Raw genomic sequence first — 57671 nt, 5'->3', positions numbered from 1 at the left:
CTCGTCGTCCATCGAGATCGAAGCGACACCGGATTCCGGGCAGGAGCCGATCCGGCTTTTGTTCTCCGGCGATATCGGCCCCGAGCACAAGCTTCTGCAGTTCGATCCCGAAGGGCCGCAGGGTTGCGACTATCTCGTCATGGAATCGACCTACGGCGACACCGACCGCACGGATACGACACCCGAGCATCGACGTATGATGCTGCGCGACGAAGTAAAGGCTGCCATCCGCCCCAATGGTGTTCTGCTCATTCCGTCCTTTGCCGTCGAGCGCACGCAGGAACTTATGGTCGACCTCGTCGGGCTGATGGTGGTCGGTGAAATTCCAAGCGCACCGATCTTCATCGACTCCCCCTTGGCGACGAAAGCCTCCGAGATCTTCCGGCGTCACGCGCACGAACTGGAAAACGGCAAGGAGCTGGTGGACGCCCTTGAATCCCACATGGTGCGCTTCACCGAGAGCGTGGAACAGAGCAAAGCCATCGACCGCATTCACAGCTTCCACATCATCATCGCAGCGAGCGGAATGTGCGAAGCGGGACGCATTCGTCATCACCTCAAGGCTTGGCTGTGGCGCGACGAGGCGACGGTTCTTCTCGTCGGCTTCCAGGCACAGGGGACGCTCGGCCGCATTCTGCAGGAGGGGGCCTCGCGCGTTCGCATTCACGGCGAAGAGGTGAGAGTCCGCGCGCGCATCCGCACCCTCGACATCTATTCAGGCCATGCGGACGAACCGGAGTTGAAGGCCTGGCTGCAAAAGCGCCTTCCGGTGCAGCGCGGCCTGTTTCTCGTCCACGGCGAAGAGCTTGCGATGGATGCCTTTCGCAACGCGCTGCACGGGATTATGCCCGACGAGCGGGTTTTCACACCCGAGATCGACGAGGCTTACGAGTTGTCCCGCGAGAAGGCCACGCTCATCGCGCCCACGACACCGCGCCTCGAACCCGCCATCACGGGGCGACGCGATTGGCACAACGAATATTCGAAGCTCGTTCTCGATATCAACGAGGCGCTTGAAAAGACGGCGGACGCGAAAGCCCGCGCCGTCGTCATTCGCCGCCTGCGCCGTGCGCTGGAGGAGGAGCAATAGGGAGGTGCGCCCTCTCTATTTCAGCTCTTCTCGTCCGTTCGTGTACGACAACAGGTCGTAGGCAAGAAGCCGCTCCCAGATGTCCTCCGCACTTCCCGCGAAGGCGAAGAGGTTGAGATCGGATGCGGTAATCATGCCGTGTTCGATCAGCGCCTCGAAGTTCAGGACGGATGTCCAATAGGCCTTGTCGAACAGAACGATCGGCAAGGGTGGAGCCTTCTGGGTCTGGCGCAGGGTCAGGATTTCGAACAACTCGTCGAGAGTGCCGAATCCGCCGGGAAACACCACGAGGGCGCTCGCACGCATGGCAAGGTGCATCTTGCGCATGGCGAAGTAGTGGAAGCGGAAGGTCAGCTCCGGCGTCGAATAGGCATTGGGTTCCTGCTCATGCGGCAGCGTGATGTTGAAACCGACGGAAGGAGCGCCGGCATCGCACGCGCCGCGGTTGGCCGCCTCCATGATGCCCGGGCCGCCACCGGTGGCGATGACGTTGTCGCGAAGATTGCCGTTGGCCGTGAGCGCCCCACCGCGTTCCGAAGCGATGCGCCCGAAAAGGCGCGCCTGCTCATACCAGAACGCCTCGCGGCCCGGCCCGCCTTCACGCACGCGGGCGCTGCCGAAGACGACGATGGTGGTGCGCACGCCCCAGGCCCGCAACGCTTCCTCGGCCTTCGCGTATTCAAGCTGAAAACGCACGCCCCGCATCGTATCGCCCAACAGGAAATCCTGATCGAGGGCGGCAAGCCGGTAGGAGGGCGAAGCGAGCTGAGCGGCGTTCGAGGGACGGGAAGTCGTCATAACTGACTCTTAAAATGGTTCCGACGTCGTGTTTCCGTGCACAGCGCAGTGAGCCGGCTGCATGAAACTCGCCGGCTTATCGCACGAAAACAAGCTGAACGCGAAATGCCGGGATTTCCCGCTTATGCTTGAACGTATTTCGCTTCGAGATAACGCAGATAGGGGGCCACCTCCAGGCTGCGCCCTGTCACGTTCGCGAGAAGCTCCTGGCGCCTGAAGCGGCGGCCATGCCGCCAGATCTTTTCCCCGAGAGCATCATTGAGCCGCGCATAGTCGCCGCCCTCGATGGCGCTGTGCAGGTCCTTGTCCTGCGCGCGCAACGTTTCCATGACCTGTGCCGCCATGACGTTACCGATGGTGTAGCTCGCAAACGACCCCATGTATCCGGTGGCCCAATGCACATCCTGCAAGACGCCATGCGCGTCGTCGGGCACGGTGAGATCGAAATCCCGCTTGATCGCCTCGTTCCAGGCTCTCGGAAGATCGCCCACCTTCAATGAGCCGTCCATCAGCGCGTTCTCGAGCTCGACGCGCAGCATGATATGGAAATCATAGGTCAGCTCATCGGCATCGACGCGGATGAAGCCCGGCTCGACCCGCGTGACGGCGCGGTAGAATTCCTCCGCGTTCACATCACCGAGCTGAGCCGGGAAATGTCGCTGCAGATCAGGGAAGTGAAGCTGCCAGAACGTGCGGCTGCGGGTGACATGGTTTTCCATCAGCCGCGACTGGGATTCATGCGTTCCAAGGCTCGTGCCGTTCACCGCATAAAGGCCGATGAGATCGGTGGCCAGCGTCGTGCGGACGAAAGCGGGGTCGCCGCCCTGCTCATAGAGCGCATGGCCCGTCTCGTGGGCCGTCGCAAAGATCGAACCAGGCAGGTAATCACGCCGGTAGCGCGTGGTAATCCGCACGTCGTTGCGCGTGAACGAGACCTCAAAGGGGTGTACGGTCTTGTCGAGACGCCCGCGCGTGAAATCGTAGCCAAGCCTGCCCGCAACGAACTCGCCGAAGGCCCGTTGCCCATCCTCCGGATAGTCCCGGAACAGAAAGTCGGAACGCGGCGCAGGGCGCGCGCGGGCCTTGTCGAGGATCGGCTTCAACCCGGCCCGCAGCTCAGCGAAGAAGGTTTTCAGGCTTGCCGCTGTCTCGGTCGGCTCATAGACGGCGACCATCGCATCATACGGATGCTCGGCGAAGCCGACCGTATCGGCATAGGCGTGCGCAAGAGTGATCGTCTTCTCGAGGAAGGGGGCGAAGATCGAGAAATCGGACTTCGCGCGCGCCTCGATCCAGGCTGCCTGCGCGGTGGTGCGAAGCGCCACGCGCTCCTGAATGAGCGCAGCCGGGATACGGTTGTGGTGATCGAGAGCGGCGCGAGTCTGCGCGACGGCCCTGCGCGCGGCGCTGTCCTCGGGCGCGGATTGAACCGCGCGCTCGGCCGCTTCGAGCGCCCTCTCCGTTTCCGGCGCAAGCAGAATGTCCCGCGCCAGCCGGGTCAGGGTGGCGATCTGGTGACCGCGGGTTTCCGCACCGCCTGCAGGCATCATGGTGCGCGAATCCCATGTCAGCAGGGAGGCGGCGTTCAGGACATCGTTGATGGTGGCAACGCGCTCGTGGAGGGCGGCAAGGGCCGGATTGTCGATCATGATTCTTCGCTTGAGAGTTTAGGCGGGCTTCCCACGATACGGCTACGCTATATAATTGCAACCCGACCCCGGCGGCATTTAAGCGCCGCGCTCGATGCGCGCCATCATCCAGTCGATGTCCGCGACCGTCTCAGGTGTCAGCTTCGGCCCCGGCTTGCGCAAGGTCTCGGACGCGATGATGCCACGTTTCCTCAACACGTATTTGCGCACCGCAAGGCCGAGATTGGGCTGGGTCTCATAACGCACCAGCGGCAGGTGCCGGTCGAAGAGATCATGCGCCTCCTTGCGGCGGCCCTCGTTCATGAGGTTGACGACGCCGACGAGCATTTCTGGATAGGCATAGCCTGTCATCGCGCCATCGGCCCCGCGCTCTATCTCGAAATTCAGGAACATACCGCCGTTGCCGCATAGAATCGACACGCGGCGGGACTTTCCTTCCGCATTCGCCTTTCTCAACGTCGTGATCTTGTCGAGCCCCGGCCAATCCTCATGCTTGAGCATGACGCAAGAGGGATTGTCCTCGATGATCCGCATGATGACCTTCGGCGTCATGATGACGTTCGTCACCAACGGATAATCCTGAATGACAAAAGGAACATCCTTGCCGATGGCCTCCGTCGCGTCCGCGTAATAGCCAACGATCTGATCGTCCGTGCGCAGGTTCGAAGGCGGCGCGATCATCACGCCTGCCGCGCCAGCATCCATGACGCGCCTGGTGAGGCCGGACATGGCGGCAAAGCCCGCGGCGGAAACGCCCACAATCACCGGCACGCGCCCGGCAACCTTCGCGATCACCTGGCGCGCAAAGGCCTGTGCTTCGTCAGCCGCGAGCTTGGGCGCTTCGCCCATGATGCCGAGAATGGTGAGCCCCGTCGCACCCGCCGCGAGAAAAGCCTCGACCATGTTGTCGGTCGAGGCTGAGTCGACGCGGCCCTCTGCATCGAAGGGCGTGGGGCAGATGACATAGACGCCTGCGGCGGATGATGTGAGCATCAAGAGGATCTCCCGGTTCTATCTCACTGGCGGACTCGGCGATCAATACATCCGCTTCTTGTCGAGCACGTTGACCATAGCGCCGAGCTCACCCGCGAGATAGTGCGTCAGGTTCCGGCAGAAAATATCGGTGATCTTGCCATTCTCGCTCGGCGCGGTGCTGGCCGAATGCGGACTGATCAGCACGTTCGGCAGGGACCAGAGCGGCGAATCCAGCGGCAAGGGTTCAACAGCCTGCACATCGAGGCCCGCAAAGCCGATGTGCCCGCGCTTGAGCGCCTCGATCATGGCGGGCTCATCGACGACCTGCCCGCGCGCGATATTGATGAGAACAACGCCCGGCTTCATCGCGGCAATGGCCGCCGCATCGATCATGCGGTCGGTCTGCGGGGTGTGGGGCGTTGCGAGAACGACATAATCCGCAGCCCCAAGAACCTTGTGAAGATCATCTTGCCCGAACACGTCATCAGCCGAAAGCTCGGCCCGCCGCTCCGGCGCGGGCGAATTGACGAGAGCCAGAACACGCATGCCGAAGGCCTTGGCGATGGTGCCGGTCCTGGCGCCGATCTGCCCCGCGCCGACGACTGCTATCGTCTTGCCGGCAAGCTCGCCGCAGCAATAGCGATCCCACCGGCGTTCCGCCTGATCCTTCTGAAGGCGCGGAAGGTCCTTGGCGTGCATGAGGAGGACGAGGAACACGAACTCGGTGAGGGAATCCGCATGGACGCCCCGCGCCGTCGTGACCAGAAGATCGCTGTCGGCAAGGCCGAGCGCATGGACACGCCGCCCGACGCCGGAACTCGTGGTCTGCACCCAGCGCACATTCGGCGCTGAGGCAAGGCCGTCGGAAGGAAAGTCGAAGAGGATCGTTGCTCGCGCAAGAGCGGCGCGCCAGCGCTCTTCCTGCTCAGGCGTGCGCCTGAAATCCTCGCGCCCGTCATGATCGGCGATGTAGCGGATCGGTGGCAGGCAATCGGGCTCGTAGATCACCTCCACCTCGGGCGACACCGCGCGAACGCGCGCGACATGCTCCGGCTCCAGAGGCGAGGTGATGAAGATCGTTTGTTTTACGGAGGACATCGGCCCGTCGCTCTCCTGCCAGAACGCGCGAGGGAAGCCCGCGCCTGGCACAGCAAAGCCATGCGGCCATGCCCTCCGTCAAGCCTCAGCGGCTATGCGCGAACATCACATGACGGACCTGGGTGTACTCGGTCAGGGCCGTCATCGAGAGATCGCTACCGTACCCTGAGTTACGCACGCCGCCGTGAGGCATCTCCGTCGCGAACACGCCATGCGTGTTGACCCAGGTGACGCCATAGCGCAGCGCCGCCGCCAAGTGCGCCGCCCGACCCGTGTTACGCGTCCAGATCGAAGAGGCGAGGCCGTAAGGCGAACCGTTCGCGAGACGCAGCACCTCTTCCTCGTCCTTGAAAGGCGTGATGGATACGACAGGGCCGAACACCTCGCGCTGCACGATCTCCGCATCGGGCTTCGTCGCGACAACGGTCGGCTCGTAGAAGAAGCCTCGCCGCTCGGGCGCGGTACCTCCCGCCAGAACTTCAGCCCCGCTCTCCCGCGCGCGGTCCACGAAGCCGGCGACCCGCTCGCGCTGGCGCTGCGTGATCAGCGGCCCGACTTCGGCCTTCGGATCGTCCGATTCTCCGAAGGGCAGAGCCTTCACCGTCTGGGCGAGATCGGCAACGAGACGATCATGGATCGGCGCAGCCGCGTAGATATGGCACGCCGCCGTGCAATCCTGCCCCGCATTGTAGAAGCTCGCTTCCTTCAACGTGTCGATGAGAGAGCCGAGATCGGCATCATCGAAGACGATGACGGGAGCCTTGCCGCCGAGTTCGAGATGGGTGCGCTTGAGCGTGTCCGTCGCAGCGGCGAGAATCTTGCGGCCCGTTCCGACATCGCCCGTGAGCGAAATCATCCGCACCAGTGGATGCGAGATGAGGCGCTGGCCGACCGCTATGCCTGTTCCGGTGACGACATTGACGACGCCGGGCGGCAGAACCTCAGCGAAAATCTCGGCGAGCTTCAGGAGCGACAGCGGCGTGTGCTCCGACGGCTTGATGACCACCGTGTTGCCCGCCGCAATCGCAGGCGCGATTTTCCAGCTTGCCATGAGCAGCGGATAATTCCACGGCGCGATGGAGGCGACGACGCCAATGGGGTCGCGGCGCAACATGCTCGTGTGCCGTCCGTTGCGATACTCGCCCGTCGGCACGCCCGGCATGGTGCGCGCGGCCCCGGCAAAGAAGCGGAACACATCGACCACGTTCGGCACTTCGCCGCCGAGAACATAACGATACTGCTTGCCGCAGTTCCTGGATTCGAGTTCAGCGAAAACAGCCGCTTCTTGCTCGATGCGATCCGCGACCCGCAACAGCGCGCGAGACCGCTCGCGCGGGGTCAGCGCCGCCCAGGCGGGAAAAGCGTCTTCCGCCGCGGCGACAGCGCGCTCGACCTGAGCTTCGCCCGCCGTCGGCAGATCGACGATCAGTTCGCCGGTGGAGGGATTGGTAACGGGCTCCGCCTTCCCCTCTCCCGCCTCGAAGCGGCCATCGATAAAAACCTGCGCGTTCTCGAACATCGGTGTTTCCTTAAATCTCTTAAGGTGAAGTGGGGATCTCGGTAACGCCGCGAAGCGTGCGACCGAACAACTGGAAAATCGCCTGCGATTGCGGGTCGGCCTCGGCCTTCCATTCCGGATGCCACTGCACCGCAATGATCCGCGATGCGCCAAGCGACCCGGAAACGGCTTCGACAACGCCATCGGGGGCCGTGGCTTCAACCGTGAGCGAAGAGGCGAGCTTGTCGATGCCCTGGTAGTGGACCGAGTTGACCGTCGCCACTGTGTCGCCAAGCGCTCGCGCCAGAAGACCGCCTTCGGACAGAGCCACGGAATGACGATGCTCGAACATGCCCACGAAGCTGGCATCCGACGGCGCGTGATGCTTTTCGCCCAGATCGCGGCGAAGCGTGCCGCCGAGCGCGACGTTGATTTCCTGCAATCCGCGACAGATGCCAAAGACAGGTTTTTGTGCGTCGACGACCGCGTCGAGCAGGCGCTCGACCGTCTCATCCCGCGCCTCGTCGAACGGCCCTTCGCCACCCGCAGCGCCGTCGCCATAGCGATGAGAGGCAATGTTGGAGGGGCTTCCGGTCAAGAGGATGCCGTCCACCGCCGCTGCGATGCGCGGAGCATCGATAGCATCCGGCAGGCTCGGAACGATGATAAGGGAAGCGTCCATGTAGCGCGACGCGCCGATGAGATAGCGGTGCATGACGCTGGCCGCGATCTCATCGCCGACGCGGCGATTGCAGGCAACGATACCGAGAAGGGGCCGCGCGGCGCTGGTGTTGTGACGCATCGTTGTCACTCGCCTCGTTCTGCGATGATCCGCGCCCGCCCTTCCGGAACCTGCACAAGAACCTTCTCGCCCGGAGCGAAAAGATCGGTCGCCGGCGCGAGGCACTTCAGGCGCAAGTCGCCGACCCGCAGAACGTAGCGAATGCGCGCACCAAGGAAGACCTGCGTTTCAACGCTCGCATGGAAAGTCCCGGGCCTTTCGGTTCCCGCAGGCAGGAGCTTCAGATCCTCCTGGCGCAAGGCGAGCGTGGCCTTGCCGCGCGTTGTTTCCTGCGCGTCCAGCGGCACGAGCTCGCCGCTCGGCAGCTTTGCCTGCAGACCGGTATCGCCCGTGCCGACCAGCACCGGCACAAGGTTGGCAGAACCGATGAACTCGGACGCGAAGTGGGTGCGCGGCGCGGCGTAGATCTCCTGAGGCCCGCCCGTCTGCTCGATACGCCCGCCATTCATGAGAACGACCGTGTCGGAGAGGCTGAGCGCCTCCTCCTGATCGTGTGTCACGAAAACGGTAGTGAGGCCGAGCCTGCGGTGAAGCTCGATCAGCTCCACCTGCATATCCTCCCGCAGGCGGGCATCGAGATTGGATAGCGGCTCATCGAGAAGCAGGATCTTCGGATCGGACACGATGGCGCGGGCAAGAGCCACGCGCTGCTGCTGACCGCCCGAGAGCTGGCGCGGCATGCGCTCGGCAAGATGCCCGAGCTGCACGGTCTCCAACGCTGCCTGAACCCGCTCGTCCTGTTCCTTCCGCGTGCCGCGCTTTCGCATGCGAAGCGGGAATCTCACGTTCTCGCGCACGCTCATGTGCGGCAGGAGCGCATAGGACTGGAACATCATGGCGATGTCGCGATTCTCCGGCGGCATCTGCGTCACGTCATTTCCGCCAATGCGGATGGAACCGCCCGTGACGCTCTCAAGTCCGGCAATGCTGCGCAAAAGCGTGGTCTTGCCGCAGCCGCTCGGGCCGAGCAGGCTCACGAACTCCCCGCTCTCGATGGTGAGCGAAATGCCATGCAGCACCTTCGTTGCGCCGAAGGATTTGACGATGTCGATCAGTTCAAGTTTTGCCATCTCAATTGCCGACGAAGCGTTGAATGCCGAGAAGCCGGTCGATCACCGCGATGAGCAGGATCGTCAGACCCATCATGAGGGTCGAGACCGCTGCAACGGTCGGATCGGGGCTGAACTCGAGCTGGTTGTAGATCTGGATGGGGAGCGTCACGAGATCCGGCGTGCGCAGGAAAAGCGCGATCACCGCCTCATCGAAAGAAATGTTGAAGGCGAAGAACGCGCCCGCCGCGAGCCCCGGCGCGCATTGCGGCAAAACGACATGGCGAATGCGCTGCCAGCGCCCTGCCCCCATCGTGCGCGCGGCCTCCTCCAGGAAGGGATCCGAATCGGTCAGAACGGCAAGTGTCGTGCGGATCACGTAAGGCAGCGCAATGACCGTATGCCCGAGCCACAGGGCGGAGAAGGAAACCGGGCCGACGGTCGCGCTCCACAGCATCAGGAGGCCGATGGCGAAGATGATGGAGGGCAGGATGAGAGGCGAGAGAAACAGGCCCGCCAGCACGCCCGAACCCGGCAAGCGGCGGCGGTTGATCGCAATCGCCGCACCCGCGCCGATGACCGTGGCGGTGATCGTCACAAGAACCGCGAGCTTGAGGCTCGTGCCGAGCGCGCCGAGATAGGCGCTCGACTCGAAGATGGCGAAGAACCAGCGAAAGGTGAATCCGGTTGGCGGAAAGGCGATGAACTGGCTCTCCGACACCGACACGCCAGCAACGACGATCAGTGGCGCAAGCACGAAGATCAGCGTCACGGCGACGAAGAGCCAGGTGACGGCCCGCAGGACATTCGGAACGCCCTTAACCATGGCGGCGGCCTGAAAGCTTGATGTAAGGCGTCAACGCGAGCAGCACGCCGACGAGAAGAATAACGGACTGCGCCGCCGCGAAATTCCATTCGAGCGTCTTCGTCGCCGATTCGTAGATGGAGCCTGCGATCACGGGCAGGCGAACACCACCGAGGAGAGAAGGCGTCACGAAGGAGCTGACGGAGAGCGTGAAGGCGAGGAGCGAGCCTGCGAGGATGCCAGGCATGGCGAGCGGCAGAACCACCGTTCTCAAGGTTGCGAGAAAGCTTGCGCCCATCGTGCGTGAGGCCTCCTCAAGACGTCGGTCGATCTTCATGACCACGCCAAGAATGGAGAGCGTGGTGAAGGGTAAAAGCACCTGCACCATGCCGATGACGATGGCCGCCTCGGTCTGCATGAGCGTGAAGTTGCGCCCCACGAACCCAATCTTCCAGAGTGTAAAAGGAATGAGACCGCCACGTCCGAGCAGCACCATCCAGCCGAAGGTGCGCACGACGACGCTGGTCATCAGCGGCAGGATGATGAGAACGATGAGCCACAGCCGCAAGGAAGGCGTCGCCCGCGCCATCACGTATGCCAGCGGAAAACCGACGATCGCGCAGAACAGCGTGATGATGATGGACAGATAGATCGTGCGCCAGACGATGCCGAGATAATACGGATCGGTCAGGAACCGCGTGAAATGTTCAAACGTCGTGCCGCCGTCATGCCCGACGATGCTCAGACGCAGCATCTCGGCGATGGGCAGGATGAAGGCGAACGCAAGGAGCAGAATGCCGGGGCTCGCAAGAGCCAGATCTTCAGCGCGATCACGCATGGAGGAGCCCCGGCTTTCTTCTTAGCGAGCGATCAGCTTCTTCCAACGCTCGATGATCGACGCACGGTTGGCGTCCACATCGAGCGGGTTGAAGCGCATGAGGCCGGACACGGCTTGCTCGCCGTAGACGACTTCCTTGGCGAGGGCTTCGTCAAGCTTGGTCGCCTTGTTGGTCGGCGAGTAGCGCAGCTCGCGAGCCCAACCTTCCTGCACTTCTGCCGAAAGCGAGAAGTCGATGAACTTCTTGGCAAGCTCCTGATTCGGGCGGTTCGCCACGAGATTGGCGGTGAGGTAGACCGCCGGCGTTCCTTCCGCGCCCTGCACGAACTCGATCGGCAGGCCGGCCTTGCGCAGCGTGTAGGCATAGTCCTGTGCGTAAGGCGCGATCCAGGCGTCGTTCTGCGCGAAGTTCTGCTGCAGTTCCGGCGAGGTCGAGACGACGACGGCGCCACCGAGAAGCCCCTTCACGGCCTCGAAGCCCGGCTCGGGATTCTTGATGTCGCCGCCCTTGACCTTGTTCATCATCAAAAAGCCGAGGAGGCCATAGCTGTTCGACAGGTCGGTGAGAACGACGTGATCCTTATATGCCGGGTCCCAAAGATCGGCCCACTTGGCCGGCTTCTTCGGGGCCTTGTCCTTGTTGTAGAGAAGGCCGATGGCGGCGACCGCATGAACCGGGCCCTCGCCGCGCGCCAAGCCTTCGGTGGCGAACGGGTAGAGGTCCCTGGCGTTGGTGAGTTCCTCGGCCTTGATCGGGCCGATCAGCCCCTCGCGCGCCGCCACGACTTCCTGACCGCCGGAGAAGTGGATGACATCGAATTGCGGAGCGGCCTTCTGGGCGCGCAGCTGGGCGAGCGCATCGGCGGAATAGGCCGTGATCACCTGCACATCGACGTCGTATTTCTTCTGGAATGGCTCGATGACGAGCTTGCGGTGGATCTGCTCGTAAGCCCCGCCGTAGGAGTTGATGACGAGCTTGTCCTTCGCGAAGGCGGGCGTCGCGAGGACGCTTGCCAAGGCAAGGAGCGCTGCGGCTTTAGACACGTTAGCAACCATTGTTCGACCTCTGGTTCGTTGCCGGTGTGAACGATATTATAGAGCGGAAGAGCGTTTCGTCCCGTCGCTTCTTCCGCTCCGCTTTCATTGGCCGAGGCACTTTGCCCCGGCTTGGCATGCATCAATCGAGACGTCCGATTTCGACCGTCTTGATGCCTTCCATGCGGATGCTGCGGCAGGCTGCGGCGATCTCCTCGAGGCCCTCGGTCATGCGGCCAAGGATGTTGCACGGCGTCCAGCCGATGGGGCCGAAGATGCGGCCGCCATTGTCGTAGAACATGCCGATTTCCCAGAACTCGTCGGTCATGCCCTTGAAGAGGTTCTTGGCCTGATAGAACCACAGAAGCTCGCCCGCGACGGGGAAGCAGGTCTGGTTCTCGACCGGGATCGACAGGGGATCGAAGGTCTGCGCTTCCTTCGGCAGCCCCATCATGATTTCAGGGCCGGCATACATGGCGTGCCCGGCCGGGACCTGGATCGGCTTCTTCAGCGCGTCCCAGATGGTCTGGCAGGTGACGGGAGCGTTCTCCCAGTAAAGCTCGATCGTGCCCTGAACGTTGGCTTCGACGAACTTTAAGTAAAGACGACGTTTTGTCATAATGTTTCCCAAACTTCGGACTTGGCGCCCGTATATTGCTCGAGAAAGGTCGCAGGTGGAAATTGATGTGTCCAATTATCGTTCTCTATAGGAACGATAAAAATTTTTTATCGGGCATGACTCTCGACCCAGGCGATGCCGGGGTCGATCTCGGCGCAGAATTCCAGCGCCGTCCGCCGCGCCAACTCGGCCACCCGTTCCGTCAGGAGGGAACCCGGCACCGGGTGATAGCTCGCGATGAAGTCGAGCGGCGGAAAAGGCTTGTTGACCTTCACCGAGACGAGGTCGCCGAGGGCGATCTCCCGCTGCACGACCGCCGTGGGCACGGCGGCGACGCCGAAGCCGTCCATCGCCAGCCGAATCATGGTGGGCAGCGAATTGGAGTTCGAGAGCTGGCTGGCAAGCACGCTCTCGTCCTGGAAATAGGGCGCGATCATCCGGTAGGGCGGCGAGCCGCGCTGAAAGGTGATGAGCGGCATCGCGCCGAGCTCCGCCACGCTGTAGATGCGGTTCTTGTCGATCAGCTTTGGGCTGCCGACCCAGGACATGGCGTAGGTGCACACCACGAAGCTGCGATAGCCTTCCTCCAGCAGAGGATCGAGGCAGAAGGTGATATCGAGATCGCCGCTCTTCATGTGGTTGAGGAGGTTGATCGTGGAATCGGTCACGATCTCGATCTGCGATCCCGGATAGATTTGCCGCAGACGCTCGTAGAGCCGCGGCAGCCAGGTCTGGACGATGGCGTCGATAGCCCCGATCCTGAGCGTCAGGGCGATGTTCTCGGGGTCGGTGAATCCGAGTTTGAGCTTGTCGAACTCGCCCAGCATGTTCTCGATCACCCTCAGGGCTTCATGCCCCGCCGAGGTGAGGTGAAAGCCGCGCCCCTCGCGCATGACGAGTTGCACGCCGAGTTCGCGCTCAAGGGCAGCGATGCGGGACGAGACGGCGGGTTGCGTCGTGTTGAGATGAGTGGCCGTGCGTCCGAAATGGCGCAGGCGCGCGAGATGGACAAAGGTCTCCAGATTGGCGAGCTTCATAGCCTGAACCTGTCTCTCATCCCGCAGAGCTCCTCAGCGAGTGCCTATAAGGATTTGAAACAGCGGATCGCCTTCCGTCAACTCGGACATGGAGCCTCATGCGCTGAAATCAGATCTCCAATTCGAGTAGGACAGGCTGATGATCTGAGGATTGGCGGCCCTGATCGTAGAAGACCCGTGACACTTTCGGCGCCAAATCCTCCGTGACAAACAGGAAGTCGCAACAATGGGGCTGGCCGCTCGACTGCTCGTAGATGCAGAACGAGGCCGGATGCGCCTCGTCCGGGCGAAAGGCCTCCCAGGCATCGACAAGGCGGGGCGTGCCGTTTTGAAACGGCTCGGAGATCCGCTTCTTCGTGGGGTCTTCGGGCTTCATGTTGAAGTCGCCGGTCAGGACGGCCGAAGCACTCGTCGGAAAGATCGCATAGGTGCCGGGACCAGGCTCGCGCGGCACGCGCGTGCGGTCACAGGCCGTGCGGTGCGCCTCCCGGATGCCTTGCACCTGCGCCCGGCGGATCGTGTCGGAGGAATATTCGAGATGCGTCGTCATGACCCGCAAAGGACCGGAGGGCGCTTCGACGACAGCCTCGATCAAAAGACGTGGCATGTTGCGCGTGGCCGCGGCCTCCCACGGCAGCGTGTAACGCAGCACCTGCGCGACGGGATGGCGTGAGAGGATCATGTTGCCGAAGCGGCTGCGCCCGCCCCTGCCGTCCGGCGCATCGAGAGCAACGCCCTCGACGGCGTGGTAGCCGGGAAGAAGAGACGCGATTTCCGCGAACTGGTTCTCGCCCTCATGCCCCTTCAAGCCGGCGACATTGTCGGCAACCTCCTGCAGGCACAGAACGTCGAAATCGGCGATGTCGCGCGCATCCGTGATCAACCGCGCAAGATCGCGACGGCCGTCGATGCCCAGCCCCCATTGAATGTTCCAGGTCAGGATCCTGAACATGTCCTACTGGCCTACCTTGCTGAGCACATCCGCCTTCAGGAAGCGCTCGATGAAAAGCATGAACAACACGGAGGGCACCAGAAGGATCAACGCGGTGATCGAGGCGATCTGGTAGTTGCCGCCCATGCTCGCGTTGTAGAGAAGAAGCGGCAGGGTCGTCACCTGCGGCACGCCGACGAAGAACGTTCCGGTAAATTCATCGAGCGATTCCAGAAAGACGAAGATGGCGCTTGCCATGATGCCGGGCATCGCCAGAGGCAGCGTGACCGTGAAGAAGGTCCGTAAAGGGGACGCCCCGATATTGCGCGCGGCGAGTTCGAGGTCGCGATCCACCGCAGCGAATGCCGCCGCTGCAATCCAGACCGAATAGACGAGGCCGTGCGCCGCGTGAACGAGAACGACGCCCGCGATCGTGCCTGTCAGGCCGATGCTGTAGAACACCCGCGCGACGTTGATGTAGATCGCGACAGACGGGAAAGCTTGCGGGAGAAGGAAGAGGATCATCAATGCCGTGCGCCATGGCAGCTTCAGCCGCGCCAGCGCATAGCCCGCCGGAACCGAGATCGCGAGGGCCACAGCGACGGTGAGGCAGGCGATGCTCACACTCGTCATCAGGGACGACATCGCGTCTCCCGTCGGACGGAACACCACCTCCCAATAGCGCGTGCCGTAGGAAACCGGCAGCTTGAAGGGCGCATACCAGCGTTCCGCAAAGGACCACAGCACGAGATTGGCCAGAGGCCCGAACAGCAGGAAGGCGAAGGCCGCAAGAGCAGCCGCCTTGAGCAGCGTTGAAGCGAAGCCCTTGAGCCGCAGGCGGCCAAGGGACGGCGCCTGCTCGATGTCGACAGGCGCGGACGCGAATTGCACTTTGCTGCTCATGCCTGCACCTCGCGCTTGACGTTGTGGCGCAGGTAGATCCAGGCGGCGATGCCGGAAATCGCATAAGAGATCACGCCGAGCGCGTTCGCGGTCGCGTAATCGCCGTAAGAATTGATACGAAAAGCCATGTCGACCGTGAGCATGGTCGGCTGAGAGCCGGCAACCATCATCGGCACGGAGAGAACCGACAACATCGTGACGAAGGACAGAACGAGCCCCACCAGCAGGGTCTGCGCGACCTGCGGCAGCACAAGCTCTATCAGCACACGCGGACGCGAAGCGCCGAGGTTGCGGCCGGCTTCGATGGTAGACCGGTCGACGGAAGCCATCGCACCCGCCACCATCAACGTGACGAAGGGCACCTGCTTCCAGACGAAGGTGATGATGATACCGCGCCAATCAAGAAGGCTCGTCGCCTGAATGGGTTCCATGATCCCCATCGCGACGAGGGAGTTGTTCATCAATCCGTTCTTGGCCAGAAATGTACGCATGCACTGGGCGGCGACGATGAACGGAATGAAGAGCGGCCAGCGGTAGAGATTGCGCAGGATCGCGACGAGCCACGGCGTTTCGCCAAGCGTCAGGATACCGGCGATGGCAATGGAGACGACGCCTGTCAGGATCGTTGCCGTGACGACGATGAAGAGCGTGAAGAGAATATCCGTCGAATAGAGTTCATAGGCCTTGGCGAAATGCGCCAGTGTCGGATTGCCGCTGCCGTCCGTGAAGGCCGCGGCGAGAGAGAAGCCGAGCGGGTAGAGAAACAGCGCGCCGATCATCGCCAAGGCAGGCGCGATCAGAAGAAGGCCGAAGAACGACGGACGCGTCATGAATGAACGATGTCCCGCTTTGAGGAACGGAAGAGCGGGCGGCTCAAGATTCTCAAGCCGCCCGCCCAAGCCTGGAGAAAGCCTAGTTCGCGACTTTCTTCTCGTAGGTTTCGAGAATGTCGTTGAAATAGGGGCCGATGGGGAACGCCTTGCCGTTAGACGCAAGGTCCTTCGGCGTGATGTCCGAGAAGAGCTGGTTCCAGGCGGCCTGATCGAGCTTGCCTTCAAGGTTCTGCGCGTCGATGCCGGGATACCAGTTGAAGCGCTTCACGATACCTTCCGCCTGCACTTCGGGGCTCGTGGCGAGCGCGATGAACTCGGCGGCGAGCTTGTCCTGCGGAGCCTTCTTCGGAATGGCGTAATACATCGGCTGGCCGGGCATGCCGGGCGATATCAACTTCAGGCGCATGCTCGGCGGCAGCTTTCCTTCCGCCTTCCAGGTGTAGAACATATCGACCCAGACCGGCCCGACGGCGATCTCGCCACGATTGAGCATGTCGAGCGTGCCGGCATTGCCGGGGGTGATGACGACGCTCTGGTTGAACTCCTTGAGATCGCCCATCGCCTTGTCCCACGTCGCCTTCGCGGCGGCGTCATAGGGGCCGCTTTCGAGCTTCGTGGCGTCTCCTCCGAAGGCGGAAACCCAGCCGGTGACGAAGGCAACGCCGGACATACCGCCCTTGATGCCATTGTAGCCGAACTGCTTCGGGTTCTTCTTCACCCAGTCGCGGAGCTCCGCGTAGGAAGCCGGCGGCGCCTTCACGAGATCGGGATTGTAGGCGAGAGCCGTCTGCGAGTGGAACATCGGCATCACATAACCGCCGACATCGGTGCCGAGGGAGTTCGTCGCCGTATCGCGCGTCACGAGCTTGGCGGTGGAAAGCTTGTCGCGATACTTCTCGATCAGCTCTTCCTTCACCAGCGTGCCTGCGGCCTTCTGGTGTATGACGATGACGTCGAAGTCCACGCTCGTTGCATTGGCCTTCTTCTGCGCATCGAGCTTTTCGTAGATCTTCTGCGAACCGCCATCGCCGGGGCCCGTGCCGACGGCGACGACCTTCACGCCGGGATGGCTCTTCTCGAAGAGCGGCCCGAGATAATCCTTGATGTAGTCGACCATGTTCTGGTCGCCGGCGGTGGCGACATTGAGCGTCTGCGCGCTCGCCGAATGGCTGAACGCGAAGGCTGCAAGGCCCGCAAGCAAGAGACTCTTACGCATGAAATCCTCCCTGGGATTGTTCGCTGGGGAACAGGTGCAACGACGCGAGCGGCAGGCGCAAACCCACCGGTCGATCGAGCTCGTGGTAGTCATCGTCCGTCACAGTAAAATGACGGTCAGCGATAGCGACCACGTACCTGTAATGCCCACCCGGATACGTTCTTTGCGTAATTGTGCCGGGCAGGACGATCGAGCCTTCGATGGCAACGCTCGGATCACCGAGCGAGGCGACATCGTCGCGGAAATAGGCGGTGACGGGTCCCACCGGAACGTCACCGTTCCACTGCACCGCATGGCCTTGTTCCGCCTTGACCTCGATGCCCGCGCCGGAGGCGCGCACGTCGAGGTGAAGCGTGTTTTCCGCCCCCATGAAACTTGCAACGAAGGGCGAGACGGGATTGTCGAACACCTCCTTCGGCGTTCCCACCTGGGCGATGTGTCCTGCGTCCATCACCACAATGCGGTCCGCCATCGTCATGGCCTCCTCGCGATCGTGCGTCACATGAATGGCGGTGAATCCGAGGCGGCTCTGCAGCGTCTTGATCTCCGTGCGCAGCTGCAGGCGCACCTTCGCATCGAGATTCGACAACGGCTCGTCGAGCAGAAGAATCTCGGGTTCGATGGCAAGCGCGCGTCCGAGCGCGACGCGCTGGCGCTGACCGCCCGACAGGTTCGTGACCTTGCGATCCTCAAGGCCCGAGAGGTTGAGCATGCGCAGCACTTCCGCAACCCGCTTGCGGATCTCTTCCCGCGAGACGCCGCGCAGCCGCAATCCGTAACCGACATTGCCGAGCACGCTCATGTGCGGCCACAGCGCGTAGGATTGAAACATCATAGCCATGCCGCGCTTTTCGGGCGGCATGTCCACGACATCGCGGCCAAAGAGGCGAATGGCCCCGCCGGATGCTTTCTGAAAGCCTGCGATGGTGCGAAGAAGCGTCGTCTTCCCGCAGCCGGACGAGCCCAGAATTGCGATGAACTCGCCTTTCGCCACGGACAGGCTGACGCCGTGCAGAACACGGTTGTTGCCGTAGCTTACCTTGAGGTGGTCGATATCAATCGCCGCCGAACCAGAGCTGGTCACGGTCATCCTCCCTCCCGATGTCGTGCGCTTGAGCGCCTCTTTTATGTAGCCAGCAAATCACAACAGCTGAGCCGACGTAAAGAGTGCCGCGATGTTTTTATTCAGGGGCCATGACACTTTCTTGAAGATGGCCGGCGGAAGCCCCGGCGCAGATCTCTTGCACGCCGCGGTGTTCGCGAGAGATGATTCGCAGCGCTCTTCGCCTGGAGCAGGCGCCACTGGTGGCCAGCCCAGAGGGTTGCCCGACAACGCGAGGCATGGCATCCAACGGATCGTACAATATATTATAGGCTCATAACCTGTGTGGGATACCTATGGGCGCGCATCACGATCATTCTCTGGACTCGCTGAACGACACGCAAAAGCGCGTTCACACGATCCTCGCCGCTGCCGAGAACCCGCTTTCGGCCTACGAGGTTCTGGATCGCATGCGGGCCGAACGGGCGGTGACGCCGCCGACTGTGTACCGCTCTCTCGACAAGCTGATCGAGAAGGGGCTCGCCCACAGGCTCGAGAGCCTCAATGCCTATGTAGTCTGCAAGCATACCCATCCGCACGAGATGGCAGCCTTTGCAATTTGTGAAACTTGCGGCCTTGCGACCGAGTTCAGCGACCCTACAATTGACAAGCGTCTTGGGCAGTGGAGCAGCGATCACCATTTCCGCGCAAATAAAACCACTGTCGAAATACGCGGATTATGTGAAAACTGCACTTCGAAATAGGAATTTACTGGTTATTCCCTTTGGGAAGGTTATTGCATTGCTGCAAGTATAGATTGCAACGCTACCACATTGCGGAAACCAAATCTTGCCTATATAAACGGGTAGGTACTCAAATTCAGGAGGCAAGCCGTGGCGGTTGCTCAAGATCGGGCTAAGGAAGATAGCGAACTGCTCCAGCGAGCAGATGAGGTTTGCCGTGAGAACAGGTTGCGCATGACTCCGATGCGCGAACGTGTTTATCGCGAGTTGGTGCAAAGCGGAGGTCCGGTCGGGGCCTACGATCTGGTGGAGCGCTTGAGCAGCAAGTCCCGCCGAATCGCACCGGTCACGATCTACCGCGCTCTCGATTTCCTGCGCGATGCCGGCCTTGTTCATCGCCTGGCGACGCAGAACTCCTACATCGTCTCCCATGGCGAGGTCGATCCTGGCGCGGTGAAGATCATGTTCGTCTGCTCGCGCACCGGCAAGAGCGTCGAAGTCCATTCCAAGGAAGTCGGGGACGCGATTCGCAAGGCCGCGGAAGACGCCGGCTTCAAGGCGATCTCGCCCTTCGTGGAAGTCGAAGGCGAAGTCATCCGCTAAGCGCCGTTAGGCGAAGCAGACATTTCAAATCAAAAAGGCCGGGCACATTGCCCGGCCTTTTTCTTTTTGGTTGCAGGACGTCTCGTCGAACCTGCCTTGATCCGCCGTTACTCGGCTGCCATTGCCTGCTGCGTCACATGCGGAGCCTTCAGCTCGGCTTGATCAGACGTCTCCTTGGCAATGAAGGTATAGAACATCGGCACGATGAAGAGGGTGAAGATCGTTCCGATGGACATGCCGGAGGCAATGACGAGCCCCATCGAGAACCGCGCCGCCGCACCCGCGCCGCTGGCGTAGATCAGCGGTGCAACGCCGAGCACCATCGCCGCCGTCGTCATGAGGATCGGCCGCAGACGAACCTTCGCCGCTTCCTCGATCGCCTGACGGCGCTTGTAGCCGTGCTTCTGCTTCAGTTCGTTGGCGAACTCCACCATCAGAATGCCGTGCTTGGTAATCAACCCGACGAGCGTGATGAGACCGACCTCCGTGTAGATGTTCAGCGTAGCCAGGCCGAGATAGAGGAACGTCATCGCACCGAACATCGAGAGAGGCACCGACATCATGATGATGAACGGATCGCGGAAGCTCTCGAACTGAGCGGCAAGCACCAGATAGATCACGATCACCGCGAGGCCGAAGGCCATTGCGATGGAGCTTCCCTCCTGGACTTCGAGGCGGGACTGGCCGGCATAGTCGGTATAGAAGCCCGCAGGCATGACCTGCTTCGAGATATCCCGTAGCACCTGCAAGCCTTCAGACGTGGTGACCCCCGGCATCGGCAGCGCCGAAACCGTCGCGGAGTTGAGCTGGTTGAACTGGTCGATGGATGCGGGGGCCGCATCCGTCTCCACACGCACCAGCGCGGACAACGGAACCATCGTGCCATCGGCGGCGCGCACATAGTACTCGCCGAGCCGCTCCGGATTCAGGCGCGCGTTCTGCCCGACCTGCGGAATGACATCATAGCTGCGATTATCGCGATCGAACTTCGAAACCTGCGCACCACCGACAAGCGCGCCGAGAGTCACGCCGATATCGCTGACCCGCACGCCGAGAACCGCCGCACGGTCGCGGTCGATGATGATCCGCGCGCGCGGTGTCTGGTAGGACATCGAGTTGACGGCAACGATGAACTTGCCCGATGCCATCGCCTTCTGCTTGATCTGCTCGGCCACCTCGTAGGCCTGCGACGGGTCGCCGATCGTGCGCAGCACATACTGGATCGGCAGGCCGCCGGCGGAGCCCGGCAGGGACGGCGGCGCAAACACGAAGGCCTGAACGCCAGCGTTCGAATCAAGGAGCGTCTGAATCTCCTGCTTCGTCACTGGGCCCTTTTTCTTGCGTTCGCTCCACTCCTTCAGCTTGAAGCCGACGAAGCCACCGCCGCCCCCATCGATGCCGATGATGAGGAAGGTGTCCTCGATCTCGGGGATCTGCTCGAAGGCCGTGGTGAATTTCGGCGCGAAGGCCTGCGTGTATTCGGGCGTCGCATATTGCGGCACGTTGACGAGGCCGAGATAAGCGCCCTGGTCTTCTTCGGGCGCGAGTTCCGACGGCGTCTTGGAGAACATGAAAGCCGTCGTCACAAGAAGACCGATGGCGATGGCGAGCGTCACGGGGCGCACGTCGAGCGAGCCGGAGAGACGGCGCGCATACCAGTTTTCGAGCTGCGTGAAGGTGCGGTCCACCAAAGCAGCGAACCGACTGTGGTTCTCGTTGTGCGGCTTCAACAGCCGCGACGACATCATCGGCGACAGCGTCACCGCGACGATGCCCGAGATGATGACCGCGCCTGCAAGGGTGAACGCGAACTCGCGGAACAGCGCGCCGGTCAGACCCTGCGTGAAGCCGATGGGCGCATAAACCGCCGCGAGGGTGATCGTCATCGAAATGATGGGACCGAAAATCTCCTTCATCCCGGCGACGGCGGCATCGATTGGCGACAAGCCCTCCTCGATATGGCGGTGGATGTTCTCCACCACGACGATGGCGTCATCGACCACGAGGCCGATGGCGAGCACCATCGCCAGAAGCGTGAGGAGGTTGATGGAGTAGCCAAGCGCATAGAGCACGAAGCACACACCGACCAGCGACAGCGGAATCGTGACGATAGGAATCAGCACGGAGCGGAACGAGCCGAGAAAGAGCAGGATGACGATGACGACGATGAGGCCTGCCTCGCCGATGGTCTTGAACACTTCCTTGATCGAGGCCGAGATGAAGTTCGACGCATCGTAGACAACCTGCACCGTCATGCCATCGGGCAGTGTCGGGCGGATCTCGTTGATCGCCTGATTGACGGCCTCGGCCACGGTGAGCGGATTGGCGGAAGGCGTCGGCGTCACGCCGATGAATGTGCCTTCCTTGCCGTTGAAGCTGACCTTGGTGTCCGTGCTCTTCGGCCCCAGCTCCACATTGGCGACATCGCGCAGGCGCACGATCTGATCGCCGTTGGTGCGAACCGGCAGCATGCCGAAGGATTCAGGGGTCTGCAGGGTGGTCTGCATCTCGATGGCGTAGGCGACGAAGTCGTTCTTCGTCTTGCCCGGGGCCGCCAGGAAGTTGCTGGCCTGGATCGCCGACACGACCTCGCCCGCCGTCACGCTGCGCGCGGCGAGGCGAATGGGATCGATCCACACGCGCATAGAGAAATCGCGCCCGCCGAGAATGTCAGCCGAGCCGACGCCTTCGAGCGTCGCGAAGCGCGGCTGGATGACGCGGGTCAGGAATTCCGACACTTCTTCGGGGTTCATCTTCGTCGAGGCGAAGGTGATGTACATCAGCGCAAAGGTTTGCCCGGTGCCCTTCACAATCACCGGGTCTTCAGCATCCGTCGGCAGCTGCGCGCGCACCGTCTGCACCTTGGAGGTGACTTCGGTGAGCGCTGCATTCGGATCCGTGTTCAGGCGCATGCGCACCGAAACGGTGCTCATGCCCTGACGGCTCTGTGTGCTCACGTAATCGACGCCTTCAGCGCTCGACACCGCCTTGGCGATGGGCGTGCTGATAAAGCCCTGCATCAGATCCGCGCTCGCGCCCACATAGGTGGTCGTGATCGTGATCGTGGTTTCGTCGACCTTGGGATATTGCCGCACCTGAAGGCTGATCAGACCCTGCGCGCCGAGCAGCAGGATCAACAGACTCACCACCATCGAAAGGACAGGGCGGCGAATGAAAAGTTCCGTGAAACTCATGGCTTGAGGCCTATTGCCCGTTCGCAAGCTTCGACGCGTCGAGCTTGGTTATGTCGATACTGTTGTCAATCTTGACCGCAGCGCCCGCCTGAAGCTTGTTCTGCCCGGACATCACGACCTGCTGGCCGGGCGTCACGCCCGAAATGATCTCGATGGCGCCGCCCTGGCGACGTCCCGCCTTCACGAACACCTGCTTGACGATCTCGACCGGCTTCCCGTCCTTGTCCTCGACCTTCTTGCCATCGACTTCCTTCGGCTCGACGACATAGACATAGGTTCCGTACAGGCTTGTGATGACCGCCGTTTGCGGCACCGTGATGACATTATCCTCCGCCGGCAGGATGGCGCGCACATGCAGGAACTGACCGGGAAGAACGGCGCGGTCCTTGTTGTTCTCAATCAGCGCCTGAACGGCGACGAGCCGGGTCTGCGGATCGACGCGCGGATCCTTGCCGATCACGTGGCCGACGAACTTGAGATCGTTCTCGTTGACGCCGACGCGCACTTCCTGGCCGAGCTTGATCGCATCGGCCATCTGCTCCGGAACCGTGAAGTCCACCTTCATGGAATCGAGATCCTGGAAGCTCGCGACGGGCGTGCCGATCTGCACATACTGGCCAACATCGACGCGCGGAATACCGATGACGCCCGAGAACGGAGCCTTGAGGCCCTTCTGGTTGATGACGGCCTGGATGCGATTCATCCGCGAGCGCGCGGTGGCGAGCTTGGCGACGATTTCGTCATAGGACGCTTCGGTGCCGAAACCGCGCGATGTCAACGTCTTGGCGCGCTCATAGCTCGACTCGCCGAGCTTGACCGCCGCCTGCACGTCGATGAGATCCGCACGTTCGATCGAATCGTCGATCTGAACGAGGATCGTCCCTTCCGTCACGTACTGGTTCGGCTTGAAGTTGATCTGCTTGACGATGCCGGCGGCCTCCACGGCCAGCTCGACGCCGTTGGCGGCCTTGGCCGTGCCGATGGCGTCGATGCCGGGCGTCCAGGTCTTCGCTTCGACCTTCGTCGCCGAGACCGTCTGTGTCGGCTGCGGCATGGTCGCGAAGAAGTCCGCGATCATCTTCTGCTTGAGATAATAGAACCCGATCAGGCCAACGCACAGAAGGAGCGCCAGAGAGGACACGGTAATGATGACAATACGGCGCTTCATTTCGATCTTCCGAAATCCGTTGGTCCGGCTGCCCGGATAGCTCTTTGATTATGGAGACGCGGCATTAGCGTATCTTCCTATTGACGCCAATGCCTGCGAAGCATTTATATACCGTCTGGACGGTTTGGTGCAAGATGCCAAAATCGAAAGCCATAAGAGTTTAGGGATGTTTGGTTGCATTCGGGGCCGCAAAAGCTCGCGCGAGAAGATCCTCGACGCGGCGGCGGAACTTGTCAGTGAGGTAGGCTCGGGGCGGCTGACGCTAGACGCGGTCGCGGAGCGCGCGGGCCTGAGCAAAGGCGGCCTTCTCTACAACTTCCCCAGCAAGGAGGCGCTCCTTCAGGGCATGATCCAGCGCATGGTGGACGAGGTTTCCGCCGAGCGCGAGGCCCTTCGGGGCAAGCTCGGCGGGCCCAATCTCGAGGCCCGGCTCTGCGTCAACGCCGCGCTGAAGATGCGCACGGGCAACATGAAGGAGATTTCGAACGGCATGCTCGCGGCCTCATCGGAGAACCCGCGCCTGCTGGAGCCCGTTCGCCACGTCCTGAAGGACGTTCTCGAGCATCTCAAGACGACATCGGAAGACGCCGACGCGGCTCTCGTCGCGTGGCTCGCCGTCGAAGGCATGTGCAGCCTCGAGCTTCACGACATCAGCCCCTTTTCGGAGCAGGATCGCGAACGCGTCGTGAAGGCCGTCAACCGCCTCCTTGACAAGGGATTGAGCGAATAACGCCCCTCAGCCGACCCAGGACGGGTCGTTCAGCACCGCATCCGTGTGTTCGCCAAGGCGCGGCGAGGGGCGGTTTGCGGCCATCGGCTCGCCATCCATGACGATGGGCGAGCGGACGGACGGGATGGAGCCGTTCTTCGCCTCCGCTGAAGGTAGATCGATCTTCATGCCGCGCGCGATCACCTGGCTATCCGTAAATACATCGGCGACCGTGTTGATGGGGCCGGCCGGAACGCCTTCCTTCTCCAGCGCCGCGAGAAGCCCATCGCGGGTGAATTTCAGCGTCAGCACGGTCAGAAGCGGAATCAGCTCGGCGCGGGCGCGCACGCGGTCCGCGTTCGTCTTGAAGCGCGGGTCCTGCGCCAGCTCGGGCTGGCCGAGCACGGCGACGAAGCGCGCGAACTGCCCGTCATTGCCCACTGCCGCGATCATGTGCCCATCGGACACCGGAAACACCTGATAGGGCACGATGTTGGGGTGCGCATTGCCCATGCGGCGCGGCGCCTTGCCGGAGGCGAGATAGTTCATGGCCTGGTTGGCGAGAACGCTCGTTTGCACATCGAGCAGCGCCATATCGAGATGCGCGCCCTCGCCCGTCTCATCGCGGCGGCGAAGGGCGGCAAGAATGCCGACGACGGAATAGACGCCGGTGAAAATATCGACATAAGCGACGCCGATCTTCTGCGGCTCGCCGGTGGGCTCGCCCGTCAGATCCATGATGCCGCCCATGCCCTGGATCATGAAATCGTAACCGGCCCGCGCCGCGTAAGGCCCGTTCTGGCCGAAGCCCGTGATGGAGCAATAGACGAGGCGCGGATTGACCGCTTTCAGGCTCTCGTAATCGAGCCCGTATTTCTTCAACCCGCCGACCTTGAAGTTCTCGATCACCACATCCGCATGGGCCGCAAGCTTGCGCACGAGCGCTTGGCCTTCCGGCGTTTCGAAATCCGCCTCGATGGAACGCTTGCCGCGATTGCAGGCGTGGTAATAGGCCGCCGAGAGATTATCCCCATCCTTGCCCTCGATGAAGGGAGGTCCCCAGCCGCGCGTGTCGTCACCCGCGCCTGTGCGCTCCACCTTCACCACGTCCGCGCCGAGATCGGCAAGCAACTGCCCGACCCAGGGACCCGCGAGAATGCGCGCGAGTTCGAGGACTTTCAGGCCTTCGAGCGGTTTCATACTCATCAATCCATCACGGCATCGAGGCCGCGCTTCAACCCGGTAAATGTGCCGACGCGGCGCGCCGCGAGAAGCGTGCCCGCCACATAAGGCGCGGCGGAAGAGCCTGCATCGTGGCGGATGACGAGGCGCTCGTTATCCGCGCCGAACACCGCCTCGCAGGAGAGAACGAAGGACGGCATGCGCAGCGAATGCACCTGCACCGGCTGGCCTGCGCCGAGCCCGCCGCCGCGCGTTTCGCGAACGCCCGACAATTCATCGACGGGCTTCGATGTTGCGGGCTGGCGCACCGCACTCAGAAGCTCCGCGAGTTCCCGCGCGGTGCCGGAGGGCGTATCCGGCTTAGCCGCCGACGCGTAGTCGATGATTTCCACATCGGCGACATAGCGCGCGGCCTCCAGCGTGAAGCGGCGCAAGAGCGTCGCCGTGATGGAGAAGTTGCCGGCCGCGAGCACCCCGCGCCCGGCTTTCTGCGCGAGGGCATCGATCTCGTCATAATCCTCGGCGCTCAGACCCGACGTGCCGACGACCACATGACGGCCCTGCGTCAGCGCGGTGAGCGCGTGAGCCTTCACCGCATTGGGCTTGGTGTAGTCGATCACCACATCGGAGGGCTGGCGCAGCGCCTCTTCCAGCGTTGCGCTGATCGCAACACCGAGAGACGGCAGGCCCGCCACCTCGCCCGCATCCTTGCCCGCCGCGCTGCGGCTGACGGCGCCCGCGAGCACGAGATCGTCCGACATAGCGATGGCCGCGACAAGAGCCTTACCGACCCAACCGGTCGCGCCCGCGAGAGTGATGCGAAGAGGCATTTTCATCGACTCCGTTAAAGGTAAAAGTCTTAAAAGAACGCCTGCAGACCGGTCTGCGCGCGACCGATGATCAGCGCGTGAACGTCGTGCGTGCCTTCATAGGTATTCACCGTCTCCAGATTCTGGAGGTGGCGCATGACGTGGTACTCTTCCTGGATGCCGTTGCCGCCATGCATGTCGCGAGCGGTGCGGGCAATGTCGAGAGCCTTGCCGCAATTGTTGCGTTTGACGATGGAGATCATCTCCGGCGCGAGGCGGCCTTCATCGAAGAGACGTCCGACACGCAACGAGGCGTGAAGGCCGAGCGTGATCTCGGTGAGCATGTCGGCGAGCTTTTTCTGCACGAGCTGGGTCTGCGCCAGCGGCTTGCCGAACTGCTTGCGGTCGAGGGTGTATTGACGCGCGCGGTGCCAGCAATCCTCAGCCGCGCCCATCGCACCCCAGGAGATGCCGTAGCGCGCGCGGTTGAGGCAGCCGAAGGGGCCCTTGAGGCCGGACACGTTCGGCAAAAGCGCGCTCTCCGGAACCTCGACGCCGTCCATGACGATCTCACCGGTGATCGATGCGCGAAGCGAAAGCTTGCCGCCGATCTTCGGCGCGGAAAGGCCCTTCATGCCCTTGTCGAGAACGAAGCCGCGGATCTGGTTGTCATGCGCCGCCGACTTCGCCCACACCACGAACACATCCGCGATGGGGGAGTTCGAGATCCACATCTTGGTGCCGGTGAGGCGATATCCGCCGTCGATCTTTTCCGCGCGTGTGGTCATGCCGCCGGGGTCGGAGCCCGCATCCGGCTCGGTGAGACCGAAGCAGCCCACATATTCGCCCGTCGCGAGCTTCGGCAGGTACTTCTTGCGCTGTTCCTCGGAGCCGTAGGCGTAGATGGGATACATCACGAGGGAGGACTGCACGCTCATCATCGAGCGGTAGCCGGAATCGATGCGCTCGACCTCCCGCGCCACAAGACCGTAGGAAACATAAGACGCGCCGGCGCAGCCATATTCCTCCGGCAGCGTGAGGCCGAGAAGGCCAAGCTCGCCCATCTCGTTGAAGATGGCGCGGTCGGTCTTTTCCTCGCGATAGGCCTCGATCACGCGGGGCAGCAGCTTTTCCTGGGCGTAGCCGCGCGCCGTGTCGCGGATCATGCGCTCGTCGTCGCTCAACAGATCGTCCAGGAGCAGCGGGTCTTCCCAGTGGAACTTCGCGAGATCCGTGTGGCCTGACATGATTTTTCCTCTTTAACGCCAGTGCGGGCGGGCGGCGGCCTTCGAGGCCTCAAACCCTTTTCATTTGGGCGCAAAGTCGCGCTGGACAGGGCGGTTGTAAAGAGACATCTTCGAAGCAAGTCATTCTTAAACGGAATAAGTGAGTGTTTCGACGGGGCTTCCTGCCGGGCATCGGCAATCTTCTCGCCTTCGAGGCGACGGCCCGGCATGGCAGCGTCTCCCGGGCGGCGGCGGAACTGAACCTGACCCAGAGCGCCGTCTCCCGGCAGATCCAGCATCTTGAGGAATCCCTCGGCGTCTCCCTGTTTAGCCGCTCGCGGCAGCGGGTGGTGCTCACCGATATCGGGCGCATGTATGCCGCCAGCATCCGCACGACGCTCGCCGAACTCTCCGACGCGACCCATCAGGCGATGGCCCTGTCCGGCACGCAGGGCGTTCTCAACCTCGCCGTACTGCCGACCTTCGGCACGCGCTGGCTCATTCCGCGCATTCCGGAATTCTTTGCGCTCCATCCCGGCGTCACCGTGAATTTCGGGGCGCGGCTGGTGCCGTTCGATTTCGAGACCGAGCACTTCGACGCGGCGATTCATTTCGGCCAGCCGCACTGGTCGGGCGCGATCTGCGAGCGGCTGCGCGATGAAAAGGTCGTGCCCGTGTGCAGCCCCGCCTATCGGGAGCGGGAAGCCATCGCTTCACCGGGGGATCTGACCCGCGCAACTCTGCTCCAGCAGAGCACGCGGCCGACAGCCTGGGCCGAATGGTTCGCGCGTTGCGGCGTGGAGGAAGGCAACCCCTTGCGCGGGCCGCGCTTTGAGCAGTTCGGCATGGTCGTGCAAGCGGCGGTCGCCGGGCTCGGCGCGGCTCTCGTGCCGCACTTCCTCGTTTCCGACGAGTTGTCCTCCGGACGGCTCGAGATCCTGTTCCAGCAGAGCCTCACGAGCGAGGGCGCCTATTACCTCGTTTATCCCGAGGCGAAGGCGCAAGAACCCCTCGTGCGCTCGTTCCGCGACTGGATCCTGGCGAAAACCCGCGGCGAATGAGCCGCGTCAGGCGCCGCGCGGATGGCGCAGCACCTTCCAGCTCAGCGCACAGGCAATCAAGCCGCTGCTGGCGATGGCGGTCACCATCGAGAGCGCCGTGCCGTTGAAGAAGGTGCTGACCAGAACGATCACCAGAGCGCCCGTCGCCAGCTGCAAGGTGCCCATCAGGGCCGCCGCCGTTCCCGCGACGGGGCCATGCGCCTCGAGCGCCAACACCGCCGTCGAGGGAACGACGAGGCCAAGGCAGCCGAAGGCCATGAACAGCATCGCCCACAAAACCACCGCATGATCGACGCCGGCGAGCGTCACGAGCATCAGCAGCGATGTGATGCAGGCGAAAACCGAAATCGCCGTGCGGACCACGCGCGGCGCCCCGAAGCGGCGCATGAGCGTGCTATTGAACTGCGCACCACCGATGAAAGCGATGGCATTCGTGGCGAAGACAAGGCTGTAGCGCGAGGGCGAGAGCCCGAAATGCTCGATGAACACCACCGACGAACCCGCGAGATAAGCAAAGAAGCTGGACTGGCCGAGGCCCCCAATGAAGACGAGGCCGAGAAAATGCCAGTCCTTCAGGAGAGAGAGGTAGACCCCGGCAACCTCGCCGAGGCTGCGCTTTTGCGCGGAAGCTTTTCGTGTCTCAGGCAACAGCACGGCGACCACGAGAAGCCCGAGGAGGCCGATCAGGGCAATGGCCCAGAAGATCACGCGCCAGCTGAAGAACGCGGTGAGCGTGCTGCCGGCGAGCGGCGCAAGAATCGGCGAGACGCTGAAGACGAGCATCGTCGTCGACATCAGGCGCGCCGCCTCCGCGCCGGTGTGCAGATCGCGAATGATGGCGCGCGTAATCACCATGCTGGCGCAGGCACCCACACCCTGCAGGAAACGGAACGCGATCAGCATCGCCGCATTCGGCGCGAAACTGCAGCCGATGGCGCCAAGGATAAAAAGCGTCAGGCCGAAATAGAGCGGCGGCTTGCGGCCGACATGATCCGACACCGGACCATAGACGATCTGGAACAGCGCGACGGCGCTGAAAAAGCTCATCAGGCTCATCTGCACCGCGCCGATATCCGCCTGAAGATCACGCGCGATAGCCGGAAAGGCCGGCAGATACATGTCGATAGCGAACGGCCCGATGGCGGACAGCATGCCGAGCACGAGCGCGTTGCGGAGAAAAGAAGTCTTCATCGAAAAATCCGAAGGATCGAAAACGGCCCGCGCCCAGACCGGACGCGGGAAATTCAGGAAGGCGAAAACTGAGGGAAACATGCCCGCGAAGGGGGACACGGCGCGGCAAACGAGGCCAGCCCCGCTTCGCAGAGCGCACTTTATGCCGCACTCCGGAGAGGTCAAGGGCCGAACCGCAGATGCATGCGCCTTGCACATGGGAAGAGCGGCTGAATGCCGACAGGCGATTCGGGGCACCCCCGGCCCTGTCCGAGCCGCCTGAAAGCAACGGTCATGCCCTTGCGTCATCTCATAGTCGCCAAACCCTCGCGCCTTACCGCGAAAAGTTAAGAAATCCCGGCGCGGAACACGGCCTTTCGCGTCCCGCTTTACCCTTCGTTAACTATGCTTAGTCATATCTTCTCAAGCATTCCGGCACCCGCGCCGGTGTGCCGAAAAGGCCCGTCCAGTCACAGTTTCCGGGGAGCCCGTAAAGCCAGAGATCGTCGTCTTCGATCACGCCGCTTTTTCTCGACATCATGATGTTTCGCAGGTTCCAAACCGACTTCAGAAGCAGCCTCTCAAGGGCTCGAGCGACGTCCCGAAGCGGTCTTTCGCAGGCGCGGACCTCGGTTGCCGAAAACGGGAAACGGCTTGCGGCTTTTGGCCTGGCGCTGCTTGTTGCCGCCTGCTCGACGCGCTCCGAGCTTCAGTTCACGACGCTTGCGACTCAAGTTCCGGTAACCCGGGCCGTCGTCATTCCACCGCCCGGCGGACCTGCCGTCGTCGCGGTGCTTGAAAACAAGTTCCTGAACGGCGTCTCGCAGGAGATCGCCCTTTCGACCGGGGCGGCAGGGGTTGGGCAGAACGCGTTCTGGGTCAGCATGATGAACGATCCTGACGCCCTGACCGAGGTCGACGACGTTCTGAAGATCCGCCGAATCACCACGGAGCGCCTTCAATCCGAGATGGAGGACAGGCTCCCGGGCGTCGACATGCGCACGTCCCTCTATTTCGTTCAGAACAAGTACGGCCCCTTCGGCTACGCCACGGGCTATTCCGCCGCACACGACCTTTGCCTCTACGCCTGGCAGCAGATCGAGCCGACCGAGAACGCGGTGTTTTCGACGAGCGGCTCCGTCTCCATTCGTCTGCGCCTGTGCGAGGCGGGCGCGACGGAAGAGCAGCTCTTGCGGGTCATGTACGGCTACACCATCTCGGCCTTCTTCGGGGCGCGGGGCTGGAATCCTTACGGTTCCCCCGGCCCGGTCCCGCAACAGCTCGGACAGATCGATGCGCCCATCTATCCGCTCGGCATGACGACCGGCAGCACATTGCGGACCGCGCCGCCCCCGGCTGCCCGGCCGAAGGCCGTGGTCCGGCGCGCTCCGCCGGAATTCCAGCCTCCGGCGGCTCTTCTTCCGCCTGAAACCGTCAGGCACCCTGCGGCAGTCCCGACGGGGGAGCCCCTCGGCGGCTTCCCCGTCGTGCCCCCGCCGCCATAGACCAGACAGCCCCGATACAAAGTCACAAGACCGTCAAAACATCGAGAAATGAATATTGGCTATAGTCGAGCGGCCAACGCCAAGTTAAAGGTGCTTAACCGGCAAGAAACGCTTTCAATGCAATAGATTGCCGTCGGGGCCTGCCGTAAAGAAAACCGGAGCGAGAACGAGGAATGATGAGACAGGGAATCATCGTGGCCTTCTGGGCCGCTGCCTCCGCAGTCGTTCTTCTGCTCGTCGCGCTTCCCATCAGCCTCCAGGCCCACCTCATCGCCGGTCTCGTCGTCGTGACCTGCATGATCGTGCTGAAGTTCTTCCGTGCGGAAGGGATCTGGCGGCAGGTCGCCCTCGCCCTCGGCACCGCCATCGTCCTGCGCTACGTTTTCTGGCGCACCACCAGCACGTTGCCGCCGATCACCGAAATCGCGAACTACATCCCGGCGTTTCTTCTCTACGCGGCTGAGATGTACAGCGTGATGATGCTTTTCTTAAGCTTGTTCGTGGTGTCGAGCCCGCTTCCGCCGCGCCCCGCCCCGAAGCTCGACCACACCAATCTCCCGACCATCGACGTCTTTGTTCCGAGCTACAACGAAGACAGCGACCTTCTCGCGACGACGCTCGCCGCCGCGCGTGCGATGGACTATCCGCGTGAAAAATTCACCGTCTGGCTGCTCGATGATGGCGGTACGGACGAGAAGTGCAATTCGAACAACGCCAAGGCCGCCGCTGAGGCAAGAGCCCGCCGCGCGGAGCTGCACAAGCTCTGCGAAGCGCTCGACTGCCGCTATGTGACGCGTGCCCGCAATCTCCACGCGAAGGCGGGCAACCTCAATAACGGCCTCGAACATTCGACCGGTGATCTCGTGGTGGTCTTCGACGCCGACCACGCGCCCGCGCGCACGTTCCTGCAGGAAACGGTCGGCTATTTCACCGTCGACAAGAACCTGTTTCTCGTCCAGACGCCGCACTTCTTCATCAATCCCGATCCGCTGGAGCGCAATCTCGGCACCTTCCAGACCATGCCGTCGGAGAACGAGATGTTCTACGGCATCATCCAGCGCGGGCTCGACAAGTGGAACGCCGCCTTCTTCTGTGGCTCCGCTGCCGTGCTGCGGCGCGAGGCGTTGCAGGAGACCAACGGCTTCAGCGGCCTGAGCATCACGGAAGATTGCGAGACCGCGCTTGAGCTGCATTCGCGCGGCTGGACCAGCATCTATGTCGACAAGCCACTGATCGCGGGGCTTCAGCCCGATACCTTCGCGAGCTTCATCGGCCAGCGTTCCCGCTGGGCGCAAGGCATGATGCAGATCATGCGCTACCGCTTCCCACCGCTCAAGCGCGGCCTCAAGTTGCCGCAGCGCCTGTGCTATATGTCGAGCGTGCTGTTCTGGCTGTTTCCGTTCACACGCACATTCTTCCTGATCTCGCCGCTCTGTTACCTGTTCTTCTCGCTTGAGATCTTCACGGCATCCGGCGGCGAGTTCCTCGCCTACACCTCGACCTACATGCTCGTGAACATCATGATGCAGAACTATCTGTACGGTCGCTACCGCTGGCCCTGGATCTCGGATCTCTACGAGTTCATCCAAACCGTCTATCTCTTGCCTGCGATCCTTTCGGTGATCGCCAATCCGAGCAAGCCGACCTTCAAGGTTACCGCCAAGAACCAGTCCATGAGCCAGAGCCGCATTTCGGAACTCGGCGCTCCTTTCTTCATCATCTTCGGCATCCTGCTCCTTGGCGTAGTGGCCACTGTCGTGAGGATCTGGGCGGAGCCCTACAAGGCGGACGTGGCGCTCGTGACCGGCGGATGGAACCTTTTGAACCTCATCATCGCTGGATGCGCTCTCGGCGTCGTTTCCGAACGCGCGGTGCGCCGCCAGAGCCACCGCGTGCTCGCGAACCGCGCCTGCAAGTTCGTCATCGATGGACATTCCGTCGACGGCGTGATCGAGGACGTCTCGGTCGGCGGCGCACGCTGCCGGCTTTATCATTCCGCCATCGACGGCCTGCGCAAGGGCGCGCTCGGCACCATCGAGTTCAAGCCGCATGTCGAGCTGTCCTCGAACAGCCTTCCGGTCGATGTGCGCAAGATGAGCCTGGACGAGAAGGGCATTCTGATCGGGTGCCGTTTCCAGACGACGGAACCCGTTCATCACCAGTTGATCGCGGATCTGGTTTTCGCGAATGCCGATCAGTGGAGCGCGTTCCAGAAACGCCGCCATCACGACATCGGCGTCCTGCGCGGCACTCTCTGGTTCCTCGCCGTCTCGCTCTACCAGACCGGGCGCGGCCTCTCTTACCTGTTCGGCCTGCACAGGCTCGGCGTTTCAAACCCGCCCGCGGCACCGGCTCCGGTGGCAGCTCAGACGACGGCTCGATAAGAAATGAACGTGCCGGTTCGCTCCTTCCTTCTCCGCGTTCTTCCCGCGCTCGCAATGTTGAGCGCAGCGAGCGCCTTCGCGCAGGTCACTCCTTTCAGCATGACGCCGGACAAACCGGCATCTCCATCCGAGGTTCAGCGGACACCGGTTCCGGCGACAGCGCCCATCGCACAGACGCAACCTTCCACTCCTTCCGCTCCCTTCGACATGCGTCAGGCCCCCACGGCCAGCCCGCAGACGGGACCCTCCCAACAGCCGCCATCGGCAGGGGCGGGATCTGCACCCGCTCCGTTCGGCATGACGCCGCAGGGCGCGCGCGCCACCCCGGCCACCGCCGGAACACAAACGCGCCCCGCGCAGGCGCTCCAGACAGGTGCGGCTTCACCCGCGCGGCCAATCCTGCGAAACGAAAAGCCGATTCTACCTTCCGCCCTCGTTCGCCTCGAAGGCGAGGTCGATGCGCGGAGCTGGGCGATCCATCTCACGCAGGATGAAGCGGCGAGCGGCGCAAGCCTCGCCATCGGCTACCGCAACGCCGTCGTCGTGATGCCGGAAGCCTCGCGCTTGCGGGCGCTCGTCAATGGCGAAGTCATCATCGACACGCCGATTGCATCGGCGCAGAACGTGCAGCGCATCGTTCTGCCGGTCCGCGCGGGTCTGCTGCGTCCGGGGCAGAACGTCGTTCGGCTGGAGGTCGTGCAGCGCCACCGCACCGATTGCACAGTGCGCGCGACATACGAACTTTGGACGGAACTCGAAGCGGCCTCGACCGCTATCGTATTCGGCGAGGGCACACCGCGCATGCTGCGCGGCCTGGAGGATCTGCCCGCCATCGGCGTCGATGCCACCGGCACGACCACGATTCATGTGATCGCCCCGAAGGTCTATCGCCCCGAGATGCGCGACAGGCTGCTTCGCCTCGTGCAGATGGTCGCGTTGCGTGGGCGCTATGCGCACCCGGTGGTGAAGGTCTCGGAAACCGATCCGGGGCAAGTGTCGCCAGGCACGATCAAGGTTTACCTGAGCCCGGCAGGCGAACTGCGCACCATCATGCCCCTGTCGCCGGAGGCCGCCGCGAGCCAGCCCATCGCGCTGGTGATGCAAGACTCCGGATCGCCCGCGCTCGTGGTTTCCGGGCCCGGCTGGGCGGATCTCGATACGGCCATCAGCGTCATCGCCGCGTCCATGCTCAGCGATCGGTCGACGGAGCGCAGCAGCGTCGACACGGCTTCGTGGATGTGGCCCGATGCGCCGGTCTTCCAGCGCGCGCGGTCGGTGAAATTCGCCGATCTCGGCATTCCGACGCAGGAGTTCTCCGGACGCCGTTTCCGCGCCCGTTTCGCCATCGATCTGCCCGCCGACTTCTACGCCAACGATTACGGCGAGGCGCTGCTTTATCTCGACGCGGCCTACACGCCCGCCGTCCAGCCCGGTAGCCACATCGACCTTTATGTCAATGACCGGATCAGCGCGACCATGCGCATCACGGCCAAGGGCGACATTTTCCGGCGTCATCCCGTCCGCATCCCGATGCGGAATTTCAAACCCGGCATCAACATTGTCTGGTTCGAGGCCGTTCTTCTGACGGATGCCGACGATCGATGCCCGCCGGGCGGCACCTTGTCGGAAACCAGCCGTTTCGTGCTCTTCGATACGACGAACCTCGCCATTCCCGATTTCGGACGTATCGGACGTTTGCCCGATCTTGCGAATATGAGCGCCGGCGGCTTTCCGCTCGGCAGCGCGCCGGCGACCTTCGTGCTCGCACGGCAGAACCCCCTCCTCTACGGCAGCGCCGGAACGCTCCTCGCCCGCATGGCGCGCGTCTCGGGCGAGCCCGTTCGCGCCGTCTTCGCCAATGCCGCCGTCGTCGGCGATCCCTCGACAGTCTTCATCGGGGCTATCGATCAGCTGCCATCCGGCATGCTGCAACGGGTCGGCGTGTCGGAGCGAACCCGCGCGATCTGGCAATCGACTCCCGCGCCGGTGCGCACGAGTTCAGCGATCCCGGGAGCGGAAGGCGCACCGAGCGAAAAGATGACGCCGGAGAGAAGCCTGAATGATCTCTCTTCGCAAGGCTCGACCGACGACATCCGCAAACGTTGGACGGAATCCCTCTCGCATCGCAGCTTCCTGCAGACGCGCTTCGACGCTTTCAAATCGTGGGTCGAAAAAACCTTCAATCTCTCCGTTGCCTCTCTCGTCGTGCATGACAATGCGAGCACTGCCTTCGAACCGCCGCCGCGCGCGACGTTGCTGCTTGCACAGGGCAATTCCGAAGGCGACGGAACACTGACGGTGATGACCGCGCGCACGGAGGGCGAACTGGCCGATGCGACGGCGCGGCTTACCGAACCGGAACTCTGGCCGCAGGTGGCGGGCACTATCGTCACTCTCAACACGAACGAGGACTGGATCGATGTCCAGCCGGTGCGCTCCTTCACCTTCGTTCAGACGCAGCCGTTCTCGCTACTGAACTTGCGCCTCGTTGCAGCCAACTGGATGTCCATCAACATCCTTCAATATGCGCTGCTGCTCGTGGCGTGCTGCGCCGCTCTCGGCGTGACGACCTATTTCCTCCTCAAGCGATTGGGGCGGTCATCATGAGCGTGAAGCGGTTAGGCGGGCTGCTGACGATTCTCGCGGGCCTTGCGCTCACTATAGGAAGCGCCATGCAGCCGGCAGCAAGCGCGGGCCCCGAACCGCTCAAGATGGAAGGCACGATCCAGTCCTCCGATTGGGAGGCCTATCGCACGCGTTTCGTAGACGCGAGCGGGCGCGTGATCGACAACGCCAATGGCGACATCAGTCACAGCGAAGGACAGGGCTACGGCCTGCTCCTCGCCTTCGCCGCAGGCGACAGAAAGACCTTCGAGCAGATCTGGACCTTCACCTTCACCCAGTTCCTGATCCGCGACGACGGTCTTTCCGTGTGGAAATGGGACCCGAAGGCCAAGCCCAACGTCTCCGACAGCAACAACGCCACAGACGGCGATATCCTCATCGCCTACGCCCTGGCGAAGGCTGGAACGTCGTGGCGGGAGCCGCGCTATCTTCAAGCCGCGCAGAACATCGCGCGGGCGATCGGTCGCAACGCCATCGCGCGCAACATGGGCAGGCCTGTGCTGCTTCCGGGGTCCACGGGCTTCGGTTTCTCGAATCGGCCCGACGGCCCTGTCGTCAATCTCTCCTACTGGATCTTCGAGGCCTTCCCCGTTCTCGCGGCGCTGGCGCCGGAATACGACTGGAACGGCGTCCGAAGCGAAGGCATCGCCCTCCTGCAGCAGGCCGACCAAACGAAAACGCGCCTGCCGCCGGATTGGCTCTCCATCCGCGAGAAGGGCCAATTTCGGCCTGCGGAGGGCTTTCCGCCCGAGTTCGGTTACAACTCGTTAAGGATACCTCTTTACCTCTTGAGGGCGGGGGTAACGGATGTGGAGTGGCTTAAGACGCTCAAGCAACGCTGGCTCGGCAATGAGGGGGTCGCAATCGTCGATGTCACGACCGGCCAGGTGAAGGAGCGCCTGACCGATCAGGGCTATGCCGCGCTCGCGGTGACACTGGCCTGCGTCCTCGACAAAACCCAGGTGCCGGCCGCGCTGAAGACGTTCGAGCCGAACCTCTATTATCCGTCGACCTTGTATCTGCTCTCGATGTCGTTTCTGGGCGAAAAGTATCCGCAATGCCTCTGACCCGTGGCATCATAGCGACTCTGCTCGCGAGCGTGGCCTTCTCCGCCAGCGCTCAGACCCGTGACGGAGATCCCACCCTCCGGCAGCCCCCCGGTGCTGTGTTCACGAACGGCGTTCTCACTGCCCAGGCCCCGACACCCGCGCCCCCTGCCAGCGCGCCGTCTCCCTCCGCCGCCAATCCCGCGCAGCCGGATGAATCGGCGCTGCGTTATTTCGCGGCCCAAGGCGACACCCGCAGGGTCGATGCAGAAATCGCACGGCTGCGCGCGCTCTATCCCAATTGGACGCCGCCAGCCGACTTGACGCAGCTCAGCGCTCAAAGCGCCCTCCAGCCGGACGTGGAGACGGACCGGATCTGGTCGCTTTTCACGGAAGGCCGCCTGGCCGAAGCCCGCGCCGCCATCGCCGCGCGCATCGCCACCGATCCGCAATGGAAGCCGCCGGCGGAACTGGTGAGCGCGCTCGACATCGCGGAAGCCCGCATTCGCCTCGTCAATGCGTCGGACAACAATCAGTGGCGCACCGTTCTGTCCATCGCGACGGACAATCCGTCCCTGCTCACCTGCGCCAACGTGGATTCCCTGTGGCGTGTCGCAGAGGCCTTCGCGAAGACGAACCAGGCCTCTCGCACCAGGGACGTCTATACTTACGTCCTGACGAATTGCGGCAATCGCGCGGAGCGCCTCGCCACCTTGCAGAAAGCGGTTGAGCTTTTGCCCGAGGCGCAGATTCTCGATCTCCTGAAGTTCGAGCGCAAGACGGGCGCGGAGCAGGACGATTTCAGCGAAGTGCGGGATGAGCTGGCGCGGCGGCGTGTCGAGCGCGCCGCGACGGACCCGAAGCTCAAAGTCTCCACCGACGATCTCGCCGTAGTCGAACGTTTGGCGGAAGGTGAGAGCGCTCCGGGCAACGCGCTCCTCCTCGGCTGGTACAACTATCACCACGAGCAGCCGGAAAAGGCGCGCGACTGGTTCAAGACTGCGCTGGACCGCAACGGCGGTGCAAAGGCCGCGGAAGGGTTGGCGCTGTCGCTGCGTGCGCTCAACCAGTTCATCCCGGCCGATGCCGTGGCCTATGAATGGCGCGACAAGTCAAAGGACAATCTCAACGTCTATCTCGATGTCGTCACGGCCCTCCTGAGCCAGGACCCGCCGCTGCGCGTCGATCCCGCCGTCATCACCCGTTCCATTCCCGTCATCACGCGGGAGAAGTTCAGCAACGGCGGGCAGGCGCTCGGCTGGTACTCCTATAATACCGGCCAGTTCCGCACGGCGCGCGACTGGTTCGCGAAGGCGCTGAACTGGAAGCCCGACGACGAACCGTCCGCCTATGGCCTCGCGCTGTCTTATCTTCGCCTGAACGATCGCGCGGGGTTCGCCTCCGTGGCCAATGCCTGGCGCGGGCGCTCGGACCGGATTGCCGAGCTCGCGAACGGCGGAACGGGCTCGCGCCTGCCGCCGGAACCGCGCGCCGTGCCGACCGTCCCGGAGGAACCCGTCGTGGGACAGCGGCGCATCGAGGCCGTTGCCCCGGCACGCCCCGCGGAAACCTGGTATCCCGAATCCACGCCCCTGCGCGTGAGTGCCCCCCGCGCCCCGGCAGGACGCGGCGCAAAGTGCAACGGCACAGGCAACCCTCTGACCCTCTCGCCGGGAGCCGCGCTGACGCTCGGATGGTGCCTCATGGAACTCAACCGCCCGCTCGAAGCGGTGACGGCCTTTGATCAGGCGATCCTTCGCGGCAGCGGGCGCACGAAGCAGGACGCGGCCTATGGCAAGTCGCTGGCCTATCTGCGCAAGGATCTCACGTCGCAGGCAGCTGTCGCGGCGGCCCAGGCTCCTCAGCCCCCGCAACGCCAGGTCGAGCTGAGCGCCACGATTCTAGCGCAGCGCGCCATCGCCGCGTATCGTGCGGGCCGTTACGTGGAAGTGATCCTCGCGCTCGGCGAACGCGCGCGACTCGTACCTGAACAGAATGATCTCATGCTCCTGCGCGGCTGGTCCTATTTCAAGCTTGGACGCTACGACGACGCACAGCGTATCTTTCAGACCGTGCAGCGGACGGGTTATTCGGACGATGCCAATGTCGGCCTGAACGCCATTCTCGAAGCCACTCGTCCGATCAGGCAATACTGACCCGGGCAGGGCACGCGATCCGTCGAAACCGGCACTGTTAAAATGTGATGGGATATATCGGCGCGAAGTTTCCCATATGAACATCCAGGGCTATTCAAGTCGGGCGCGCAGTAATATCGACTTTTTCGCGTAGATTAAGCCATTCGACAGACTCGCGTCGTTTTTGCAATTTTCGTCGCGAAACGATCCAATTCGGCCTCGGTAAGCATGATTTGATTTATTTTTCCCCAGCAAATGGGGAACTTTGCGCCCACAGATTGACATTCATGAGGGTTCGCACCTTAACTTTGTCGCAGAACGGCCACATCCAGTGCCGTCTCAGAGGACTGTCATAATGAAGAAGTCAGCGCTTCTCGCCGCCGTGTGCGTCCCGGCCTTCCTGGCCGCCGCTCCCCTCGCGGCCAAAACTCTCGTTTATTGCTCGGAAGGTAGCCCCGAGAACTTCTACCCGGGCGTGAACACGACCGGCACGTCGTTCGACGCCAGCACCCAGATCTACAGCCGCGTCGTCGAATTCGAGCGCGGCGGCACGCAGGTACAGCCTGGCCTCGCCGAAAAGTGGGACATTTCCGAAGACGGCAAGGTCTACACGTTCCACCTCCGCAAGGGCGTGAAGTGGCACTCCAACAAGAACTTCAAGCCGACCCGCGACATGAACGCCGACGATATCGTCTTCATGTTCGAGCGTCAGTGGAAGCAGGACAACCCGTACTTCAAGGTTACCAGCCCGAACCACTCGTACTTTGACGACATGGGCATGCCCAAGCTGCTCAAGTCGGTCGAGAAGGTCGATCCCTACACCGTCAAGGTGACCCTCAACCAGCCGGAAGCTCCGTTCCTGGCCGACCTCGCGATGGAATTCGCGGCGGTTCAGTCGAAGGAATACGCCGATGCGATGCTGAAGGCCGGCACGCCTGAGAAGATCGACCAGGAGCCGATCGGCACGGGCCCGTTCTATCTGGTCCAGTACCAGAAGGACGCCACCATCCGTTACAAGGCGTTCCCTGAATATTACGGCGGCAAGGCCAAGATCGACGACCTCGTGTTCGCGATCACGCCGGACGCTTCGGTCCGCTGGGCCAAGCTCCAGAAGGGCGAATGCCACGTGATGCCGTATCCGAACCCGGCCGACCTCGAAGCCATGAAGAAGGATCCGAACGTCACGGTCCTCGAGCAGGCTGGTCTGAACGTCGGCTATCTCGCCTACAACACCCAGAAGAAGCCCTTCGACGACGTGCGCGTCCGCAAGGCGCTCAACATGGCCATGAACAAGAAGGCCATTGTCGACGCGGTGTACCTGTCGAGCGGTGTGCCGGCCAAGAACCCGATTCCGCCGTCGATGTGGTCGTACAACGACGCTGTCAAGGACGATCCGTTCGATCCGGAAGCCGCCAAGAAGCTCCTGGCGGAAGCCGGCTACCCGAATGGCTTCGAAACGGATCTGTGGGCGATGCCGGTTCAGCGCCCGTACAATCCGAACGGCAAGCGCGTCGCCGAGCTCATGCAGGCCGACCTCGCCAAGATCGGCGTGAAGGCCGAAATCAAGACCTACGAATGGGGTGAGTACCGCAAGCGCCTGCAGGCGGGCGAGTCCCAGATGGGTCAGATGGGCTGGACCGGCGATAACGGCGATCCGGACAACTTCCTGCACACCCTGCTGGGCTGCGACTCGGCCAAGGGCGTCTCGGGCTCGAACATCGCGAAGTTCTGCTACAAGCCGTTCGATGACCTCGTCACCAAGGCGAAGGTCACGTCCGACCAGAAGCAGCGCACCGAGCTCTACAAGCAGGCTCAGGTGATCTTCAAGGAGCAGGCTCCCTGGTTCACCGTCGCTCACGCGGTGCAGCTGAAGCCCGTCCGCAAGGAAGTCGTCGACTTCAAGCTCTCGCCCTTCGGTCGCCACACCTTCTACGGCGTGGATATCAAGGGTAAGTAAGGCTTTCACATTGGCCAATGGCGGAGCGGCGTTTTACGCCGCTCCGCCTTTTTTCCGTTTTAAGACATGCTCCGCTTCATCCTCACACGTCTGAGCCTGATCATTCCGACCTTCATCGGGATCACGCTTGTGGCCTTCTTCCTCATCCGCCTCGTTCCCGGCGATCCCATCGAGACCATGGCAGGTGAGCGCGGCATCGACGCTGCGCGCCATGAGCAGCTCAAGAAGGATTTCGGGCTCGACCGCCCGCTGATTGTGCAATACGGCTACTATATCGAACGCGTTCTGCACGGCGATCTCGGCAAGTCGATCGTCACGCGGGAAACCGTGCTGAACGAATTCCAGTCGCTCTTTCCCGCTACCGTCGAACTGGCACTGTGCGCGATCATCTTCGCGCTGCTCGTCGGCATTCCTGCCGGCATCATCGCCGCCGTCAGACGAAATTCGATCTTCGATCACGGGGTCATGGGCATCTCGCTGACCGGCTATTCCATGCCGATCTTCTGGTGGGGCCTGATCCTCATTCTGCTCTTCTCCGTCCAGCTCGGCTGGACGCCGGTCTCCGGTCGCATCGACGTGCTCTACTACATCGAGCCCGTCACCGGCTTCCTGCTGATCGACTCGTGGTTCTCGGAGGATGAAGGGGCGTTCCTGTCCGCCGTCGGCCATCTGATCCTGCCGACCATCGTGCTCGGCACGCAGCCGCTGGCGACCATCGCCCGAATGACCCGCTCGGCGATGCTCGAGGTTCTCGGCGAGGATTACATCCGCACCGCCAAGGCCAAGGGCCTATCGCGGTTCCGCGTCATCTTCCTGCATGCTCTTCGTAATGCGCTGATCCCGGTCGTGACCGTGATCGGCCTGCAGATCGGCGTACTTTTCACCGGCGCGATCCTGACCGAAACCATCTTCTCCTGGCCCGGTATCGGCAAGTGGCTGATCGAAGCGATCTTCCGCCGCGACTATCCCGTCCTGCAGGGCGGCCTGCTTCTCGTCGGCGCAATCGTCATGAGCGTTAACCTCCTGGTCGACCTTACCTACGGCTTCATCAATCCGCGCATCAGGCATAACCGATGACTGCTCAAACTGTCCAAACTCCGGGTGTTGCCGCCCCTAGCGCACCACCCCATCCGCTCCGGGAATTCTGGGGCTATTTCAGCGCCAACCGCGGCGCCGTCGCCGGTCTCTTCGTGATCCTCGGCGTGATCCTCGTGGCGCTTTTCGCCGATCTCATCGCGCCGCATTCGCCGTATCTGACGGATACGACGGTCGCGTTGAAGCCTCCGTTCTGGCAGGAGGGCGGCTCGCTGTCCTATCCGCTCGGCACGGACGCCATCGGACGCGACATTCTCTCGCGTCTGATCTACGGCTCCCGCCTGTCGCTGCTCATCGGCGTCATCGTGGTGTCGATCTCCATCGTCCTCGGCACGGTGCTCGGGCTCGTGGCGGGCTTCGCGCGCGGCGTGACCGAGATTGCCATCATGCGCGTGATGGACATCGTCCTGACCATGCCGAGCCTCCTGCTCGCTATCGTCGTCGTGGCGGTGCTCGGCCCCGGCCTCATCAACTCAATGCTCGCGGTCGCCCTCGTGATCCTGCCGCATTACGTGCGCCTCGCACGCGCGGCAGTGATTACCGAAACCTCGAAGGATTACGTGACTGCGGCCCGCGTCAGCGGAGCGGGAACCATCCGTCTGATGTTCAGGGAAGTGCTGCCGAACTGCACCGCACCGCTCATCGTGCAGGCCTCGCTCGGCATCTCGACGGCGATCCTCGACGCGGCGGCGCTCGGCTTCCTCGGCCTCGGCGCGCAGCCGCCGTCGCCCGAATGGGGCACCATGCTGGCCGATGCCCGCGAATTCGTGCTCCGTGCCTGGTGGGTCGTGACCTTCCCCGGTCTTGCGATCCTCATCACGGTGCTGGCCTTCAACCTTCTGGGCGACGGTCTTCGCGACGCCCTCGATCCCAAATTGAAGCGCTGATCATGGCTCTGCTCGAAATCGAAAATCTCTCGGTCGAATTTCCGACCCAAGGCGGCATCATGCGCGCCGTGGACGGCGTCAGCCTCAAGCTCGAGGAAGGCGAAGTTCTCGGCGTCGTGGGCGAATCCGGCTCCGGCAAGAGCGTCACGATGCTGGCGCTCATGGGCCTCGTGCCCTTCCCCGGAAAAGTGAAGGCCGACAAGCTGGTCTTCAACGGACGGAACCTCCTGACGATGTCCGACAGTGAGCGGCGCAAGCTCACCGGCAAGGACGTCGCCATGATCTTCCAGGAGCCGACGACAAGCCTGAATCCGTGCTTCACCATCGGCTTCCAGCTCGCCGAGACGCTGCGCCTGCACGAGGGCATGGACCGCAAGGCGGCCCATCGCCGGTCCATCGAACTTCTGGAGCAGGTCGGCATTCCTTCGGCGGAAAGCCGCCTTTCCGCTTACCCGCACCAGCTCTCGGGCGGCATGAACCAGCGTGTGATGATCGCGATGGCGATTGCCTGCAACCCGAAGCTCCTGATCGCCGATGAGCCGACCACCGCGCTCGACGTGACGATCCAGGCCCAGATTCTCGATCTGCTGATGAACCTGCAGAAAGAGCGCAACATGGGCCTCGTCATGATCACGCACAACATGGGCGTCGTCGCGGAAACGGCGAAGCGCGTGATGGTGATGTATGCGGGCCAGATCATGGAAGAGCGCGCGGCGGAGGATCTTTTCGCCTCGCCGCAACATCCCTACACCGCCGCCCTTCTCGCCGCGCTTCCTGAGCGCAGCGAAGGCGGACGGCTCGCCACCATTCCGGGTGTCGTGCCGGGTCTCTACGACCGGCCAAAGGGCTGCCTGTTCAGCCCGCGCTGCGCCTATGCCACCGATCACTCGCGCAATGTGCGCCCTGAGCTGCGCCCCTGGGCCGGCGGCCAGATCCGCTGCCACTATCCGTTGGGAGACCCGAGCCGGGAAGCCAACATGAAGAAAGATAATCCTCTTGGAGCGGAGGCCGCGTCGTGAGCGCTCCTGTCGTCGAAGCCAAAGGCCTCAAGCGCGTTTATGAGATCAAGCGCGGCCTGTTCAAGGAACCTGCCTACCTGCAAGCGGTCGGCGGTGTGTCTTTCTCCATCGAGCCCGGCAAGACCCTTGCGGTGGTGGGCGAATCCGGCTGCGGCAAGTCCACGCTTGCCCGCATGGTCACGCTCATCGAAAAGCCGACAGAAGGCGCGCTGGTCATTGACGGGCATGACGCCGTCAACCCGCCCGCCGGCATGGCCAAGACCCTGCGCCGCACGGTGCAGTTCGTGTTCCAGAACCCTTACGGTTCGCTGAACCCGCGCAAGAAGGTCGGCACCATTCTGGAAGAGCCTCTCGCCATCAACACCAATCTGTCGGCGTCCGAGCGCACGGAACGCGCGCGCGCAATGATGGCGAAGGTGGGTCTGCGCCCCGAGCACTACAACCGCTATCCGCACATGTTCTCCGGCGGCCAGCGCCAGCGCATCGCGATTGCCCGCGCGCTGATGCTCTCGCCGAAGCTCGTGGTGGCGGACGAGCCGGTCTCCGCGCTCGACGTGTCGATCCAGGCGCAGGTGCTCAACCTTCTCGCCGATCTGCAGGCAGAGATGGGCCTTGCCTATCTCTTCATCTCGCACGATCTCGGCGTGGTCCGTCACATCGCCCACGACGTTCTCGTGATGTATCTCGGCAATGTGATGGAGCAGGGACCGAAGGAGCGCATCTACGAGCGCCCGCTTCACCCCTACACGCAGGCGCTGCTCTCCTCGACCCCGGGCATTTCCGGCAAGAAGCGCGAGCGCATCGTGCTCAAGGGCGAATTGCCCTCGCCGCTCAACCCGCCGACGGGATGCGTGTTCTCGACCCGCTGCCCCTTCGTGACAGACCGCTGCCGCACCGAGCGTCCGGCGCTGCGCGAGCTCGATGGGCGCAAGGTCGCCTGCCACTACGCGGAACGGTTCCTAGAGGCGCCCGCCGCCTGAGCGGCGTGTCCTGAGACAATCAACGGCGCAGGTGCTCCCGCACTTGCGCCGTTTTCATTTGGCGCCTTCACGCGATGCCTGCGGCTCACCGGCCCGCTCCGCGCAGCGCGCAACGGCAGCGCTCAAGGTCACGACACAATCGTCAGCGCCGAAGCTTTCCGCGCTTGCCGCCGCCTCGGCATGCCAGATGCCGACAAGAACCGGGACATCGGGCATGCGATTCTTGAGACGCCGCACGAGATATCGCAGGCGCGCGGGTGTTCTGCCGGATTCGAGATAGGATACGCACACCATCATCACGCCTGCCGTATCGAGGTTTGCGATGGCGCCGCGGGAAACCGCGTCACCAGCGACAATCTGCACCCCGAAGCCGCGCCTGCGGAGGAGTTGCGCCAGCATCGCGGCCGCCGCCTCATCGAGAGTGCCGCGTCCGGCGATGCACATGATCGCGCCATCCTCCTTCCAGCGTGCATCTGTGGCTTCCGAGGCCTCCTCCGGCTTCACATCCTGATGTTCGGCAAGATCCTGCACCAGGGCATGTGCCACGTTGCCGATGCGGGCAAGCTGCCGGCTGGTCAGGACATCGCGCGCGGCGTCGTTCGCCGCCATCTGCAGTCCCTTGAGAGCCGTCTCGTCATAGTACGCCGCGAGGGAGCGTTCCTTCAAAATCGCCTCGGCGGATTCAAGCGCCTCGTCAGGGTCGCCCGCGAGCATGCGCTGGTAGAGATTTTCCGCAGGAGAGAGCGCGGGCCTGTCGCCCAAGAGCACATCGAGAAATTCCAGCCGTTCCACATGCCGTCCGAGCACCACCAGGCACAAGGTCAGCGGCGTTGCGAGCAAGAGGCCGACAGGCCCCCAAAGCCATGTCCAGAAAATCGCGGAGACCACGACGGCGAAGGGCGAGAGGCCCGTACTCTGCCCATAGACGAGAGGCTCCACGATCTGGCCCATGACCGGCTCGCCGATAAGGAACAAGGTCAGCGTCATCAGCGCCATCGTCCAGCCGGGATCGACGGCGGCGGCAAGCATGATCGGGAAAGCGGCGGCGATGAGAGAGCCTATGTACGGCACGAAGCGCAGCAACGCCGCGCAGATCCCCCAAAGGATCGGGCTTGGAACGCCGATTGCCCACAACCCCGCGGCGATGAACACCCCGAACGATGCATTGAGCGCGAGCTGGATGAGGAAGAAGCGGCTGAGGCGGCGCGCGGCATCGTCCATCGCCACCGTCGTGCGATGCAGGTCGCTGGACCCGAAGAGGCGGATCATCCGGTCCCGCAGATCTTCCCGCTGCAGCAGGATGAAGATCAGCACCACGAGCACGATGCCCGTGGTGGCGAAGGGCTTGAGAACCGGCACCAGAATGTTCTGCACCAGTTCAAGCGGCGTCGGCTCCGGTTGGTGGACCTCCACGGGCAGAGGCTTCTCCTCCGGCCCCGCGGGGCGCGTGGCGCTTGGCTGGGGCGGGGTCTCCTTCGTGGCTTTGCCGATCTCCTGCCCGATGCTGCGCACCATGCCCGGCAGCCGGCCGATCATGCCCTCGCGCAGGCCCGAAAGCTTCTCCCTCACCGTCGCCTGATAGGCCGGAAGCTCCTTTGCAAGCCCCGCGAGCTGGTATCCGATGACGCTGCCCAGAGAGAGCAGGATGCCGAGCGCCAGCACGACGGCAATGATGACCGAGGACACGCGGCCCAGGCGCCACCGCCGCAACAGGTCGACGAACGGGGCAATGACGAAGGCAAGGAGGATCGCCAGCGTGATTGGCAGGAAAATCTCACGCCCGACATAAAGAGCGGCCAGAACGCCGGCTCCGACAAGAAGGGTGAAAAGCCCGGAAATGCTGGGCACCTGCGGCGAGGGAACGCTGTTGTCGAAGGAGGTCGATTCGGGCGAGCGTTCGGGCATCGGCATCCTTCAGGGAGGCAGCAGAGGCGCCTGCGGCAATCTGTCAACGCGGGACGGCACGGATCGATCCTTTCCCCGGGCAAGTCTTGAGATTTCTTGATTTTTCCCCGTTCTGGGGCCTTTTGCCTCGCCTTTTGCACTGCAACATGGCACACATATCTGAGACAGGCGGCTTCCTATATCGGGCCGCTTGCGAGGCGCTTTTGCCCATGACGGTGACGACGCAAAAACTGAGCTTTTCGAGCGGGGACACGACCATTCTGGTGGAGGCCATCGCCTCCGGCGGCGAAGATCGCCGTCCAGCCGTCCTGATGCTCCACGGCGCCGACGGGCTGAAGGTGAACACGCGCTACCGCGAGGGCGCGCATGCCTTCGCGGCGGCGGGTTACCGGGTCTATCTCATCCATTACCTCGACCGCACGGAGGAGTGGCACGCCTCCCTCGCCACGCTGTTCCAGAACTTCAACCCCTGGCTTGAGACGGTGGGCGACGCGCTGGATTGGATGTCGCAGCAGCCAGAGGTCGATGCGGAGCGAATCGGCATCGTCGGCGTGTCGCTCGGCGCAGCGCTCGGGCTGATCGCCAGCTCCGATCCGCGCGTCAAGGCGCTCATCGCCTATTACGGGCCGTTGCCGTTCGGCACCTTCACCCGTGAGCCTCGCCTGCCGCCGACGCTGATCCTCCACGGAGCGCTTGATGCCGTGGTGCCCGTCGCCAACGCCTATGCCCTCGATGCGCTTCTGACACGGCGCGCCGTGACGCACGACATCCACATCTATCCGGGGCAGGGGCACGGTTTTCGCGGCAAGGCGCAAGCCGATGCCATTCAAAGGGTCATCGCCTTTCTGCGGACCCATATGCCCGATGACACCGGCTCCCCCGTGAACTCTCCCCTTCCCGTCGAGGTGTGAGGCCGGTACGTTGGCGCGGACAACGCAAGCCTTAAAGTGGACCGACATGGCCGAGACCGCCGCAACCAATCCGTTCTTCACCCTCTGGACCGGCCCGTTCGGCCTGCCGCCTTTCGACAAGATCGCGCCGGAGCATTTCAAGCCTGCTTTCGACAAGGCGCTTGCGGAGCAGCAAGAGGAGATCAAGGCCATCGCCGGCAGCCCTACGCCCGCGACTTTCGCCAATACCATCGAGGCGTTGGAGAAAAGCGGCGCGGCGCTCAAGCGCGTCAGTGCGGTTTTCTATAACCTTGCAGGGTCGCATACCAACCCGGCGATCCAGGGCATCGAGCGCGAGATGGCGCCGCTTCTCGCCAAGCACCGCAACAGCATCTTCATGAACGAGGCGTTGTTCGCGCGGGTCGAGGCTCTTCACAAGACGCGCGATTCGCTTAGCCTGACGCCGGAACAGGCGCGCGTGCTCGAGCGCTATCACACAATCTTCGTGCGCGCCGGCGCGCAGTTGCGCGGCGAGAGCAAGACGCGCCTTGCCGCGATCACGGAGCGCCTTGCCTCCCTCGGCACGCAGTTCTCGCAGAACGTTCTTGCGGATGAGACCTCCTATCGCCTCGTGATCGAGAAGGAGGCCGACCTTGCGGGGCTGCCGCCTTTCCTGCGCGAAGCCGCCGCGCAGGCGGCTGAAGAGGCCGGCCTCAAGGGCAAGCACGTCATCACGCTCTCGCGCTCGAGCATCGAGCCCTTCCTGCAATATTCCAGCCAGCGCGACTTGCGCGAAGAGGCCTTCAAGGCCTGGGCCCTGCGCGGTGATCTTGGAGGCAAGACCGACAACAAGGCGATCATCGCCGAGACGGTGCGGCTTCGAGCCGAGCGTGCGAAGCTTCTTGGCTATGAGACCTTCTCGCAGTTCAAGCTGGCCGACACGATGGCGAAGACGCCGCAGGCCGTGCGCGAGCTTCTCGACGCAGTCTGGAAGCCGGCGCGCGCCCGCGCGATGGACGAGCGCAACGACCTTCAGGCGCAATCACGCGGCGACAACATCACCATCGAGGCGTGGGACTGGCGCTATTACGCCGAGCAGGTGCGCATGGCGCAGCACGATCTCGATGAGGCGACGATCAAGCCTTACTTCCAGCTCGACCGCATCATCGAAGCCGCGTTCGAGACGGCGCATCGCCTGTTCGGCCTGAGTTTCAAGGAATTGCAGGACTTCCCCCGCTATCACCCCGACATCCGCGCCTGGGAGGTCACGAACGAGATTGGCGCACATGTGGGCGTCTTCATCGGCGACTATTTCGCGCGCCCCTCGAAGCGCAGCGGCGCGTGGATGAGCAGCTTCCGCATGCAGGAGAAGCTGAGTGCCGACATTCGCCCGATCATCGTGAACGTGTTGAACTTCTCCAAGGGCGGCAAGGGAGAACCGGCGCTGTTGAGCTTTGACGACGCGCGAACGCTTTTCCACGAGTTTGGTCACGCCCTGCATGGACTTCTCTCAAACGTGACCTACCCGCTTCTTGCCGGAACGAGCGTTTCGACCGACTTCGTCGAGTTGCCCTCCCAGCTCTACGAGCACTGGCTCTCGCAGCCGCAGATTCTGCGCCGCTACGCGACGCACTACAAAACCGGTGAGCCGATTCCGGAGGATCTCCTCAAGCGGCTCATGGCGGCGCGCAACTTCAACCAGGGTTTTGCGACGGTTGAATATCTCGCCTCCGCCTTCGTCGATCTCGATCTTCACTCGCTCACGTCTGCCGACGATCTCGACGTCGGCGCGTTCGAGAAAACGTCCCTCGACAAGATCGGCATGCCGCGCGAGATCATCATGCGCCACCGCACGCCGCACTTCGCGCATGTGTTCTCGGGAGACGGTTATTCGTCGGGCTACTACAGCTACATGTGGTCGGAGGTTCTCGACGCGGATGCCTTCAACGCGTTCGAGGAAACGGGCGACGCCTTCAATCCTGAAACGGCGGAAAAGCTCAAGCGTTTCATCTATTCCGCCGGAAACCTGCAGGATCCCGCAGCGGCCTACGTGGCGTTCAGAGGCCGCCTGCCGACGCCGGACGCTCTTCTCGCCAAGCGCGGGCTCGTGGCGACACCGGCCGCGTAAAAGTCAGAAGCTCGTTGCAGGTTCTTCGGGCAGCTTGATGTCGGACCTTGCCAGGTAGACCTTCCGCAGGACGCGGGTGGAAAGCCTGGCGGGTTCATCCTTCGGCGAAGGCTGACGGCACAGCACACGCAGAAGAAAGGCAGCCCCCTTGGGGTCTCTCTTCAAGGCGTTGGCATCGAGTACCGGCATCCTGAACTCCCTTTATCCTTTTTTGGTTTTTGAAGCTTTGCTGTAAAAACCAACGGCCAAGCAGGAGCCGGAGTTCCTCAGATTTCGGCGAAGCGAAGTTCGCTGAGCTGCAGAGACACCGTTCCCGGTTGCAAGATACTGGCGGGAAAGTGGGCTTTATTGGGGCCGTCAGGAAAGCGCTGCGGTTCGAGGCACAGCCCGGCGCGCGGGCCGTAGGACGCACCTGCAAGGCCTGGCACCGGCACGCGAATCTTATGCCCATCATAGAATTGCAGGCCAGGCTCCGTCGTCCAAAGCTCCATCGACAATCCGCTCACGGGCGATTGCAGGGTCGCCGCATGCGACAGTTCGCCCGACCGGCGAAGCACGTAATTTATGTCGTACGGCACGCTGGAATCTACAGGGCGAAGCTTGCGGAAGTCGTATGGCGTTCCATCAACGCTCGCGATCTCGCCTGTCGGAATCAGATCCGGATCCGTCAGCGTCATCTCATCGGCGGTGATCGTCAGGCGGTGGGACGCGATGTCCGCACTGCCATCGAGGTTGAAATAGCCGTGAGTGGAAAGGTTCACCGGCGTCGGCCTGTCGCTCGTCGCCTCAAGCGAGATGCGCAGCGTCGCGGGCGCAATGAGGGCGTAAGTGCACGTCGCGACGAGGCGTCCGGGATAGCCCATGTCGCCGTGCTCGGAAACAAGCGACAGGGTCACGCTTGAGCGCGTGCGGTCGATCACTGACCAGATGCGATTGCCAAACCCCTTCGGGCCGCCATGAAGCTGATGGAGCCCATCGTTCGCCACGAGCCGATGAACAGTTCCGTCGAGCATGAACTGCGCTTTGCCGATGCGGTTGGCATAGCGCCCTACGATGGCGCCGAAATAGGGCGAGTGCGCGAGGTAATCCTCGATGCTGTTGAGCCCCAGCACCACCCGCTGCGGACCGCGTGGCGCGGGCACGATGAGATCCCGCAACACCGCGCCCCAGGTGAGAATGCGCGCCTCAACGCCATCGTTCTCGAGCGTCACCTCGAAAACATCCTCGCCCGCGACAGAACCGAAGCGTTGGATGGTCATGCGCCTATCCGTGGAAGATCAGCGCCGGCAGGCCCCTGATGCCGGTTTCCACGGCGAAGAGATGACCGGCCATCGGGTCGATGGTGGCATCGCGCCCGATGGCGGCGGTGGTGATGTAGAGCGTCGTCAGGTCAGGGCCGCCGAAGGCGCATTTGGTCACCTGCGCCGTGGGGACCGGCAAGATGCGCTCGATGCTGCCATCCGGCCGGAAGCGTGTGACGCGGGAATCGCCCCAATGGCAGATCCACACATGCCCCTCCTCATCGACGCTCATGCCATCGGGATAACCCCAGCCTTCCTCGAAGCGCACGAAGACCCGCGCCGGCCCGAGCGTCCCGTCATTGAGGTCATGGGCGTAAACCGTCCGCCCCAGCGTGTCGGTCGCATAGAGCGTCCTGCCGTCCGGGCTGAACGCCGGGCCGTTGGTGATGGTAATGCCCTCGCGCAGACAGGTCAGCTTCTTGCCGTCCCAGCGCCAGAATGCGCCGGTGGGGCTTTTTTCCGAATCATCCATCGTCCCGAAATAGAGGCCGCCATCGGGGAACACATGCCCGTCGTTGAGCCGGTTGCCGGGCTTGTCCGGCTCTGGGTTCACGATCGGCTGGATCTGTCCGCCCCACAGATGGAAGCGATGGAGCCCGGACTTGAAGCCCGCGATCACCATGTCCGTGTCCGGCGTCAGCGCCAGGAAGCCGACCGGCTCGCGCGCGTCCACGCGGTCATGCTTGCCGGTCTTCGGCTCGTAATGCCAGATTCCGGGGTTCTTGATATCGACCCAGTAGACCGTGCCGGTGCGATGGTCCCACAACGTGCCTTCGCCGAGCACGCAGGCGCTCGCCACTGCGACATGAGGGATATGGGGGTGGATGAGGGGGCTGCTCATGTCGTCTCGCTTCCGATGAAGTCTGCGCCGGTTCGGCCTTGTTTCTGGGTAATACCTTTAACGCATGGGAGGAATTCGTTCCATGATCCCGCTTTAGGACTTCCTTACAAGCGCGATTGGCCCTAAACCGTCAGCCCAGATCCGAAAGGCCCCAGGCAAGGAAACGCGTCATGGCTCCGATGTTCCGCTGGCTCTCCCTTGGACTTGCACTCGCGCTCGGCGTCCCCGCCGCGCAGGCGCAGCAAGCGCCGATCAAGATCGGCGAGATGAACTCCTACAGCAAATGGGCCGCCTTCACGGTGCCATACCGCAACGGCTGGCAGCTGGCGCTGGATGAGATCAACGCCAAGGGCGGCGTTCTCGGGCGCAAGCTCGAAATCGTCTCCCGCGAGGACGGCGCGACCACGGGCGACGCCACCCGCGTTGCGGAAGAGCTTGTGAGCCGCGAGGGCGTCTCCTTCCTGTTCGGCTCGTTCCTGTCGAATGTCGGCGTCGCGATGGCGGACTTCGCCAACCAGAAGAAGATCGTCTACATCGCCGCCGAGCCTTTGACCGACGCCATCACGATGGCGCAGGGCAACCGCTACACCTTCCGTATCCGGCCCAACAATTACATGCAGGTTGGCATGCTGGTGGAAAAGGCCAAGGCTTCGGGCGCGAAACGCTGGGCCATCGTCGCCCCGAACTACGAGTACGGCCAGTCGGCGGCGGAAGTGTTCAAGCGGCTCATCAAGGAGCGCGTGCCCGGCGCGGAAATCGTTGCCGAGCAATATCCGGCGCTCGGCAAGATCGAGGCGGGCGCAACCGTCTCGGCCATCGAACAGGCCAAGCCCGACGGCATCTTCAACGTGCTCTTCGGGCCCGATCTCACCCAGTTCGTGCGCGAGGGCAACACGCGCGGCCTCTTCGAAAAGAAGACCATTCTCTCCCTTCTCACCGGCGAGCCCGAATGGCTGTTGCCGCTGAAGGATGAAGTGCCCGAAGGCTGGACCGTCACAGGCTATCCGTGGGACGAGATCGCCGAGCCTAAGCACAAGGCTTTCGTCGCGGCCTACCGCGCCAAGTACAACGACACGCCGCGCCTCGGTTCGCTGCTCGGTTACATGGTCGTCCACATGATCCGCGACACCATCGAGCGTGCCGGCTCCGTGGACACCGATGCGCTCATCAAGGCGCTCGAGAACGCGAAGTTCGACACCATCGTCGGCCCCGTGACCATGCGCGGCATCGACCACCAGGCCTCGATGGGCGCGTGGACCGGCAAGCTCGTGCTCAAGGGCGCAGCCGGCGGCATGATCGATTGGACATACAACGACGGCACGCCCTTCATGCCGAGCGAGACCGAAGTGAAGGCCGTGCGCAAGGAGTGAGCGAGGAGAGCGGGGCAGCGACTGAACTTACCTGTTCGTCTCTACAGGAAGGCTGATCCGTGGACCTTTCCTTCCTCGTCATTCAAGCTCTGAACGGGCTTTCCAGCGCATCCTCGCTGTTTATCGCCGCCTGCGGGCTCACCCTCGTTTTCGGCGTCACGCGCATCGTGAATTTCGCGCACGGCTCGCTCTACATGATCGGCGCCTACACCGCCGCGACTCTCGTGCCGAACCTTCTCGAATGGTCCTACGGGCCGGTGCCGTTCTGGCTCGGCATTCTCATTTCCGCATTGATCGTCGGCCTTCTCGGCGTCGTGATGGAAGTGCTGCTCCTGCGGCGCATCTATGGCGCGCCGGAACTGTTCCAGTTGCTCGCCACCTTCGGCGTCGTCCTCGTGGTGCAGGACCTCGTCGTGCAGATCTTCGGGCCGCAGGACATCCTGGGACCACGCGCGCCGGGGCTGCGCGCGCCGGTCGAGATCTTGGGACGGCGCTTCCCGTCCTATGAACTCGTTCTCATCGCCGCCGGTCCTCTCGTGCTCGGCTTCGTGTGGTTCATTCTCAAGCGCACCCGCTTCGGCGTTCTGGTGCGCGCGGCGACGCAGGATCGTGAGATGGTCGCGGCGCTTGGCGTGAACCAGGCGCTTCTGTTCACCGGGACGCTCTTTCTCGGCGCGTTTCTCGCAGGGCTTGGCGGGGCGCTGCAGGTGCCGCGCGTCGCCGCCAACAACGGCATGGATCTCTCCATCATCGCCGAATGTTTCGTCGTCACCGTCGTCGGCGGCATGGGCAGCGTGCCGGGCGCATTTCTCGCCGCGCTCATCATCGGCCAGTTGCAGGCTTTCGGCATTTTGCTTTTCCCGAAGATCACGCTCGTCGTCGTCTTCCTTCTCATGGCAATCACCCTCGCCATTCGCCCGAACGGCCTGTTCGGGCGCCCGGAGCATTTCAGCGGCGCGCATGCCATCGGCATCGCAAGCCATGCGCCCGGGCGCTTCAACGCCATCGCCGTGAGCGCGCTTCTCGTCGTTCTCGCCGCGCTGCCGCTCGTCGCGGATGAGTATTTCCTCAAGGTCGCGACCGAGATCCTGATCCTCGCGCTCTTCGCCTTCAGCCTGCAGCTTCTCATCGGCGTCGGCGGTCTCGTGAGCTTCGGCCACGCCGCCTTCTTCGGCCTCGGCGCTTACGGCGCGGCGCTCGGCGTGAAATGGCTCGGTGCCTCGATGGAGGGCGCGCTGCCGCTCGCTCCGCTTCTCGCCGCACTTGGCGCGATGGCTGTCGGCGCGCTCGTCGTGCGGCTGTCCGGCATCTATCTCGCCATGATGACGCTCGCCGCCGCGCAAATTCTCTACGCGGTCGCCTTTCAATGGGTCGAGGTGACGGGCGGCGACAACGGCCTCGTCGGCATCTGGCCTTCGACCTGGGCCGCTCCGCGATCCGTCTATTATCTCGTGACCCTTGCTCTGACGGCGGGCACGATGCTTCTGCTGAAGCGCATCATCGACGCGCCGTTCGGCTATGCCTTGCGCGCCATGCGCGATTCACAGGCCCGCGCCGAGGCGATCGGCCTTGAGCCTCGCACGCATCGCTGGCTCGCCTTCACCCTCGCGGGCGCCGCCGCGGGCCTTGCGGGCGGGCTCTATGCGTTCTCGCGCGGCTCCGTCGATCCGACGCTTCTCGGCATTCCGACCTCCGTCGATGCACTTACCATGCTGCTGCTCGGCGGCATTCAAACGATCACAGGGCCCATCGCGGGCGCCGCGGTGCTGCACACATTGCGCGACCAGATCATGCCGCTCACCGCGTTCTGGCGGCTGTTCCTGGGCCTGAGCATCATCGGCATGGTTCTCATCTTCCCGCGCGGGCTCATCGGCACATTGCGGTATTGGCGGCAGGCGTGAGCATGACGCTTCTTTCCGTCGAAAGCATCGACAAATCCTTCGGCGGTGTCGCCGCTGCGCGCGATGTCGGCTTCAGCGTGGAGCGCGGCGAGATGGTCGCGCTCATCGGCCCGAACGGTGCTGGCAAGTCGACCGTGTTCAACATGATTGGCGGGCAGCTGAAACCCGATCGCGGACGCATCCTGCTCGACGATGCTGACATCACCACCGCCTCGCCGCAGGAGCGTTTTCGCCGTGGCGTCGGGCGCACCTTTCAGGTGGCGCAGACCTTTCTCTCCATGAGCGGAATCGAAAACGTGCAGATGGCGCTCATCAGCGGCCACCATCAAAGCCGCCGTCTCTGGCAGCCCGCGCGCACACTCTATCGCGAGGAAGCCTTCGCGCTGCTGGAGTGTGTCGGCATGGTCGAGGCCGCTGACCGCCCGTGCTCGACTCTCGCCTATGGCGACGTGAAGCGCCTCGAACTCGCTATCGCGCTGGCAGGCGAGCCGAAGCTTCTTCTGATGGACGAACCCACCGCCGGCATGGCCCTGCGCGAGCGCGCGGCGCTGATGGATCTGGTGAGCACGATTGCTCAAGACGCGAAGATCGGCGTTCTCTTCACAGAGCATGACATGGATGTGGTGTTCGGCCATGCGGACCGGGTGCTCGTGCTGTTGCGGGGGCGTATCATCGCGGCGGGATCGCCAGAGGACGTGCGCAACGATCCGCAGGTGAGGCAGGCCTATCTCGGCGACAGCCATGCGCTTACGAGGTCCGTATGACGACGCCGCTGCTCGATGTCGCGAAACTGTCCGCGTCCTATGGCCGCGCGCAGGTGCTTTTCGATCTCTCGCTGCAGCTTCACAAGGGCGAGGTGCTCGCCCTCGTCGGGCGCAACGGGGCGGGCAAGACCACGACGTTGAAAGCGATCATGGGCCTCGTGAGCGCGCGGGCCGAGCGCCTCACCTTCTCCGGCTTTTCGCTCATCGGCTTGCCGACCTACCGCATCGCCCGTCTCGGCCTCGGCTACGTGCCCGAGGACCGGCGCATCTTCACGGACCTGACCATCGAGGAGAACCTCGAAGTCGGCCGTCGTGCGGGACGCCCCGGGCGCTCGCCCTGGACGCCTGAGCGGCTGTTCAAGCTGTTTCCCAATCTCGCCGGCATGAAGGGACGGCGGGGTAACGAGATGTCCGGCGGCGAGCAGCAGATGCTCTCCATCGCGCGCACCCTCATGGGCAACCCGGATGCGATCCTCCTCGATGAGCCCTCCGAGGGCATTGCCCCGGTCATCGTGGAGATGATGGCCGAGGCGATCTGCGCCATGAAGGCCGAAGGCGTGGCCATTCTCCTCTCCGAGCAGAACTGGGCCTTCGCCGCCGGAATCAGCGACAAGGCCTGCGTCATCGAGCGCGGCGCGATCCGGTTTCAGGGGCCGATGGCGGATTTCCTGGCCAACCACGCCCTGCGGGCGGAGACGCTCGGCGTCTAGGCTTTCTTAAGATCGCATGATCCGGGCGAACAACCGGTTTCCACTTGTTCTGATCATGCTCTAGCATTTGCTTGCAAAGATTGACGAATTCCGCCGAAAAGACGATATGCAGGCCTCCCGGCGCAGCCCGCGCCGCGCACTGAAA

48 protein-coding genes (1 of these 48 only partly in view) are annotated in these 57671 nt (G+C 63.0%); 21 read left to right on the top strand and 27 right to left on the bottom strand.

All coding sequences use genetic code 11. The features are described from left to right. Positions 1–1090 carry the 3' portion of an MBL fold metallo-hydrolase RNA specificity domain-containing protein gene (locus tag DQW91_RS04335; protein WP_112662465.1) on the top strand. Its footprint begins 506 nt before the window's first position, so the window shows 1090 of its 1596 coding nt (coding positions 507–1596); the start codon falls outside the window, past its left edge; it ends in the stop codon at positions 1088–1090. A 15-nt stretch (positions 1091–1105) separates the two neighbouring features. On the opposite strand, the gene DQW91_RS04330 is transcribed toward DQW91_RS04335, so the two are convergent. The 17 genes from DQW91_RS04330 to DQW91_RS04250 all read right to left on the bottom strand — a co-directional run bounded on the left by DQW91_RS04330 (position 1106) and on the right by DQW91_RS04250 (position 18266). Then, on the bottom strand, positions 1106–1888 hold the full coding sequence (locus DQW91_RS04330; RefSeq protein ID WP_112662283.1) for an LOG family protein: 783 nt from the start codon (positions 1886–1888) through the stop codon (positions 1106–1108). A gap of 122 nt (positions 1889–2010) precedes the next feature. After that, complete coding sequence (locus DQW91_RS04325) at positions 2011–3537, bottom strand: carboxypeptidase M32 (protein ID WP_112662282.1); 1527 nt, start codon at positions 3535–3537, stop codon at positions 2011–2013. Between the two features lie 78 nt (positions 3538–3615). Further along, complete coding sequence (locus tag DQW91_RS04320; protein ID WP_112662281.1) at positions 3616–4533, bottom strand: dihydrodipicolinate synthase family protein; 918 nt, start codon at positions 4531–4533, stop codon at positions 3616–3618. Between the two features lie 39 nt (positions 4534–4572). Further along, positions 4573–5610: a D-2-hydroxyacid dehydrogenase gene (locus DQW91_RS04315; RefSeq protein ID WP_198411765.1), complete on the bottom strand. Its 1038-nt coding sequence runs from the start codon at positions 5608–5610 to the stop codon at positions 4573–4575. A gap of 85 nt (positions 5611–5695) precedes the next feature. Beyond that, entirely contained in the window at positions 5696–7129 is a 1434-nt protein-coding gene (locus tag DQW91_RS04310; protein ID WP_112662280.1) for a gamma-aminobutyraldehyde dehydrogenase, read from the bottom strand. 19 nt (positions 7130–7148) lie between these two features. Next, positions 7149–7910, bottom strand: a complete 762-nt coding sequence (locus DQW91_RS04305; RefSeq protein ID WP_112662279.1) for a gamma-glutamyl-gamma-aminobutyrate hydrolase family protein — start codon at positions 7908–7910, stop codon at positions 7149–7151. Between the two features lie 5 nt (positions 7911–7915). Beyond that, positions 7916–8980 carry an ABC transporter ATP-binding protein gene (locus DQW91_RS04300; protein ID WP_112662278.1) on the bottom strand — a complete coding sequence of 355 codons (1065 nt, stop codon included), beginning with the start codon at positions 8978–8980 and terminating at the stop codon, positions 7916–7918. Position 8981: 1 nt separating this feature from the next. Next, complete coding sequence (locus tag DQW91_RS04295; RefSeq protein WP_112662277.1) at positions 8982–9785, bottom strand: ABC transporter permease; 804 nt, start codon at positions 9783–9785, stop codon at positions 8982–8984. Next, positions 9778–10602, bottom strand: a complete 825-nt coding sequence (locus DQW91_RS04290) for an ABC transporter permease (protein ID WP_112662276.1) — start codon at positions 10600–10602, stop codon at positions 9778–9780. The genes DQW91_RS04295 and DQW91_RS04290 overlap by 8 nt, the downstream gene beginning before the upstream one ends. 21 nt (positions 10603–10623) lie before the next feature. After that, positions 10624–11646: an ABC transporter substrate-binding protein gene (locus tag DQW91_RS04285; protein WP_245410887.1), complete on the bottom strand. Its 1023-nt coding sequence runs from the start codon at positions 11644–11646 to the stop codon at positions 10624–10626. Between the two features lie 133 nt (positions 11647–11779). Next, the gene (locus tag DQW91_RS04280; protein WP_112662274.1) at positions 11780–12256 is read right to left on the bottom strand and encodes a DUF3830 family protein; all 477 of its coding nucleotides are present in this window, start codon (positions 12254–12256) and stop codon (positions 11780–11782) included. A gap of 107 nt (positions 12257–12363) precedes the next feature. Continuing rightward, the gene (locus tag DQW91_RS04275) at positions 12364–13293 is read right to left on the bottom strand and encodes a LysR family transcriptional regulator (RefSeq protein WP_112662273.1); all 930 of its coding nucleotides are present in this window, start codon (positions 13291–13293) and stop codon (positions 12364–12366) included. 109 nt (positions 13294–13402) lie between these two features. After that, on the bottom strand, positions 13403–14245 hold the full coding sequence (locus tag DQW91_RS04270) for an endonuclease/exonuclease/phosphatase family protein (RefSeq protein ID WP_112662272.1): 843 nt from the start codon (positions 14243–14245) through the stop codon (positions 13403–13405). Positions 14246–14248: 3 nt separating this feature from the next. Beyond that, positions 14249–15127, bottom strand: a complete 879-nt coding sequence (locus DQW91_RS04265) for an ABC transporter permease (protein WP_112662271.1) — start codon at positions 15125–15127, stop codon at positions 14249–14251. Next, positions 15124–15957: an ABC transporter permease gene (locus tag DQW91_RS04260; protein WP_112662463.1), complete on the bottom strand. Its 834-nt coding sequence runs from the start codon at positions 15955–15957 to the stop codon at positions 15124–15126. The genes DQW91_RS04265 and DQW91_RS04260 overlap by 4 nt, the downstream gene beginning before the upstream one ends. Positions 15958–16039: 82 nt before the next feature. Beyond that, positions 16040–17176 carry an ABC transporter substrate-binding protein gene (locus tag DQW91_RS04255; RefSeq protein ID WP_112662270.1) on the bottom strand — a complete coding sequence of 379 codons (1137 nt, stop codon included), beginning with the start codon at positions 17174–17176 and terminating at the stop codon, positions 16040–16042. After that, on the bottom strand, positions 17169–18266 hold the full coding sequence (locus DQW91_RS04250) for an ABC transporter ATP-binding protein (protein ID WP_112662269.1): 1098 nt from the start codon (positions 18264–18266) through the stop codon (positions 17169–17171). Before DQW91_RS04250 ends, DQW91_RS04255 begins: the two co-directional genes overlap by 8 nt. Positions 18267–18574: 308 nt before the next feature. On the opposite strand from DQW91_RS04250, the gene DQW91_RS04245 reads away from it, so the two are divergent. Continuing rightward, positions 18575–18982 (top strand): Fur family transcriptional regulator, encoded by a 408-nt coding sequence (locus tag DQW91_RS04245; protein ID WP_112662268.1) that lies wholly within the window; start codon positions 18575–18577, stop codon positions 18980–18982. A 213-nt stretch (positions 18983–19195) separates the two neighbouring features. Then, positions 19196–19564, top strand: a complete 369-nt coding sequence (locus DQW91_RS04240; protein ID WP_112662267.1) for a Fur family transcriptional regulator — start codon at positions 19196–19198, stop codon at positions 19562–19564. 107 nt (positions 19565–19671) lie between these two features. Here DQW91_RS04240 and DQW91_RS04235 read toward each other — a convergent pair whose 3' ends face one another. Together DQW91_RS04235 and DQW91_RS04230 are read right to left on the bottom strand one after the other, a co-directional pair. Further along, positions 19672–22758 (bottom strand): efflux RND transporter permease subunit, encoded by a 3087-nt coding sequence (locus DQW91_RS04235; protein ID WP_112662266.1) that lies wholly within the window; start codon positions 22756–22758, stop codon positions 19672–19674. A gap of 10 nt (positions 22759–22768) precedes the next feature. Next, positions 22769–23926, bottom strand: coding sequence for an efflux RND transporter periplasmic adaptor subunit (locus DQW91_RS04230; RefSeq protein WP_112662265.1), 1158 nt, complete (start codon positions 23924–23926; stop codon positions 22769–22771). A 166-nt stretch (positions 23927–24092) separates the two neighbouring features. Between DQW91_RS04230 and DQW91_RS04225 the strand changes: the two genes are divergently transcribed. Beyond that, positions 24093–24656 carry a TetR/AcrR family transcriptional regulator gene (locus DQW91_RS04225; protein WP_157961335.1) on the top strand — a complete coding sequence of 188 codons (564 nt, stop codon included), beginning with the start codon at positions 24093–24095 and terminating at the stop codon, positions 24654–24656. A gap of 6 nt (positions 24657–24662) precedes the next feature. On the opposite strand, the gene DQW91_RS04220 is transcribed toward DQW91_RS04225, so the two are convergent. Genes DQW91_RS04220 through DQW91_RS04210 form a run of 3 tightly spaced genes read right to left on the bottom strand, consistent with a single transcriptional unit; the run spans position 24663 to position 27873 of the window. Further along, positions 24663–25835, bottom strand: a complete 1173-nt coding sequence (locus DQW91_RS04220; protein WP_112662264.1) for a CaiB/BaiF CoA transferase family protein — start codon at positions 25833–25835, stop codon at positions 24663–24665. A 5-nt stretch (positions 25836–25840) separates the two neighbouring features. Continuing rightward, positions 25841–26647 (bottom strand): 4-hydroxy-tetrahydrodipicolinate reductase, encoded by an 807-nt coding sequence (dapB, locus tag DQW91_RS04215; protein ID WP_112662263.1) that lies wholly within the window; start codon positions 26645–26647, stop codon positions 25841–25843. Between the two features lie 29 nt (positions 26648–26676). Beyond that, on the bottom strand, positions 26677–27873 hold the full coding sequence (locus tag DQW91_RS04210) for an acyl-CoA dehydrogenase (RefSeq protein ID WP_112662262.1): 1197 nt from the start codon (positions 27871–27873) through the stop codon (positions 26677–26679). A gap of 143 nt (positions 27874–28016) precedes the next feature. Here DQW91_RS04210 and DQW91_RS04205 point away from each other — a divergent pair, with 143 nt between their 5' ends. Then, complete coding sequence (locus DQW91_RS04205) at positions 28017–28913, top strand: LysR family transcriptional regulator (RefSeq protein WP_112662261.1); 897 nt, start codon at positions 28017–28019, stop codon at positions 28911–28913. Positions 28914–28919: 6 nt separating this feature from the next. Here the strand turns inward: DQW91_RS04205 and DQW91_RS04200 are convergent, their stop codons facing one another. Beyond that, the gene (locus DQW91_RS04200) at positions 28920–30104 is read right to left on the bottom strand and encodes a multidrug effflux MFS transporter (protein WP_112662461.1); all 1185 of its coding nucleotides are present in this window, start codon (positions 30102–30104) and stop codon (positions 28920–28922) included. Between the two features lie 518 nt (positions 30105–30622). On the opposite strand from DQW91_RS04200, the gene bcsN reads away from it, so the two are divergent. The 10 genes from bcsN to DQW91_RS04150 all read left to right on the top strand — a co-directional run bounded on the left by bcsN (position 30623) and on the right by DQW91_RS04150 (position 45716). Further along, the gene (bcsN, locus tag DQW91_RS04195; RefSeq protein WP_112662260.1) at positions 30623–31588 is read left to right on the top strand and encodes a cellulose biosynthesis protein BcsN; all 966 of its coding nucleotides are present in this window, start codon (positions 30623–30625) and stop codon (positions 31586–31588) included. Between the two features lie 176 nt (positions 31589–31764). Then, the gene (gene bcsA / locus DQW91_RS04190) at positions 31765–33972 is read left to right on the top strand and encodes a UDP-forming cellulose synthase catalytic subunit (protein WP_112662460.1); all 2208 of its coding nucleotides are present in this window, start codon (positions 31765–31767) and stop codon (positions 33970–33972) included. Positions 33973–33981: 9 nt separating this feature from the next. Next, positions 33982–36579: a cellulose biosynthesis cyclic di-GMP-binding regulatory protein BcsB gene (locus tag DQW91_RS04185; RefSeq protein ID WP_157961334.1), complete on the top strand. Its 2598-nt coding sequence runs from the start codon at positions 33982–33984 to the stop codon at positions 36577–36579. A 65-nt stretch (positions 36580–36644) separates the two neighbouring features. Beyond that, on the top strand, positions 36645–37664 hold the full coding sequence (locus DQW91_RS04180; protein WP_425373371.1) for a family 8 glycosyl hydrolase: 1020 nt from the start codon (positions 36645–36647) through the stop codon (positions 37662–37664). Continuing rightward, positions 37655–39799 carry a tetratricopeptide repeat protein gene (locus DQW91_RS04175; RefSeq protein ID WP_112662257.1) on the top strand — a complete coding sequence of 715 codons (2145 nt, stop codon included), beginning with the start codon at positions 37655–37657 and terminating at the stop codon, positions 39797–39799. Before DQW91_RS04180 ends, DQW91_RS04175 begins: the two co-directional genes overlap by 10 nt. A gap of 334 nt (positions 39800–40133) precedes the next feature. Further along, a complete protein-coding gene (locus DQW91_RS04170) occupies positions 40134–41735 on the top strand; it encodes an ABC transporter substrate-binding protein (protein WP_112662256.1) in 1602 nt (533 codons plus the stop codon). A 66-nt stretch (positions 41736–41801) separates the two neighbouring features. Next, the gene (locus DQW91_RS04165; protein WP_112662255.1) at positions 41802–42812 is read left to right on the top strand and encodes an ABC transporter permease subunit; all 1011 of its coding nucleotides are present in this window, start codon (positions 41802–41804) and stop codon (positions 42810–42812) included. Next, the gene (locus DQW91_RS04160; RefSeq protein ID WP_112662254.1) at positions 42809–43717 is read left to right on the top strand and encodes an ABC transporter permease subunit; all 909 of its coding nucleotides are present in this window, start codon (positions 42809–42811) and stop codon (positions 43715–43717) included. Before DQW91_RS04165 ends, DQW91_RS04160 begins: the two co-directional genes overlap by 4 nt. A 2-nt stretch (positions 43718–43719) precedes the next feature. Further along, positions 43720–44736 carry an ABC transporter ATP-binding protein gene (locus DQW91_RS04155; RefSeq protein WP_112662253.1) on the top strand — a complete coding sequence of 339 codons (1017 nt, stop codon included), beginning with the start codon at positions 43720–43722 and terminating at the stop codon, positions 44734–44736. Beyond that, the gene (locus tag DQW91_RS04150; protein WP_112662252.1) at positions 44733–45716 is read left to right on the top strand and encodes a peptide ABC transporter ATP-binding protein; all 984 of its coding nucleotides are present in this window, start codon (positions 44733–44735) and stop codon (positions 45714–45716) included. Before DQW91_RS04155 ends, DQW91_RS04150 begins: the two co-directional genes overlap by 4 nt. A 54-nt stretch (positions 45717–45770) precedes the next feature. On the opposite strand, the gene DQW91_RS04145 is transcribed toward DQW91_RS04150, so the two are convergent. Beyond that, positions 45771–47621, bottom strand: coding sequence for an AI-2E family transporter (locus tag DQW91_RS04145; protein ID WP_112662251.1), 1851 nt, complete (start codon positions 47619–47621; stop codon positions 45771–45773). Between the two features lie 209 nt (positions 47622–47830). Here DQW91_RS04145 and DQW91_RS04140 point away from each other — a divergent pair, with 209 nt between their 5' ends. Both DQW91_RS04140 and DQW91_RS04135 read left to right on the top strand, forming a co-directional pair. After that, a complete protein-coding gene (locus DQW91_RS04140) occupies positions 47831–48532 on the top strand; it encodes a dienelactone hydrolase family protein (protein WP_112662250.1) in 702 nt (233 codons plus the stop codon). Between the two features lie 46 nt (positions 48533–48578). Continuing rightward, complete coding sequence (locus DQW91_RS04135) at positions 48579–50639, top strand: M3 family metallopeptidase (RefSeq protein ID WP_112662249.1); 2061 nt, start codon at positions 48579–48581, stop codon at positions 50637–50639. Between the two features lie 3 nt (positions 50640–50642). Here the strand turns inward: DQW91_RS04135 and DQW91_RS04130 are convergent, their stop codons facing one another. The 3 genes from DQW91_RS04130 to DQW91_RS04120 all read right to left on the bottom strand — a co-directional run bounded on the left by DQW91_RS04130 (position 50643) and on the right by DQW91_RS04120 (position 52781). Further along, complete coding sequence (locus DQW91_RS04130) at positions 50643–50828, bottom strand: hypothetical protein (protein ID WP_112662248.1); 186 nt, start codon at positions 50826–50828, stop codon at positions 50643–50645. 77 nt (positions 50829–50905) lie between these two features. Then, complete coding sequence (locus tag DQW91_RS04125) at positions 50906–51898, bottom strand: aldose epimerase family protein (RefSeq protein ID WP_112662247.1); 993 nt, start codon at positions 51896–51898, stop codon at positions 50906–50908. 4 nt (positions 51899–51902) lie between these two features. After that, entirely contained in the window at positions 51903–52781 is an 879-nt protein-coding gene (locus DQW91_RS04120) for an SMP-30/gluconolactonase/LRE family protein (protein WP_112662246.1), read from the bottom strand. Between the two features lie 170 nt (positions 52782–52951). Between DQW91_RS04120 and DQW91_RS04115 the strand changes: the two genes are divergently transcribed. From DQW91_RS04115 to DQW91_RS04100, 4 genes are read left to right on the top strand one after another with little or no spacing between them, the layout of a single operon-like run. Then, positions 52952–54151 carry an ABC transporter substrate-binding protein gene (locus DQW91_RS04115; protein WP_112662245.1) on the top strand — a complete coding sequence of 400 codons (1200 nt, stop codon included), beginning with the start codon at positions 52952–52954 and terminating at the stop codon, positions 54149–54151. A gap of 59 nt (positions 54152–54210) precedes the next feature. Continuing rightward, positions 54211–56052, top strand: a complete 1842-nt coding sequence (locus DQW91_RS04110; protein WP_112662244.1) for an ABC transporter permease — start codon at positions 54211–54213, stop codon at positions 56050–56052. A 2-nt stretch (positions 56053–56054) separates the two neighbouring features. Then, on the top strand, positions 56055–56816 hold the full coding sequence (locus DQW91_RS04105) for an ABC transporter ATP-binding protein (RefSeq protein ID WP_112662243.1): 762 nt from the start codon (positions 56055–56057) through the stop codon (positions 56814–56816). Further along, complete coding sequence (locus DQW91_RS04100) at positions 56813–57526, top strand: ABC transporter ATP-binding protein (protein WP_112662242.1); 714 nt, start codon at positions 56813–56815, stop codon at positions 57524–57526. Before DQW91_RS04105 ends, DQW91_RS04100 begins: the two co-directional genes overlap by 4 nt. The last annotated feature ends 145 nt before the right edge of the window (positions 57527–57671 follow it).

Origin of the sequence: Microvirga flavescens (assembly GCF_003290125.1) — a bacterium.
Lineage (GTDB): Bacteria > Pseudomonadota > Alphaproteobacteria > Rhizobiales > Beijerinckiaceae > Microvirga > Microvirga flavescens.
This window is presented reverse-complemented; position numbering and strand designations above follow the sequence as displayed.

Bases quoted from the DNA above. Each gene is read 5' to 3' on its own strand.
- DQW91_RS04165 (WP_112662255.1), top strand. From the start codon at position 41,802: ATGCTCCGCTTCATCCTCACACGTCTGAGCCTGATCATTCCGACCTTC.
- DQW91_RS04245 (WP_112662268.1), top strand. From the start codon at position 18,575: ATGGGCGCGCATCACGATCATTCTCTGGACTCGCTGAACGACACGCAA.
- DQW91_RS04210 (WP_112662262.1), bottom strand. From the start codon at position 27,873: ATGTCAGGCCACACGGATCTCGCGAAGTTCCACTGGGAAGACCCGCTG.
- DQW91_RS04130 (WP_112662248.1), bottom strand. From the start codon at position 50,828: ATGCCGGTACTCGATGCCAACGCCTTGAAGAGAGACCCCAAGGGGGCT.
- DQW91_RS04235 (WP_112662266.1), bottom strand. From the start codon at position 22,758: ATGAGTTTCACGGAACTTTTCATTCGCCGCCCTGTCCTTTCGATGGTG.
- DQW91_RS04105 (WP_112662243.1), top strand. From the start codon at position 56,055: ATGACGCTTCTTTCCGTCGAAAGCATCGACAAATCCTTCGGCGGTGTC.
- DQW91_RS04220 (WP_112662264.1), bottom strand. From the start codon at position 25,835: ATGAAACCGCTCGAAGGCCTGAAAGTCCTCGAACTCGCGCGCATTCTC.
- DQW91_RS04255 (WP_112662270.1), bottom strand. From the start codon at position 17,176: ATGCGTAAGAGTCTCTTGCTTGCGGGCCTTGCAGCCTTCGCGTTCAGC.
- DQW91_RS04330 (WP_112662283.1), bottom strand. From the start codon at position 1,888: ATGACGACTTCCCGTCCCTCGAACGCCGCTCAGCTCGCTTCGCCCTCC.
- DQW91_RS04140 (WP_112662250.1), top strand. From the start codon at position 47,831: ATGACGGTGACGACGCAAAAACTGAGCTTTTCGAGCGGGGACACGACC.
- DQW91_RS04265 (WP_112662271.1), bottom strand. From the start codon at position 15,127: ATGAGCAGCAAAGTGCAATTCGCGTCCGCGCCTGTCGACATCGAGCAG.
- DQW91_RS04270 (WP_112662272.1), bottom strand. From the start codon at position 14,245: ATGTTCAGGATCCTGACCTGGAACATTCAATGGGGGCTGGGCATCGAC.
- dapB (WP_112662263.1), bottom strand. From the start codon at position 26,647: ATGCCTCTTCGCATCACTCTCGCGGGCGCGACCGGTTGGGTCGGTAAG.
- DQW91_RS04180 (WP_425373371.1), top strand. From the start codon at position 36,645: ATGCAGCCGGCAGCAAGCGCGGGCCCCGAACCGCTCAAGATGGAAGGC.
- DQW91_RS04275 (WP_112662273.1), bottom strand. From the start codon at position 13,293: ATGAAGCTCGCCAATCTGGAGACCTTTGTCCATCTCGCGCGCCTGCGC.
- DQW91_RS04125 (WP_112662247.1), bottom strand. From the start codon at position 51,898: ATGACCATCCAACGCTTCGGTTCTGTCGCGGGCGAGGATGTTTTCGAG.
- DQW91_RS04230 (WP_112662265.1), bottom strand. From the start codon at position 23,926: ATGAAGCGCCGTATTGTCATCATTACCGTGTCCTCTCTGGCGCTCCTT.
- DQW91_RS04325 (WP_112662282.1), bottom strand. From the start codon at position 3,537: ATGATCGACAATCCGGCCCTTGCCGCCCTCCACGAGCGCGTTGCCACC.
- DQW91_RS04295 (WP_112662277.1), bottom strand. From the start codon at position 9,785: ATGGTTAAGGGCGTTCCGAATGTCCTGCGGGCCGTCACCTGGCTCTTC.
- DQW91_RS04115 (WP_112662245.1), top strand. From the start codon at position 52,952: ATGGCTCCGATGTTCCGCTGGCTCTCCCTTGGACTTGCACTCGCGCTC.
- DQW91_RS04300 (WP_112662278.1), bottom strand. From the start codon at position 8,980: ATGGCAAAACTTGAACTGATCGACATCGTCAAATCCTTCGGCGCAACG.
- DQW91_RS04310 (WP_112662280.1), bottom strand. From the start codon at position 7,129: ATGTTCGAGAACGCGCAGGTTTTTATCGATGGCCGCTTCGAGGCGGGA.
- bcsN (WP_112662260.1), top strand. From the start codon at position 30,623: ATGATGTTTCGCAGGTTCCAAACCGACTTCAGAAGCAGCCTCTCAAGG.
- DQW91_RS04305 (WP_112662279.1), bottom strand. From the start codon at position 7,910: ATGCGTCACAACACCAGCGCCGCGCGGCCCCTTCTCGGTATCGTTGCC.
- DQW91_RS04315 (WP_198411765.1), bottom strand. From the start codon at position 5,610: ATGTCCTCCGTAAAACAAACGATCTTCATCACCTCGCCTCTGGAGCCG.
- DQW91_RS04240 (WP_112662267.1), top strand. From the start codon at position 19,196: ATGACTCCGATGCGCGAACGTGTTTATCGCGAGTTGGTGCAAAGCGGA.
- DQW91_RS04160 (WP_112662254.1), top strand. From the start codon at position 42,809: ATGACTGCTCAAACTGTCCAAACTCCGGGTGTTGCCGCCCCTAGCGCA.
- DQW91_RS04290 (WP_112662276.1), bottom strand. From the start codon at position 10,602: ATGCGTGATCGCGCTGAAGATCTGGCTCTTGCGAGCCCCGGCATTCTG.
- DQW91_RS04120 (WP_112662246.1), bottom strand. From the start codon at position 52,781: ATGAGCAGCCCCCTCATCCACCCCCATATCCCTCATGTCGCAGTGGCG.
- DQW91_RS04145 (WP_112662251.1), bottom strand. From the start codon at position 47,621: ATGCCCGAACGCTCGCCCGAATCGACCTCCTTCGACAACAGCGTTCCC.
- bcsA (WP_112662460.1), top strand. From the start codon at position 31,765: ATGAGACAGGGAATCATCGTGGCCTTCTGGGCCGCTGCCTCCGCAGTC.
- DQW91_RS04250 (WP_112662269.1), bottom strand. From the start codon at position 18,266: ATGACCGTGACCAGCTCTGGTTCGGCGGCGATTGATATCGACCACCTC.
- DQW91_RS04260 (WP_112662463.1), bottom strand. From the start codon at position 15,957: ATGACGCGTCCGTCGTTCTTCGGCCTTCTTCTGATCGCGCCTGCCTTG.
- DQW91_RS04175 (WP_112662257.1), top strand. From the start codon at position 37,655: ATGCCTCTGACCCGTGGCATCATAGCGACTCTGCTCGCGAGCGTGGCC.
- DQW91_RS04170 (WP_112662256.1), top strand. From the start codon at position 40,134: ATGAAGAAGTCAGCGCTTCTCGCCGCCGTGTGCGTCCCGGCCTTCCTG.
- DQW91_RS04135 (WP_112662249.1), top strand. From the start codon at position 48,579: ATGGCCGAGACCGCCGCAACCAATCCGTTCTTCACCCTCTGGACCGGC.
- DQW91_RS04100 (WP_112662242.1), top strand. From the start codon at position 56,813: ATGACGACGCCGCTGCTCGATGTCGCGAAACTGTCCGCGTCCTATGGC.
- DQW91_RS04280 (WP_112662274.1), bottom strand. From the start codon at position 12,256: ATGACAAAACGTCGTCTTTACTTAAAGTTCGTCGAAGCCAACGTTCAG.
- DQW91_RS04155 (WP_112662253.1), top strand. From the start codon at position 43,720: ATGGCTCTGCTCGAAATCGAAAATCTCTCGGTCGAATTTCCGACCCAA.
- DQW91_RS04200 (WP_112662461.1), bottom strand. From the start codon at position 30,104: ATGAAGACTTCTTTTCTCCGCAACGCGCTCGTGCTCGGCATGCTGTCC.
- DQW91_RS04225 (WP_157961335.1), top strand. From the start codon at position 24,093: ATGTTTGGTTGCATTCGGGGCCGCAAAAGCTCGCGCGAGAAGATCCTC.